General features: G+C 65.7%; 50 protein-coding genes and 1 pseudogene (1 of these 51 running past the window's edge). 20 read left to right on the forward strand and 31 right to left on the reverse strand.

Features of this window, described 5'->3' with window-relative positions; all coding sequences use genetic code 11:
• Positions 1-10 precede the first annotated feature (10 nt).
• From LX81_RS12270 to LX81_RS21895, 4 genes and pseudogenes are all read left to right on the forward strand, one after another.
• Positions 11-277, forward strand: a pseudogene (locus tag LX81_RS12270) (site-specific integrase); the annotation flags it as partial.
• 168 nt (positions 278-445) lie between these two features.
• Positions 446-1,465 carry an IS110 family RNA-guided transposase gene (locus LX81_RS12275; RefSeq protein ID WP_111537625.1) on the forward strand — a complete coding sequence of 340 codons (1,020 nt, stop codon included), beginning with the start codon at positions 446-448 and terminating at the stop codon, positions 1,463-1,465.
• 389 nt (positions 1,466-1,854) lie between these two features.
• Positions 1,855-3,567, forward strand: a complete 1,713-nt coding sequence (locus LX81_RS12280; RefSeq protein ID WP_111537626.1) for an HD domain-containing protein — start codon at positions 1,855-1,857, stop codon at positions 3,565-3,567.
• A gap of 42 nt (positions 3,568-3,609) precedes the next feature.
• Entirely contained in the window at positions 3,610-4,839 is a 1,230-nt protein-coding gene (locus LX81_RS21895; RefSeq protein WP_146259423.1) for a hypothetical protein, read from the forward strand.
• Between the two features lie 132 nt (positions 4,840-4,971).
• Here the strand turns inward: LX81_RS21895 and LX81_RS12285 are convergent, their stop codons facing one another.
• Positions 4,972-6,057 carry an AAA family ATPase gene (locus tag LX81_RS12285; RefSeq protein ID WP_111537627.1) on the reverse strand — a complete coding sequence of 362 codons (1,086 nt, stop codon included), beginning with the start codon at positions 6,055-6,057 and terminating at the stop codon, positions 4,972-4,974.
• 761 nt (positions 6,058-6,818) lie between these two features.
• A complete protein-coding gene (locus LX81_RS12290) occupies positions 6,819-7,130 on the reverse strand; it encodes an ETC complex I subunit (RefSeq protein WP_111537628.1) in 312 nt (103 codons plus the stop codon).
• Between the two features lie 380 nt (positions 7,131-7,510).
• Between LX81_RS12290 and uvrB the strand changes: the two genes are divergently transcribed.
• Positions 7,511-9,688 (forward strand): excinuclease ABC subunit UvrB, encoded by a 2,178-nt coding sequence (gene uvrB / locus LX81_RS12295; protein WP_272939483.1) that lies wholly within the window; start codon positions 7,511-7,513, stop codon positions 9,686-9,688.
• A 57-nt stretch (positions 9,689-9,745) separates the two neighbouring features.
• Positions 9,746-10,522, forward strand: coding sequence for a hypothetical protein (locus LX81_RS12300; protein ID WP_111537630.1), 777 nt, complete (start codon positions 9,746-9,748; stop codon positions 10,520-10,522).
• Here the strand turns inward: LX81_RS12300 and LX81_RS12305 are convergent.
• From LX81_RS12305 to LX81_RS12315, 3 genes are all read right to left on the reverse strand, one after another.
• The gene (locus LX81_RS12305) at positions 10,519-10,794 is read right to left on the reverse strand and encodes a GlsB/YeaQ/YmgE family stress response membrane protein (RefSeq protein ID WP_111537631.1); all 276 of its coding nucleotides are present in this window, start codon (positions 10,792-10,794) and stop codon (positions 10,519-10,521) included. The genes LX81_RS12300 and LX81_RS12305 overlap by 4 nt on opposite strands.
• A 79-nt stretch (positions 10,795-10,873) precedes the next feature.
• On the reverse strand, positions 10,874-11,287 hold the full coding sequence (locus LX81_RS12310) for a DUF4864 domain-containing protein (protein ID WP_111537632.1): 414 nt from the start codon (positions 11,285-11,287) through the stop codon (positions 10,874-10,876).
• Between the two features lie 58 nt (positions 11,288-11,345).
• The gene (locus LX81_RS12315; protein WP_111537633.1) at positions 11,346-12,947 is read right to left on the reverse strand and encodes a lysine--tRNA ligase; all 1,602 of its coding nucleotides are present in this window, start codon (positions 12,945-12,947) and stop codon (positions 11,346-11,348) included.
• Positions 12,948-13,054: 107 nt separating this feature from the next.
• Here LX81_RS12315 and LX81_RS12320 point away from each other — a divergent pair, with 107 nt between their 5' ends.
• Together LX81_RS12320 and LX81_RS12325 are read left to right on the forward strand one after the other, a co-directional pair.
• Entirely contained in the window at positions 13,055-13,486 is a 432-nt protein-coding gene (locus tag LX81_RS12320; RefSeq protein ID WP_111537634.1) for a tellurite resistance TerB family protein, read from the forward strand.
• Positions 13,487-13,535: 49 nt separating this feature from the next.
• Positions 13,536-13,718, forward strand: a complete 183-nt coding sequence (locus LX81_RS12325; RefSeq protein WP_111537635.1) for a PLDc N-terminal domain-containing protein — start codon at positions 13,536-13,538, stop codon at positions 13,716-13,718.
• Here the strand turns inward: LX81_RS12325 and dacB are convergent, their stop codons facing one another.
• Positions 13,719-15,179 (reverse strand): D-alanyl-D-alanine carboxypeptidase/D-alanyl-D-alanine endopeptidase, encoded by a 1,461-nt coding sequence (gene dacB / locus LX81_RS12330; protein ID WP_111537636.1) that lies wholly within the window; start codon positions 15,177-15,179, stop codon positions 13,719-13,721.
• A 107-nt stretch (positions 15,180-15,286) separates the two neighbouring features.
• Positions 15,287-15,904 carry a nicotinate-nucleotide adenylyltransferase gene (locus LX81_RS12335; RefSeq protein WP_234822601.1) on the reverse strand — a complete coding sequence of 206 codons (618 nt, stop codon included), beginning with the start codon at positions 15,902-15,904 and terminating at the stop codon, positions 15,287-15,289.
• Between the two features lie 231 nt (positions 15,905-16,135).
• Between LX81_RS12335 and ctaD the strand changes: the two genes are divergently transcribed.
• Both ctaD and LX81_RS12345 read left to right on the forward strand, forming a co-directional pair.
• Positions 16,136-17,809 (forward strand): cytochrome c oxidase subunit I, encoded by a 1,674-nt coding sequence (gene ctaD / locus LX81_RS12340; protein WP_111537638.1) that lies wholly within the window; start codon positions 16,136-16,138, stop codon positions 17,807-17,809.
• A 4-nt stretch (positions 17,810-17,813) separates the two neighbouring features.
• Positions 17,814-18,353, forward strand: coding sequence for a DUF2244 domain-containing protein (locus tag LX81_RS12345; RefSeq protein ID WP_111537639.1), 540 nt, complete (start codon positions 17,814-17,816; stop codon positions 18,351-18,353).
• A 76-nt stretch (positions 18,354-18,429) separates the two neighbouring features.
• Here LX81_RS12345 and LX81_RS12350 read toward each other — a convergent pair whose 3' ends face one another.
• Positions 18,430-18,894 (reverse strand): GatB/YqeY domain-containing protein, encoded by a 465-nt coding sequence (locus tag LX81_RS12350; RefSeq protein WP_111537640.1) that lies wholly within the window; start codon positions 18,892-18,894, stop codon positions 18,430-18,432.
• Between the two features lie 142 nt (positions 18,895-19,036).
• On the opposite strand from LX81_RS12350, the gene carA reads away from it, so the two are divergent.
• Positions 19,037-20,185: a glutamine-hydrolyzing carbamoyl-phosphate synthase small subunit gene (gene carA / locus LX81_RS12355; protein WP_111537641.1), complete on the forward strand. Its 1,149-nt coding sequence runs from the start codon at positions 19,037-19,039 to the stop codon at positions 20,183-20,185.
• Positions 20,186-20,259: 74 nt separating this feature from the next.
• A complete protein-coding gene (locus LX81_RS12360) occupies positions 20,260-22,131 on the forward strand; it encodes a glycosyltransferase (RefSeq protein WP_111537642.1) in 1,872 nt (623 codons plus the stop codon).
• On the opposite strand, the gene LX81_RS12365 is transcribed toward LX81_RS12360, so the two are convergent.
• Positions 22,128-22,778 carry a GntR family transcriptional regulator gene (locus LX81_RS12365; RefSeq protein WP_111537643.1) on the reverse strand — a complete coding sequence of 217 codons (651 nt, stop codon included), beginning with the start codon at positions 22,776-22,778 and terminating at the stop codon, positions 22,128-22,130. The genes LX81_RS12360 and LX81_RS12365 overlap by 4 nt on opposite strands.
• Before the next feature lie 125 nt (positions 22,779-22,903).
• Between LX81_RS12365 and LX81_RS12370 the strand changes: the two genes are divergently transcribed.
• Positions 22,904-24,121: an FAD-dependent monooxygenase gene (locus tag LX81_RS12370; protein WP_111537644.1), complete on the forward strand. Its 1,218-nt coding sequence runs from the start codon at positions 22,904-22,906 to the stop codon at positions 24,119-24,121.
• Here the strand turns inward: LX81_RS12370 and LX81_RS12375 are convergent.
• A complete protein-coding gene (locus tag LX81_RS12375; protein ID WP_111537645.1) occupies positions 24,118-24,573 on the reverse strand; it encodes an Lrp/AsnC family transcriptional regulator in 456 nt (151 codons plus the stop codon). The genes LX81_RS12370 and LX81_RS12375 overlap by 4 nt on opposite strands.
• Complete coding sequence (locus tag LX81_RS12380; protein ID WP_111537646.1) at positions 24,570-25,025, reverse strand: Lrp/AsnC family transcriptional regulator; 456 nt, start codon at positions 25,023-25,025, stop codon at positions 24,570-24,572. The genes LX81_RS12375 and LX81_RS12380 overlap by 4 nt, the downstream gene beginning before the upstream one ends.
• 131 nt (positions 25,026-25,156) lie before the next feature.
• Here LX81_RS12380 and ilvC point away from each other — a divergent pair, with 131 nt between their 5' ends.
• Positions 25,157-26,179, forward strand: a complete 1,023-nt coding sequence (gene ilvC / locus LX81_RS12385) for a ketol-acid reductoisomerase (RefSeq protein ID WP_111537647.1) — start codon at positions 25,157-25,159, stop codon at positions 26,177-26,179.
• Positions 26,180-26,374: 195 nt separating this feature from the next.
• Here ilvC and glmM read toward each other — a convergent pair whose 3' ends face one another.
• The 7 genes from glmM to LX81_RS12420 all read right to left on the reverse strand — a co-directional run bounded on the left by glmM (position 26,375) and on the right by LX81_RS12420 (position 35,826).
• Positions 26,375-27,718 carry a phosphoglucosamine mutase gene (gene glmM / locus LX81_RS12390; protein ID WP_111537648.1) on the reverse strand — a complete coding sequence of 448 codons (1,344 nt, stop codon included), beginning with the start codon at positions 27,716-27,718 and terminating at the stop codon, positions 26,375-26,377.
• Entirely contained in the window at positions 27,715-28,725 is a 1,011-nt protein-coding gene (folP, locus tag LX81_RS12395; RefSeq protein ID WP_111537649.1) for a dihydropteroate synthase, read from the reverse strand. The genes glmM and folP overlap by 4 nt, the downstream gene beginning before the upstream one ends.
• A 138-nt stretch (positions 28,726-28,863) precedes the next feature.
• A complete protein-coding gene (locus LX81_RS12400; RefSeq protein WP_234822594.1) occupies positions 28,864-29,532 on the reverse strand; it encodes a cell wall hydrolase in 669 nt (222 codons plus the stop codon).
• A gap of 131 nt (positions 29,533-29,663) precedes the next feature.
• Positions 29,664-32,234 carry a putative PEP-binding protein gene (locus LX81_RS12405; RefSeq protein ID WP_111537650.1) on the reverse strand — a complete coding sequence of 857 codons (2,571 nt, stop codon included), beginning with the start codon at positions 32,232-32,234 and terminating at the stop codon, positions 29,664-29,666.
• Between the two features lie 42 nt (positions 32,235-32,276).
• Positions 32,277-34,382, reverse strand: coding sequence for a glycine--tRNA ligase subunit beta (gene glyS / locus LX81_RS12410; protein WP_111537651.1), 2,106 nt, complete (start codon positions 34,380-34,382; stop codon positions 32,277-32,279).
• On the reverse strand, positions 34,382-34,906 hold the full coding sequence (locus LX81_RS12415) for a DUF6446 family protein (protein WP_111537652.1): 525 nt from the start codon (positions 34,904-34,906) through the stop codon (positions 34,382-34,384). The genes glyS and LX81_RS12415 overlap by 1 nt, the downstream gene beginning before the upstream one ends.
• Positions 34,903-35,826: a glycine--tRNA ligase subunit alpha gene (locus LX81_RS12420; RefSeq protein ID WP_111537653.1), complete on the reverse strand. Its 924-nt coding sequence runs from the start codon at positions 35,824-35,826 to the stop codon at positions 34,903-34,905. Before LX81_RS12420 ends, LX81_RS12415 begins: the two co-directional genes overlap by 4 nt.
• Positions 35,827-36,007: 181 nt before the next feature.
• Here LX81_RS12420 and LX81_RS12425 point away from each other — a divergent pair, with 181 nt between their 5' ends.
• Together LX81_RS12425 and LX81_RS12430 are read left to right on the forward strand one after the other, a co-directional pair.
• Positions 36,008-37,726: a serine protease gene (locus tag LX81_RS12425; protein WP_111537654.1), complete on the forward strand. Its 1,719-nt coding sequence runs from the start codon at positions 36,008-36,010 to the stop codon at positions 37,724-37,726.
• Positions 37,727-37,897: 171 nt separating this feature from the next.
• The gene (locus tag LX81_RS12430) at positions 37,898-39,373 is read left to right on the forward strand and encodes an NAD-dependent succinate-semialdehyde dehydrogenase (RefSeq protein WP_111537655.1); all 1,476 of its coding nucleotides are present in this window, start codon (positions 37,898-37,900) and stop codon (positions 39,371-39,373) included.
• A gap of 70 nt (positions 39,374-39,443) precedes the next feature.
• On the opposite strand, the gene LX81_RS12435 is transcribed toward LX81_RS12430, so the two are convergent.
• From LX81_RS12435 to LX81_RS12460, 6 genes are all read right to left on the reverse strand, one after another.
• Complete coding sequence (locus tag LX81_RS12435; RefSeq protein ID WP_111537656.1) at positions 39,444-39,911, reverse strand: Hsp20 family protein; 468 nt, start codon at positions 39,909-39,911, stop codon at positions 39,444-39,446.
• 168 nt (positions 39,912-40,079) lie between these two features.
• Positions 40,080-40,892, reverse strand: a complete 813-nt coding sequence (locus LX81_RS12440) for a trypsin-like serine peptidase (protein WP_170133928.1) — start codon at positions 40,890-40,892, stop codon at positions 40,080-40,082.
• Between the two features lie 63 nt (positions 40,893-40,955).
• Positions 40,956-42,350 (reverse strand): glycolate oxidase subunit GlcF, encoded by a 1,395-nt coding sequence (gene glcF, locus LX81_RS12445; RefSeq protein ID WP_111537658.1) that lies wholly within the window; start codon positions 42,348-42,350, stop codon positions 40,956-40,958.
• Positions 42,351-42,359: 9 nt separating this feature from the next.
• Positions 42,360-43,493: an FAD-binding protein gene (locus LX81_RS12450; RefSeq protein ID WP_211322756.1), complete on the reverse strand. Its 1,134-nt coding sequence runs from the start codon at positions 43,491-43,493 to the stop codon at positions 42,360-42,362.
• A 31-nt stretch (positions 43,494-43,524) separates the two neighbouring features.
• Positions 43,525-44,967 (reverse strand): FAD-linked oxidase C-terminal domain-containing protein, encoded by a 1,443-nt coding sequence (locus LX81_RS12455; RefSeq protein ID WP_111537659.1) that lies wholly within the window; start codon positions 44,965-44,967, stop codon positions 43,525-43,527.
• Between the two features lie 119 nt (positions 44,968-45,086).
• Positions 45,087-45,557 carry an MOSC domain-containing protein gene (locus LX81_RS12460; RefSeq protein ID WP_111537660.1) on the reverse strand — a complete coding sequence of 157 codons (471 nt, stop codon included), beginning with the start codon at positions 45,555-45,557 and terminating at the stop codon, positions 45,087-45,089.
• 112 nt (positions 45,558-45,669) lie between these two features.
• On the opposite strand from LX81_RS12460, the gene LX81_RS12465 reads away from it, so the two are divergent.
• Entirely contained in the window at positions 45,670-46,521 is an 852-nt protein-coding gene (locus LX81_RS12465) for an MBL fold metallo-hydrolase (protein WP_170133929.1), read from the forward strand.
• 4 nt (positions 46,522-46,525) lie between these two features.
• Here the strand turns inward: LX81_RS12465 and LX81_RS12470 are convergent, their stop codons facing one another.
• The gene (locus tag LX81_RS12470) at positions 46,526-47,302 is read right to left on the reverse strand and encodes a lysozyme family protein (RefSeq protein WP_111537662.1); all 777 of its coding nucleotides are present in this window, start codon (positions 47,300-47,302) and stop codon (positions 46,526-46,528) included.
• A 152-nt stretch (positions 47,303-47,454) separates the two neighbouring features.
• On the opposite strand from LX81_RS12470, the gene ggt reads away from it, so the two are divergent.
• Complete coding sequence (gene ggt, locus LX81_RS12475) at positions 47,455-49,248, forward strand: gamma-glutamyltransferase (protein ID WP_111537663.1); 1,794 nt, start codon at positions 47,455-47,457, stop codon at positions 49,246-49,248.
• A gap of 51 nt (positions 49,249-49,299) precedes the next feature.
• Here the strand turns inward: ggt and LX81_RS12480 are convergent, their stop codons facing one another.
• Positions 49,300-50,334 carry an acyltransferase family protein gene (locus LX81_RS12480; RefSeq protein ID WP_111537664.1) on the reverse strand — a complete coding sequence of 345 codons (1,035 nt, stop codon included), beginning with the start codon at positions 50,332-50,334 and terminating at the stop codon, positions 49,300-49,302.
• 303 nt (positions 50,335-50,637) lie between these two features.
• On the reverse strand, positions 50,638-51,357 hold the full coding sequence (locus tag LX81_RS12485) for a sulfite exporter TauE/SafE family protein (protein WP_234822595.1): 720 nt from the start codon (positions 51,355-51,357) through the stop codon (positions 50,638-50,640).
• Positions 51,358-51,686: 329 nt separating this feature from the next.
• On the opposite strand from LX81_RS12485, the gene denD reads away from it, so the two are divergent.
• Positions 51,687-52,679, forward strand: a complete 993-nt coding sequence (gene denD / locus LX81_RS12490; protein WP_111537666.1) for a D-erythronate dehydrogenase — start codon at positions 51,687-51,689, stop codon at positions 52,677-52,679.
• Positions 52,680-52,715: 36 nt separating this feature from the next.
• Positions 52,716-53,744 (forward strand): TRAP transporter substrate-binding protein, encoded by a 1,029-nt coding sequence (locus LX81_RS12495; RefSeq protein ID WP_111537667.1) that lies wholly within the window; start codon positions 52,716-52,718, stop codon positions 53,742-53,744.
• A 67-nt stretch (positions 53,745-53,811) separates the two neighbouring features.
• Here the strand turns inward: LX81_RS12495 and LX81_RS12500 are convergent, their stop codons facing one another.
• The 4 genes from LX81_RS12500 to LX81_RS12515 all read right to left on the reverse strand — a co-directional run.
• Positions 53,812-54,756: a 2-hydroxyacid dehydrogenase gene (locus LX81_RS12500; RefSeq protein ID WP_111537668.1), complete on the reverse strand. Its 945-nt coding sequence runs from the start codon at positions 54,754-54,756 to the stop codon at positions 53,812-53,814.
• A 19-nt stretch (positions 54,757-54,775) separates the two neighbouring features.
• Positions 54,776-56,278, reverse strand: coding sequence for a tripartite tricarboxylate transporter permease (locus LX81_RS12505; RefSeq protein WP_111537669.1), 1,503 nt, complete (start codon positions 56,276-56,278; stop codon positions 54,776-54,778).
• Positions 56,279-56,285: 7 nt separating this feature from the next.
• Complete coding sequence (locus tag LX81_RS12510) at positions 56,286-56,759, reverse strand: tripartite tricarboxylate transporter TctB family protein (protein WP_111537670.1); 474 nt, start codon at positions 56,757-56,759, stop codon at positions 56,286-56,288.
• Positions 56,760-56,822: 63 nt separating this feature from the next.
• On the reverse strand, positions 56,823-57,671 hold the 3' portion of the coding sequence (locus LX81_RS12515; RefSeq protein WP_111537671.1) for a Bug family tripartite tricarboxylate transporter substrate binding protein. Its footprint extends 120 nt past the window's final position; the window shows 849 of its 969 coding nt (coding positions 121-969); its start codon lies beyond the right edge, outside the window — the gene reads right to left on this strand; its stop codon occupies positions 56,823-56,825.

Raw genomic sequence — 57,671 nt, forward strand, 5'->3', positions numbered from 1 at the left:
ATTTCTCTGACCGGGACGGTTCCACGAGCGGCTGCACATCTCGACCGGTTAGTATGCCCGCCTCGTCCGGGGCTGGGTTACCTCGATCGGATTGGAGCCGAGCTCTTACGGTACCCATTCCATGCGCCGGACCAAGGTTGCGCAGAACTACCGCAAGATCGGTGACCTTCACGCCGTCCAGCTTCTGCTTGGGCACACGAAGATGGACAGCACCGTTCGATACCTCGGCGTCGGGCTGGAGGATGCCCTTGCCATCTCGGAAGCGGTCGAGATTTGATCGTCTGGGCCGCCCTTTTCGCGGGCGGCCCACAGCTGCCGTTCATCGTGGCGGTCGGTTGCTGCAGTGCAGCCCACCAAACCAGATGGGGTGGATGGCTCCCGCTCCCCGGCGTCGCAATGCGCCATAGTGCAGGTGTCAGAATCTTCGATCGAGAGGAGCCACCCCATGCAGGTTACCACTGTCGGCCTCGACCTGGCCAAGAACATCTTTCACGTTCATGGCGTGACGGAAGGCGGCGAAGTGGCTTTCAACCGACCTTTGCGCCGGGCGCAGGTGCTGGCGTTCTTCGAACGCCTGTCACCCTGCCTTATCGGCGTTGAGGCCTGCGCATCGAGCCACCACTGGGGTCGCGAGCTTTCGAAGCTGGGCCATACCGTCCGGCTGATGCCACCGATGTACGTCAAACCGTACGTGAAGCGGGGCAAGTCCGACGCGGTCGATGCAGAAGCCATTTGCGAAGCCGTGACGCGGCCCACGATGCGCTTCGTCGAGATCAAATCCCAGAACCAGCAGGCGCTCTTGTCTCTGCACCGCGCACGGGACTTCGTGGTTCGCCAGCGCACCCAGCGGATCAACATGCTCCGGAGCCTGGCCGCGGAGTTCGGGATCACCATCGCTCGGGGCGTCGCCCGGGCCATCGACTTTGCGAAAGGGATCATCGACGACAAACAGTCCGGGTTACCCGAGCTCGCCCAGGACGTCCTGCGAGTCCTCAGCCGCCAGCTGGTCGATCTGCACAACCGCCTTGGCTGGTACGAAATCACGATGCGCATTCAGGCCCGTCTCAGCCGCCAGGCGCAACTCTTGCAGACCATTCCCGGCGTGGGGCCGGTGACGGCCTCGGCCGTAGCCGCGATGATCGGGGCGGGTCACCAGTTCAGGAGCGGGCGGGAGTTCGCGGCGTGGCTTGGTCTGACACCGCGCAACCACTCCAGCGGTGGCAAGGAGCGGTTGGGGAAGATCACCAAGATGGGAGATCGGTACCTGCGCCAACTCATCGTGGTCGGAATGACATCCCGCGTGCGGCAGGTCTCCAACCATCCAGAGCGCGCTGATCCATGGCTGACGAAGCTGTTGCAGAGAAAGCCGGCCCGGCTCGCGACCGTCGCCATGGCGAACAAGACGGCACGGATCATGTGGGCCGTCCTGACCAGAGACGAGCCATACAAGCCGCACGCGGCGTAGCCCGCCGAGTGCTCGAGAGATAGCAAGACCAACGATGTGATGGTGTACCCTTCAGCCGCAACGATCAGGACGCTCCGCCGAATGTCCCGGGCGCCATTGCCCGCAAAGCAGATAGGAACCTGATCTGCGGATCCCATCAGGGCCGGCGGTGTGAACCGCGCAAACAGGCCGGACACAAGACCGCTTCTGAAAAGGTACATGAGATCATTTACGACTTGCTATGCGGGAGCCATCCACACAGGACATTCGCCTCAAAGGACGACGAGCCTTCTATATAGCCTTCGCTTTCGCACACCTGAGGCAAACACTCCAACAGATCGTTAGAGGCTGGTGTCTCGCAGTTCTTTTGTCCATACTCTAATTTCAGGGTTTTGGGCGAGCAGAGCTTTATGAAAATCAGTGAAGTTATTCTTGAGCGAATAAAACATAGCCACGCACTAGACGCATATGTGAAAGGCGCAGTGTCGAAAATATCCGAGTATATATTATCGAATTCGATGATTTTCTTTCCTGAGTACACAGATCACGATATCACGCACTTCGAAGCTGTATTGGAAACAGCTATCGACCTTGCAACTGACAAGTCCTTGGAACTCATGTCTGACGTTGACTTAGCCATTCTTACAACGTCGGTCATGCTGCATGACTTAGGTATGCACCTGAGCAAAGATGGCTTTGAAACGTTGATTGACCCGGAGGGTCCGATGAAGTCAATCGACGGTTTCTCAGATCCGCCTTGGAACAAGCTTTGGCTAGCATTTCTCGCTGAAGCACGGCGATTTGATGCAAAGAAGCTAGAAGACCTGTTTGGTCCGAGCTTTCGACCAGTCACCGATTTCCCTTCCTTTGAAGAACCTTGGGACGAGTTCGACGTCCTAGTTGTTGGAGAGTTTCTTAGACGCCACCATCCGCGTCTAGCACACGAGATCGCTCTTCAAGGCATGCCTTCCAAAGATGGTAAGGTTGTTCAATTTTGCGGTTTTGGCTCTGAGCAAGAAGAGTTTCTGAGTGACATGAGCGGACTTGTGGCACGAAGCCATGGAATCGCACTCAGACAGACCTTTTCATACATCGAACAAAAATATGGTCACAGGATTGAGACGCGTTCCGCACACCCCGTGTACTTGATGACGTTATTGCGCATTGCGGATTACCTTCAAATCCAAAGTGCAAGAGCGCCCTCCGCGCGGACAGATGTCACAAAATTCAAAAGCCCGGTTTCGACCCGGGAATGGTCAGTGCATCAATGCGTAACAGATATCACCAACTTAACCGATCCAGAGTCGATTGACATCACGGCCAGGCCGGACAATATCGAGACCTTTCTAAGGTTGAAAGACTGGATCACCGACCTCCAAAGAGAGCTAGACTTGTCATGGGCGGTCTTGGGGGAAGTCTACGGGCTACAAGCGCACAGTGGATTAAACAAACTCGGGCTTCGAATTCGTCGACTTAGATCGAACATTGATGTAGCAAGAGAGTTTTCCAAGGCTGTCGACTATATCCCGAAGAAAATTGCGTTTACGGCTGCAGGTAGTGAACTGCTGAAGCTTTTGGTCGGCCCACTTTACGCCAATGAAGTGTCAGTTGGCCTGCGTGAACTTATACAGAATGCTACCGACGCAGTAAAAGAACTAGATAGTCTGGTTGACCAAGGCTCTATTGAGCGACCCGATCCCAGAACCGATGTCGCGGCCGATGTCCAAGTCGACTTTATGATCGACGAAGGCGACCAAAATAGCTGGAAAAGAAAAGTTAAATCCGTCATAATCACAGATCGCGGGGTAGGAATGACCCCGGACATCTTACAGAACTACTTTCTCAGGGCTGGCGCGTCGTACAGAAGTTCGTCGGCTTGGAGGGAGAGTTTCGAGAAGCCTGATGGTTCAAACCGGGTCCAACGAAGCGGTAGGTTCGGCGTCGGCGCACTGGCGGCCTTCTTACTTGGGGATGAAATTCGCGTTGAGACACGGCACTATTCGGAACCCTGTGAGAACGGACTCGAGTTTGCTGCAAGTATTGAGACCTCTTCAATAAACGTTGTCCGACGGCAGTGTGAAGTAGGCACCAAGATCAGCATTGAGATACCCGAAAAGCTTTAGGGAGAAGTTGGAGACCTTCTCCCCAGTCGATACTCACCCGAAGTGGATCGCCATCATCCGATTGGTAACTACTTCGGACGATACCCGGCGCTTATCTATACAGTTAACGGTTCTGATTTACCTTGGAACCAAGAATGTTTATTACCAACACGACAAGCAAGATTTGAAGATCCATGGAACTACTTTGAAACTGATGAGTTTGAAGTTAATTGGACGTACGCAAGCAATATGGTGGGGCTTGCGGTCAACCAAATAAACATCTCCGGCACAAGCTCATTCGGCCCAAGCCGCGCCAGCAACGCAGGAGTATCAATCCGCTCCTCCATCTTTTCCGAACCGTCACTATCAATCGGTGACAATTCTGGAGCATTCGAACTGAATTTGCAGCGTAGCTCTTACGCAGCTTCTGAACTTCCCTTTCGTGACGAACTGTTACGCGAGATAACTGACGAGTTTCTTCATTCTTGCCTATGGCAACTGACGAGAAATAGATCGCGTAGCTTTCCAAAATACGAGGGTTTAGAGAAAAGAGTTTATGGCAAGTATGAGCCAAAGTGGCTTGATTGTTCAGATGGAATTATTCTGAATGAGCCACGGTTTTTGAAACGATACGATCCGACTTTCTGCCTCAATCGCTACGGCGGCGGCTCCGAACCAACTTTTTTCCAAAGTATGGTAGGAGCGTTGCCTGACAGGTCGATCTACTTCCACGACGCAAATGATGAGTTTACTGGTCGAAGTTTTAATATGAAGGGTAAACTGGCGAGAGTACTCCGGGGCGAAGCCCTGAAATTTGTCAAGGAGACGACAAAGAGCCAGTTGGTTTTCGTACCTGCCGCTTTCGTTGATCTGATCCTGAAGGATATGAAGCCTGGTAAGGATATCAGGAAAACACTCGAGGGCTTGAGCACGGATACCGTTTCTGGCTGGATGCATCAATCAAGCGAAAAAATTTCAGAATCTGTTGAAATTCGAGATTGGCGGAAAGGTTTAGACAAAAACGGGAAAGACACCTGTGTTATCAGCCTCCACAGCCTCTCGACCCAGAGCTTTGAACCCAATGACAGTAAGGATGATGTTGTCTTCGATCGATGGATGGATCTTTTGGGGCAACCTTTTCTTCCCCGGACCGCCAACGATCTGTCACAACTTCAGCGTCGCTTGTCCGACAGACTTGAATCAAAGTATGAGATTTTTGAAGAACGAGCGAAGCAAGCGCAAAAAAAGCAAGAATCTGAGGCAAAGAAAAAAGCAGCTAAATCTGAATATTAGCGACACAGATGTTAGCAAACTCGGAGCGTGCTCGATAGATTTGCGAGCGCAGCGAATGTCCGTTCCCCGCCCTTCCTTACTCCGAGGAACGTCTACGATACGACGCTCCCCGAATGCCGACTTCGCGTCACATCAATGCAGCGTCGGCATCGTCGCGAGGGTCTCGATCCGATCGATCAGGCGTCGAACGCTGCGCAGGCTCAGTCCCGCGGCGGCCGGTGGGGCCGTGGCGAGGCAGTCCATGACGGCCTCGATCGCCGGCTCGGGCAGGCCCCGGTTCTCGCAGTCCCGCCGGGCGTAGCGCATCAGGTCGGCCCGCGGCACCGGACCGAGCGGCACGGGCGGGCAGCGGCTGAGGAGCGGCTCCGGCAGGCCATTGAGGCTGTTAGCCGTCAGCACCCACGCGATCCACGACATGTCGAACCGGACGCGGAAGTAGGGACAGTTCCAGTCCCTCGCCGTGGCGGGCTCGAGCAGAGGCAGGATCCCGTCGGTCAGGGTGAACCGGGCGCCGCGCGTGGACGTGGTTACGCCCGCCTTCTCGATCTCGTCGACGATGACGACGGGGCTCGCGCAGCGCTCCCGCAGGATCGTCTGCAGGACCCGGCCGGGCTGCGTGTTCGACCAGCCTCGCTGCGCGCCGACGAGCACAAAACTCGCCGGCTCGTTCGTCGCGTCGATGGCCGTGACCGGTCCCTCGATCAGCGTCCCGAGCCGCCGCGCCCAGTGGGACTTGCCGATCCCCGGCGGCCCGAGCAGCAGGAGTGGCGGCAGTGGCAACCCCGGAGAGCCCGTCCGCACCGCGCGGCGCATGGCGTGCCAGACCCGTTCCGTGGCTGGCCCCATCCACGGCATGTCCTCGTGCAGCGCCGAGGCGATGACGTCCGCCTCGTGCTCGGTGCCGAGCCGGGTGATCCAAGCGCCGTCGCGCAGGGCCGCGAGGCGGTCGCGGTCGTCGTCCTGCAGGTGCGCCAGGCCCGTGGCGGCGTCGCGGCGCTCGAGGTACCGTTTCGCCCGGCGATAAATGCGATGGCGGTCTCGCGTGGTGGTCCGGTCGCGACTGTTGCGGTCTTTGGGGGATCGATCCGGCTCCGGCCCTGCCTTCCCGGCCCGGATGCGGTTAAGAAAGCCCTTCAGCCGTTCTTCCACCTCCCAGCGCGGCGGCGGGTCGTCGCCGAGGTTCGCCTGAGCAAAGGGAATGATCGTCCGTGTCGGCATAGCCAACGTCCTTTCGACATGCTCGACGCCGGCCCGGGGGCCAAGCGCCGCACCCGCAGACGCGCGGCGCCTGGCGGATCAAGGAATGTGAAAGGGTCCGGACCCCGTGCAGGGGAGCGTCGGCTTGAAGGCCGGCGCAAGTCAACGGTTGGGGGCTCGCGGCGTTTGGATCGGCGTCAATGCAAGCGGCGCGAGGACCGATGACGCAATTTACTAATACGAAACGACATTATTCCGGACCAGTTTCCAGTGGCGATTAATCGCCGCGCAAAATGGCTTTTAACCCCCCATAATGGCGTTTTGAGAACGGCTTCTACACACAGTAACCTCATCCGAGATCTTACCCGCAATTGGAGTGGCCGCAGGCGGCGCAGATTGTGCAGCCTTCGGCCATGGAAAGTTCTTGCCTGGTTTCGAAGGAACATGTCGTCGCAGATGACGGGTCTAAGGCAAGGATGTGCACCGGTTCCGCAACTCAAGAACTCCCCGACATTAAGGAACGCCACGGGAAAGAATTCGTAGGCCATATCTCGGCGAGTAAGCTGATCAGATGGGTCCCGATGGGAACGCGGGACGTACCGGCGGCTGCTCGAATCCAACAGGAGAACCAAGGTAAGTTGCTTTGCATGCGGCGAAGCGAAAGGGATTGCGGTAAGCCACCGCAAAGTCAGAGAATTTTCCGCCGTCTGAAAGGGACTGGGCCTGATACGGCCGAAACCTTACCCCCAGATAGCCGAAACTTTGATCGGAGTTACAATACCTCAGTGGGTCCAGGCGCCGCGCCGCTTGGTTGCGAAGTTCTCTCCGTAGCCGCCGGGGCGGACGTTTGCGCCCCGTTTCTTGGGCTGGGTGACGATCGCGTCGATGCCGTTCGCCTTGGCGTAGTCGAGCGCCTCTTCCTTCGTGTCGAAACGCAATCTCACTTGCGATTGTGTATCTGCGGAAGAGGTCCACCCCATGAGCGGGTCGACCGTACGCGCCTCCTCGGCGGTGAATTCGAGGACCCACTTCTTCGTCCGGGCATAACCCGAGGACATCGCGGTCCGGGCGGGCTGATAGATCCTCGCTGTCATCTGGGCGCTCCTCAAGACCTGGTTCCGGGTGATCGCAAGACTTATCGGATCACGGGGGCAATATCGTCCACCATGAGACCCCGTGCAAGACCAGGCATTCAGCGCGCGCACCGGCCGGATCACTCGAAATTGGGGAAGCAGCGATCCGGCCGGACGGGTCTTCGGCTTGCAGTTACCATCTAGGCGACCCTTGAAGCGATTCGCAAGCTGACAACATTCGTTAAGGTTGTAATTTTGCGAACCTCGTCGTCCGACCGAGCAACGTCTGGCGTCCAATCCGCCTCCCTTGCCTCGCCGCGCTTGAAGATCCGGGGCGGTCGCGCATCTATGACAGGTATCCCAGACAGGTCCGCTCCATGCACAACAACGCGCCAGACCAGATGCCCGTGCTGCTCCATGCCTCGCCGCCGGACGCGGCCCGGCGGGAAAAGCTTGAAGGCGGCATCGCCTTCCGCATGAACACGGAATTCCTGCCTGCGGGCGATCAGCCCACGGCGATCGCCGAATTGTCCCAGGCGATCCGCGACGGGGAACGCGATCAGGTGCTGCTCGGCGCGACGGGGACCGGCAAGACCTACACGATGGCCAAGATCATCGAGGAGACGCAACGCCCCGCGATCATCCTCGCCCCTAACAAGACACTGGCCGCACAGCTCTATGGCGAGTTCAAGGGGTTCTTCCCCGACAACGCGGTCGAGTACTTCGTCAGCTACTACGATTACTACCAGCCGGAGGCCTACGTCCCGCGGTCGGATACCTTCATCGAGAAGGAAAGCCAGATCAACGAGCAGATCGACCGGATGCGCCACTCCGCCACCCGGGCTCTCTTGGAGCGCGACGACGTCATCATCGTGGCTTCCGTCTCCTGCATCTACGGCATCGGCTCGGTGGAAACCTACGGGGCGATGACGCTCGATCTGCATACCGGGCGCGAATACGAGCAGCGCAAGGTGATCGCGGATCTGGTGGCGCAGCAATACCGGCGCAACGATCAGGCCTTCCAGCGCGGCTCGTTCCGCGTCCGGGGCGATTCGCTCGAGATCTTCCCCGCACACCTCGAGGATCGGGCCTGGCGGCTGTCGTTCTTCGGGGAAGAGCTGGAATCGATCGTGGAGTTCGATCCTCTCACCGGAGAGAAGACCGCCGAATTCGACAGGATTCGGGTCTACGCCAATTCCCACTACGTCACGCCGCGCCCGACGATGAAGCAGGCGGTGGTGCAGATCAAGAAGGAGCTCAAACAACGCCTCGACCAGCTCGTGGGCGACGGCAAGCTCCTGGAGGCGCAGCGGTTGGAGCAGCGCACGAATTTCGACATCGAGATGCTGGAGGCCACCGGCGTCTGCAACGGTATCGAGAACTATTCGCGCTATCTTACCGGCCGCGCGCCCGGCGAGCCGCCCCCAACGCTTTTCGAGTTCATCCCCGACAACGCCATCGTCTTCGCCGACGAAAGCCACGTCTCCGTGCCGCAGATCGGCGGCATGTACCGGGGCGACTATCGCCGCAAGTTCACGCTCGCCGAGCATGGTTTCCGCCTGCCCTCCTGCATGGACAACCGTCCGCTCAAGTTCGAGGAGTGGGACGCGATGCGGCCGCAATCGGTCTTCGTCTCCGCCACCCCCGCCGCGTGGGAGCTGGAACAGACCGGCGGCGTCTTCACCGAACAGGTGATCCGCCCCACCGGGCTTCTCGACCCGCAGGTGGAGATCCGTCCGGTGGAGATGCAGGTCGACGACCTCCTCGACGAGGTGCGGCGAGTGAGTGCGGCGGGTTACCGCACGCTTTGCACCGTGCTGACGAAGCGGATGGCCGAGGATCTGACGGAGTACATGCATGAGCAGGGGATCAAGGTTCGCTACATGCATTCCGACATCGACACGATCGAAAGGATCGAGATCCTGCGCGACCTTCGCCTCGGGGCCTTCGACGTGCTGATCGGCATCAACCTCCTGCGCGAGGGGCTCGACATCCCGGAATGCGGGCTCGTGGCCATCCTCGACGCCGACAAGGAGGGGTTCCTGCGCTCGGAGACCTCACTCGTGCAGACGATCGGTCGCGCGGCACGCAACGTGGACGGACGGGTCATCATGTATGCCGACCGCATCACCGGCTCCATGGAGCGCGCGATGGCCGAGACCGACCGGCGTCGCGAAAAGCAGATGGCCTATAACGAGGAGCACGGGATCACGCCCGCGACGGTCAAGAAGAACGTCGAGGACATCCTTGCCGGGCTCTATCAGGGTGACGTGGACATGAACCGCGTGACGGCGAAGATCGAGCCGGAACGGTCGGGCTCGAACCTGCAGGCGGTGCTCGAGGGGTTGCGGACCGACATGCGCAAGGCCGCGGAAAACCTCGAATTCGAGGAAGCGGCCCGGCTCCGCGACGAGGTAAAGCGGCTCGAGGCCGTCGATCTCGCCGTGGCCGACGATCCGCTCGCCCGCCAGCAAGCCGTAGAGAAGGCGTCCGAGACCGCGACGAAGGCCTCGGGGCGATCCACCGCGGGGCGTCCGGGCCAGCGGGGCGGCAACGTCCAGCGCCGCAAGAAGCGCTGATCCCGGCTTCGCGAGACCGTTAGCGTTTCGTTAACCGCCACCGCGGAATGTCGCGCCATGCGGTGCGTCCCTCTCTGCGTCTTCCTGTGGATCGCGGCGTCCGGGATGGTCGCTGCGGGCGCCTGGCCGCGCGGTGAGGGCAAGGCGTTTCTTTCGTTCGAGACGACGCTGACCACGCCGCGATACTCGATCGCGTCGGAGCCCTGCCCGTTCCTGCCGACGATCGAGGAGCGCGCGACGCGCGCTGTTTGCCGGTACGACGAAAACGGCATCGGCATTCCGGGCCGTTTCACCTACCTGCCCCTCGTTGCCACGATCTATTCCACGTTCTTCGCCGAATACGGGCTGACGGAACGGGTGACGCTCGGCCTCGATGCGGGCTACGATTGGGAAAGCGACAGCTGGACGACGCTTGGCTTCGTTCGGCGCTCGTTCAACACGGATGGCCCGAATGTCTGGGCGGTGGAGCTCGCCGCGGGTCCGGCGCGGTCCTGGAACGGAGAGGCGGCGCGCGTCCTGCGCCCGGGCCTCCATTGGGGGCGCGGAACGGCTTGGGGCTGGCTCAGCGCGGAGAGCTATGCCGTCTTTCGCTCCGATCTCGACCGGCCGGCCTGGAAACTCGACCTGACGGCGGGCTGGAACTGGTCGGAAAAGGCAAGCTGGGTCCTGCAGGTGCAGAACGCCGCCTATCCCGGCGCCGATCCGACGGTCCGGCTCGCCCCGTCCTATGTTCGGGAGGTGCGCGACAATGTCCGGGTGAAGCTCGGCGCGGTGGCCGACGTGACGGGGCGCGAAGATATCGGCGTCTCGCTCGCCACCTGGATCGAGTTCTAGTCGCGCCCCGTGATCGCGCGCACGATCGCCAGCACGATGACGGCCCCGATCGCCGAGATGACGAGAAGCAGAAGCAACCCGCCCGCCGCGATGATCCCGATGCCCAGTGCCGCGAGGATGAACGGCAGCGCCACCGCACCGGCAATCCCCGCGAGGATGTAGACCGGCATACGGCGACCGGCGATCTTGCCCGCGATCGCCCCGGCGACCGCGCCGATCACGACGAGGAGAACGAGCGCCGTTGCGCCGATCACGTCCAGTAACTGCTCCACGTCGCTCTCCTCGGTCCGGCGATCACTCCGGGCGGGAGCTATCCGGTTCGAGGACCTCGCGCAAGCCGCGCCGCCTCTGTCAGACGCCGACCTGTGCGGCCTCGAGGACCCGGACTCCGTTGATCCGCCACGCCCCGTCGCGCTCCGTCATCTCGTATTCGAGCATGTGGAAGCCGCCCTGCATATCGCGGATCATGACCTTCTGGCGAACCGCACCGCCGTCCTCGACCTGCTCCACGAAGCGCAGCTCGTCGGGCCGGTAGACCATGGGATAGCCCTGGCGGACCATCTGCCCGAACCGTTCCGCCGTGCCGAACATTCCCTGGATAGAAGGCGAGGCATAGGTGAAGGCCCGGTCGAAATCGTCGGCGCGGAACGCATCGATCTGACTGGCGATGACGCCTTCGATCCCGCGCGCATCGCTGGTGTTCTGCGCCCCGGCGGGGAGCGCGATGCAGAAGATAAGGCTGAGGGCGGCGAATATCCGAAGCATGATCGACCCTTTCGCGAGCTGTCCTGCCTTCAGATACGTGGCACGCGACCCCCGAGTTTCAAACCGGTGCGCTGTCTTCCGTCGTCGCGAGCGTGCCGGCGAGCGCCCGTTCGATCAGGGCCCGCGTCTCCTCGATCCCGTAGAGGGCGATGAACCCGCCGAACCGGGGGCCCTGCGATGCACCGAGCAGGACCTCGTAGAGCGCCTTGAACCAGTCGCGCAGCGGTTCGAACCCGTGTGCCTTGCCGACCGCGAAGACCTCCGTCTGCAGCGCATCGGGATCGGCGGGACCCGACCAGGCATCGAGCCGCGCCGCAAGCTCCTCGAGCGCGGCCCTCTCACGCGCATCGGGCGCGCGGTAGACCTTGTGCGGCTTCACGAAATCCTCGTAGTAGCGCACCGCGAACAGGGCGGCCGCGTCGAGGCCGGGATGCGTTTCCGGCTCCGCCTCGGGCGCGTAGCGGCGAATGAAGCCCCAAAGCGTCGCCGCATCCTCCGCACCGGACGCGGAGGCGAGGTTCAGGAGCATGGCGAAGGGGACCACCATGTCGGAAGTGGGCACATCTCGGCCGTGGATGTGGAAGACCGGGTTGGCGAGCCGCTGCGGCGCGTCTTGATCGCCATGGGCGCGAAGCTGCTGATGGTACTCGTCCACCGCCTTCGGGATCACGTCGAAATAGAGCCGCTTCGCCGTCTTCGGCTTCTGGTACATGAAGTAGGCGAGGCTTTCGGGCGCGGCGTAGCGCAGCCATTCCTCCATCGAGAGGCCGTTGCCCTTCGACTTGGAGATCTTCTGACCCTGCTCGTCGTTGAAGAGTTCGTAGGTCAGCGTCTCCGGCCCGGGCGCGCCGAGCGCGCGGCAGATCCGGCGCGCCTGTGTCACGGAATCGATCAGATCCTTGCCCGACATCTCGTAATCGACGCCGAGCGCGTACCAGCGCATCGCCCAGTCAGGTTTCCATTGCATCTTGACCCGGCCGCCCGTGACGGGGATCTCCACTCGCTCCCCGTCGGGCTCGGCATAGACGATCGTGCCGCGGCTCGCGTTGCGCTCGAGAACGGGGACCTGCAGGACGTGCCCGGTCTTGGGGCTCACCGGCAGGAAGGGCGAATAAGTCGCGCGCCGCTCCTCCCCGAGCGTGGGGAGCATGATCTCCATGATCTCGTCGTAGACCTCGAGGACCCGCAGAAGCGCCGCGTCGAACCGGCCTGACGTGTAGTATTCCGTCGAGGAGGCGAACTCGTACTCGAACCCGAAACTATCGAGAAAGGCCCTGAGCCGCGCGTTGTTGTGCGCCCCGAAACTCTCGTGCGTGCCGAAGGGATCGCGCACGCGGCTGAGCGGCAGGTGCAGGTCCGCCTCCATCTCGGCGCGGTTCGGCACGTTGCCCGGAACTTTTCTGAGCCCGTCCATGTCGTCGGAGAAGCAGAGAAGCTTCGTCGGAATATCCGAGATCGTCTCGAAGGCGCGGCGCACCATCGTGGTGCGCGCGACCTCTCCGAACGTGCCGATATGCGGCAGGCCCGAGGGACCATAGCCCGTTTCGAAAAGCGCGTATCCCTTCTTCGGCGGGGCCTTCTCGAACCGCTTGACGAGACGACGCGCCTCCTCGAACGGCCAGGCCTTCGACGCAAGGGCTGTTTCGCGCAGATCGGTCATCGTCACGTCTCCTCGGGGCCCGGCCGGATCGCACGGGGCCGGGCCTGCCTATTGCCGGGACAGGGCTACGTCAATAATCTGGCCGGGACATAGAACAAGGCCAGAACATGACCGAAATCAGCCATTCGCTGACGCCGCCGGATTGCCTCGTGGCGATGATGATCGCCGTCTCCGCCTCGGACGAGAACCTCCGAACGACCGAACTCGTGACGATCGAGCGGATCGTGAACCACCTGCCCGTCTTCCAGAACTACGACCAGGACCGCATCCGGACCACCGCCGAAATCGTCTTCGATCTCTTCTCGGAAGAGGACGGGCTCGACGCGCTCTTTGGTCTCGTACGGGACAATCTGCCTCCTCACCTCTACGAGACGGCCTATGCGATGGCCTGCGACGTGGCGGCTGCGGACGGGACGATCCGGGAAAGCGAACTCAGGCTTCTCGAGGAAATGCGCTACGAACTCGACATTTCCCGGCTTCACGCGGCGGCGATCGAGCGTGGGGCGCGCGCACGCCACCTCACCATTACCGAAACCTGATCCACCGACGAAGCGTTGGCCTCCGAACTGGATATTGGAGAACCTTCGGATGGAATTCATTTTCGGCATCATCGTCCTGATCGCGGACGTCTATGCCCTCTACAACATCATCACCAGCGGCGCCTCGACGCTTTCCAAGATCATCTGGTGCCTCGTCGTGCTGATCCTGCCGGTACTCGGCTTCATCGCATGGCTGATCGCCGGACCGCGGAGCGGCGGCGCGCGCGTCTGATCAACCCGTGTAGACGGTACCCCACCGCGCGAGGAGGCCTCTCTGGAGGGTTCTCGCGCGGTTGAGCCAGACCTGCCCACCGGGCGGCTGCTCGCGCTCTTCCATGGCGAGCGAATCGCGCCGCTCGATATCCGCGCATAAGATCGCGAAGGCGAGGGGCGGACGCCCCTGCCCTCCGATGAACCCCGTCAGGGCGGATACGAAATTCAGCGTTCCGGTCTTCGCGGCCACGTCAAGGCCGGGACGGTCGGCGACGGGATACGGTTTCAGAAGGCCCGAGAGCAGGCCGTCAGAACCCGCGACGACCATCGCGCGGACCATGTCCTGTGCGCTGATCCGGCTGTCGTCACCCAAGCCCGAATGATCGATCAGTTGCGGATCGGCGAGTTGCAGGTCGCTGCGAAGCCAGTTGGACATCCGCGCGCCGGACGCGGAGAAGCCCGCGACCGGACCCGAAACGGACGACGCGGATAGACCAACGGCTTCCGCCGTAAGATTGGTCGAGAACTTCAGCATGTCGCGCAGGATCGTGGTCAGCGGTGCGCTGTGGTGACGGACGAGCACCTCGCCCTCCACCGACTGCACAGGTGTCGTTCCGCCCGCGATCTCGATCCCTTCGGATCGGGCCAGCACCTCGAAGACTTCGCCGGTATAGGTATCGGGATGCCGCACCGGCAGCCAACGCGCCCCCTCCGATCCGAGCGCCCATCGCGCGACGCTCCAGCTCTCGCGCTCTTCCTCGTAGGCGTAGGAGAAGACGGGGGTGCGCCGATCGACCACCTCCATCTGCGCCATCGTCACGCCGGGCCGACGGGACGCGGAACGCCCCTGCATCGCGACGCGATAGGTCTCGCCCTGACGTTCCCATTCGAAATAGACGCGATTGTAGTTCAGGTTGAGCCCGCCCACCGACGGGTTGTAGCCGACATGGTCGGGCTGCTCGGGGTCGATCTCCTCGGCCTGTGGCAGCGCCCCGCCCCAGATCCTGAGCCCGCCCGTCACCTCCCGCACACCACGGTCCTTCAGATCCGAGGCCATCTGAGCGAGATCGTCCGTGTCGAGCGTCGGATCGCCCCCGCCCGCGAGGATCAGATCACCGTCGATGCGACCGTCCTCGATCGGAGCTGTGGCCAGAAGGCGGGTCTCGAACCGGTGCTCCGGCCCCAGCCGATCGAGCGCATAGAGCGAGGTCAGGGCCTTGGCGGTACTCGCGGGCGGCAGCCGAACCTCCGGATTGTAGGATTCGAGGATCTGGCCCGTCTCTGCATCGGCGACCGCGAAACCGACCCGCCCGCTCAATTGCGACCGGGCCACCATGGCCGCACCGCCGGGGACCGTGCGGATCGCGAAATCTCCCGCCCGGGGGCGTGGCCGGAGAGAGCCCAGGGGCGCCTCCGCCCAGGCGGCGGTCGATCCCGCCGAGGCGAGCCCTGCCAGCACTGTCCGTCTCGTCAGACGCATGGCCGCAATCTCCCAAAGACCCCGACGGGATAGGACGTCGCCGCTCTCCGCATCAACCCGCGGAGGAACCCGGTTCAATCAAATCCCCGTTGATAGATGCGCCGCCGTCACGCCGGAACGGAGACGGTCCACTCGCCCGCGGCGCGCAACGCGCTCGAATTGTCCGCCCGCATCGGGATGTTCACGAAGGCCCATGCGGGCGGCGGCATCCGGCCGAGACCGCGCACCGCCCCCCCGCGCAGCCGGGCCCGCGCGAAGAGCCGGGCCGCGGGAGACATCCGTGCCGAGATCCGCTGCCCGGGCCGCGCCAGGACGCCCACGGGCACGCGATTCACGATCTCCTGCCAATCGTCCCACAGGTGCAGCGACGCGAGATTGTCCGCGCCCATGAGCCAGACGAAGCGCACGCCGGGATAGCGGCGCTGCAGGGCGCGGATCGTGTCCGCCGTGTACCGGGTGCCGAGCGCGGTCTCGAGCGCGGTCACCTCCGCCCGCGGATGGTCCATGACCTCGCGGGCACGCGCGAGACGGCGGTCGAGCGGGGCCGGACCCTGTTTTTTCAAAGGATTGCCGGGGCTCACCAGCCACCAGACGCGATCGAGCCCGAAGAGCCGCAGCGCCTCGCGGGTCACGTGCGCATGACCGGCATGGGCGGGATCGAAGGATCCCCCCAGAAGGCCGATCACCTCCCCGCTCCGCGCCACAGGCCATCCCGGACCGTGCATCATGTTCCGCCCGCTTCCATGGCCCGAACGTAGACTATGGGCGGGATCGACGCGCAACACGGCAATCGCAGGGACGGCGGGCAACTGCGAAGCGCGGACACGACGCGACACTTTTTCCCGCTTTCCACGTGGCGTTGTCATTGTGCGAGATACCGCGTCGCATTAGAACGCTCGCGAGAGCGCCGGCGCAACGCGCCCGCGGACCTACTGCGGCAATCGAGGAGGCACCATATGGCCGACGCAGCCACCCACGGCCACGAGGGCCATGACGACCGGGGCTTCTTCACCCGCTGGTTCATGTCGACGAACCACAAGGACATCGGCATCCTCTATCTCTTCACGGCCGGCCTGACCGGCTTCATCTCTGTGGCCTTCACAGTCTACATGCGGATGGAGCTGATGGAGCCGGGCGTCCAGTTCATGTGCATGGAAGGCGCGCGGCTCATCCCGACCGCGACCGAGAATTGCACGCCGAACGGCCATCTCTGGAACGTGATGATCACGGCGCACGGCATCCTGATGATGTTCTTCGTCGTCATCCCGGCGCTCTTCGGGGGATTCGGCAACTACCTGATGCCGCTGCAGATCGGTGCGCCGGACATGGCGTTCCCGCGGATGAACAACCTGAGCTACTGGCTCTTCGTGGCGGGCTCCACCCTCGCCATCTGCTCGGTATTCGCGCCCGGCGGAAACGGGCAGATGGGTTCGGGCATCGGCTGGGTGCTCTATCCGCCGCTTTCGACGACGGAAGGCGGGTATTCGACGGACCTCGCCATCTTCGCCGTCCACGTTTCCGGCGCATCCTCGATCCTCGGCGCGATCAACATGATCACGACCTTTCTCAACATGCGCGCGCCGGGCATGACGCTCTTCAAGGTGCCGCTCTTCTCGTGGTCGATCTTCGTCACCGCGTGGCTGATCCTGCTGTCGCTGCCGGTCCTCGCGGGCGCGATCACGATGCTGCTTACCGACCGCAACTTCGGCACGACCTTCTTCGACCCCGCGGGCGGCGGTGATCCGGTTCTCTACCAGCACATCCTGTGGTTCTTCGGTCATCCGGAAGTGTACATCGTGATCCTGCCGGGCTTCGGCATCATCTCTCACGTGATCGCGACCTTCTCGCGCAAGCCGATCTTCGGCTACCTGCCGATGGTCTGGGCGCTGATCGCGATCGGGGTGCTGGGCTTCGTCGTCTGGGCGCATCACATGTACACGGTGGGCATGTCGCTCACCCAGCAGAGCTACTTCATGCTCGCCACGATGGTCATCGCGGTGCCCACGGGGATCAAGATCTTCTCGTGGATCGCGACGATGTGGGGCGGGTCGGTGCAGCTCAAGGTCCCGATGCTCTGGGCCTTCGGCTTCCTCGTCCTCTTCACCGCGGGCGGCGTGACGGGCATCGTTCTGTCGCAGGCGGCTATCGACCGGGTCTATCACGACACCTACTACGTCGTGGCACACTTCCACTACGTGATGAGCCTCGGCGCCGTCTTCGCGATCTTCGCGGGCATCTACTTCTACTTCCCGAAATTCACGGGCAAGATGATCCCCGAATGGATCGGTCAGACGCATTTCTGGGCGATGTTCATCGGCTCCAACCTGACGTTCTTCCCGCAGCACTTCCTCGGGCGCCAAGGGATGCCGCGGAGATACATCGACTATCCGGAAGCGTTCTCGCTCTGGCATGCCGTGTCGTCCTGGGGGGCCTTCCTGAGCTTCGCGTCGTTCGTGTTCTTCATCGTCGCGATCTTCTGGGTGCTCATCAAGGTGCCGCGCACGGTCGGCGCCAACCCCTGGAACGAGCATGCCGACACGCTCGAGTGGACCCTGCCCTCTCCCCCGCCGGAGCACACGTTCGAGACGCTGCCCAAGCGGTCGGATTGGGATACGATCCCCACGCACTGACACGATGCCGGTCGCCTGGAACAATGCGGCCGAGAGGGCCCCGGCGGGAACCGGGGCCTTCTGCCACGCGGCGGGAGGCCCGCCCTACGCCAGCGCCCGCCTCTGGCCGCACCGCTCGCTTCCCGCCAGGGGCTTCGCCGCTTTCATCGCGGCCTTCGCCTGCATGATCCTGATCCCGGTCGTTCCGCTTCTCGGGACACCGGTCTTCTGGGGGCTGCTGCCGTTCGGGGCGGGCGCCGTGCTGGCTCTCTTCTATTCCCTGCAGCGATCCTACAGCGACGGCGACCTCGTGGAGGAGTTGACGCTCTGGTCCGATCGCGTGGAGCTCGTCCGCCACGACCCCAGGCAACCGGACCGTTCATGGAACGCCAATCCGCATTGGATTCGCGTGTCGATCCGCAACGGCACGCGCCCGGTCGAGAATTACCTAACCTTGAGCGGGAACGGGCGGGAAGTCGAACTCGGCGCGTTCCTCAGCCCCGAAGAACGCCTTGTGCTCGAAGACGAACTTCGTCTGCGCCTCGCAAGGCTCGCGCAGTTGTAGATCCGGGCACGGGCGGTCGCGCAACCAGCCACCGCGACCTGACGAAACTGCCGGGAAGCTTCGCGGCGACGAAGCCTCAGGCCAGTCGGTCCTTGACGCGGGGGCCGACCGCGCCGAAATCCATCTGCCCAGCGTGGCGCGACTTCAGGTCGCTCATGACGCGCCCCATGTCGCGGATCGAACTGGCCGAATTTCGCGCGATGGCCTCGTCGATGGCGCGGTCCGTCTCCGCCTCGCTCAATTGCCGGGGCAGAAACTCCGTGATGATCTCGATTTCCTCGCGTTCGCGGTCGGCGAGCTCGAGCCGCCCCCCCTCCTCGTAGGCTCGGACGCTTTCCTGACGCTGCTTGACCATGCGGCCGAGGATCTGGCGCACGGCCTCGTCGCTGACCCCGCCCGGGGCGTCATCCTCGGTCCCCCGCGCCGCGATGTCGCGGTCCTTGATCGCCGCGTTGATCAGACGGAGTGTGGACAGGCGACCGGCCTGCTTCTCCTTCATCGCGGTCTTGAGGGCGGCGTTAATGCGGTCTCTCGTCTTCATGGGATCGATCCGAACCTGAAAAGAGCTTCGGGATACTGCGAAACGGCCAGCCACGCAACGCGGAGCAGGGCTTGACCGGCCCTGCCGCCCTCCATAGGTTGCCGCAGATTTGCCCGCCCCCTCGAGACAGGAGAGCTGCCCGATGCCGCGCCCGACGCCAACCGCATGTCTTGCCCTTGCCGACGGGACGATCTTCTACGGCCGCGGCTTCGGTGCCACGGGCGACACGACCGCGGAGCTTTGTTTCAACACCGCGATGACCGGCTATCAGGAGATCATGACCGATCCGTCCTATGCCGGGCAGATCGTGACCTTCACCTTTCCCCATATCGGCAATACCGGCGTCACGCCCGAGGACGACGAGACCGCCTCGCCGTTTGCGGACGGAATGGTGGTCAAATGGGACCCGACGGAGCCCAGCAACTGGCGGGCAACGGATCGGCTGGGCGCCTGGCTCGAGCGGCATGGCCGGATCGGGATCGGGGGGATCGACACGCGGCGGCTGACCCGCGCGATCCGGCAGCAGGGGGCGCCGCATGTCGCCCTGTCGCACGACCCCGAGGGACGTTTCGACATCGGCAAGCTCGTCGCCGCCGCGCGGGGGTTCGACGGTCTCGTCGGGCGCGATCTCGCGCGCGACGTGACCTGCGCGCAATCCTATCGCTGGGACGAGATGCGGTGGGCCTGGCCCGATGGTTTCGTCCGCCGCGAAGCGCCGGGGCGCCGGGTCGTGGCGATCGATTACGGCGCCAAGCGCAATATCCTGCGCTGCCTCGCCTCCGCGGGCTGCGACGTGACCGTCCTGCCGGCGACGACGACGGCGGACGAAGTGATGGCCCACGATCCGCAAGGCCTGTTCCTGTCGAACGGCCCGGGCGACCCGGCGGCGACCGGTACCTACGCGGTCCCGATGCTGCAGGAGATCATGCAGGCCACGTCGATGCCGATTTTCGGTATCTGTCTCGGCCATCAGCTCCTTGCCCTCGCGCTCGGGGCGGAGACGATCAAGATGAGCCACGGACATCACGGCGCGAACCACCCGGTGAAAGACGTCGAGACGGGAAAGGTCGAGATCACCTCGATGAATCACGGCTTCACCGTCGACAGCCAGTCGCTGCCCGACCGCGTGATGGAGACGCATATCTCGCTTTTCGACGGTTCGAATTGCGGTATCCGCCTTGCCGACCGTCCGATCTGGTCGGTCCAGCATCACCCGGAGGCCAGCCCGGGACCACAGGACAGTTTCTACCTCTTCGAGCGCTTCTCCCGCGCGATGGATGCCGCCACGTAAGAGGCGGGGCTTAAGAGCCGGTTAAGCGAATCGCGCGAGTTTGACGGAACCGTACCTCTGAGGTTCCGTTCGACGTGCCGCAGCCGATATTCCTCGCCGCAATTCCCCATGATGCGTCCCGCGCCGCGCGTCCGAGGATCGGGGATCAGCTCGTCGAGGCGGGTGATATCGATAACGACACGCTCGACTGGGCCCTGATGCGCCAACGCGGCAGCCTCGCGACCTTCGGCGAGATACTCGAGCGCAACGGACATATCACGGAGGAGCGGCTCTACGCGATGCTTGCGGAGCAGTTCCAGACAGAGCTTGTCAGATTTCCCGGGGAACGGATCGCGCCCGACCTCCTCGATCGGCTCGGCCCGTCGCGCTGCGCCACGGATCGGATCGCCCCGCTCGGACGCAGGGGCGGTGTGACGCTCGTCGCGACGAGCCGACCCAACCGTTTCGACGGGATCCGTCCCGACCTCGAAGCGGTGCTCGGCCCCGTCGCCATGGTCGTGGCGCTTCAAAGCGAGCTTGGGGAGGCCTTGTCGCGAATGCGCCGGCATCACCTCGTTCGACAGGCCGAAACGCGAGCACCGGGGCCGCACTCCGCCAGGACCTTGTACGGATCTCGCCGGTGGACCTTTGCCGCGATCTTCGCGGCGGTCTTCCTCGTTCCGGCGATCATGATGCCGATGGCGACCTTCATGGCGCTGTCGATGGTCGCCTTCGCCACCCTGATCGTGAACACCGCGCTCCTCGTCGTCGCCACGCATCTCGACCGCGTGAGAGGGCCCGACGAACGCGGTGAGACGATCCCGACCCTGGCGCGCATGCCGAAGGTCACGCTGCTGGTCCCGCTCTTTCGCGAAACCGAGATCGCGGGAGACCTGCTCGCGCGCCTCGATCTGCTCGATTATCCGCGAGAATTGCTCGATATCTGCCTCGTGACGGAGAGTTGCGACCGGGTGACCGCCGCGACGCTCGCCCGGACCACCCTGCCCTCATGGATCCGGATCGTTTCCGTCGCACCCGGCAGCATCCAGACGAAGCCACGCGCCATGAATTACGCGCTCGATTTCTGCGACGGCTCGATCATCGGAGTCTACGACGCCGAGGATCAGCCGGCCCCGGATCAAATCCTGCGCGTCGTACGCCATTTCGCGGCCTCGACACCCGAGATCGCGTGTCTTCAGGGACGTCTGAACTTCTACAATGCCCGCGATAGCTGGATTTCGCGCTGCTTCTGTATCGAGTACTCGACCTGGTTCTCGATGACGCTGCCCGCGCTTCGCAAGCTCGGCTGGGCGCTGCCCTTGGGTGGGACCACGGTCTTCTTCCGCCGTGCGGCCCTCGAGGCCGTCGGCGCGTGGGACGCGCACAACGTGACGGAGGATGCCGATCTGGGAATGCGGCTCGCCCGGCACGGATACCGGACGGAACTTCTCAATTCCACGACCGAGGAGGAAGCGACGACCTCCGCCTGGAAATGGATCCGCCAGCGTTCCCGGTGGCTCAAGGGCTACGCGATCACCTATGCCGTCCATATGCGCAATCCGCTTCAGCTGGCGCGCGACCTGGGACCCTGGGGTTTCGTGGGCTTCCAGGTGCTGTTCCTGTCGAGCCTTCTCAGCACGCTGCTCGCGCCGATCCTGTGGTCCTTCGCCCTTTTGTCGTTCGACATTCCGCATCCGCTACGAGGCGAGATCCCGGCCAACCTGTCTCTCTGGCTCATGGTCGGCATGAGCTTCACGGCGATCTGCAACTGGGCCGCGAGCGCGTCCGCCCTGATCCGAATGGGCAAGCCCGAGCTGATCCCGTGGATCCCGGTCCAGTATCTCTATTATCCGCTCGCCACCGTCGCGATCCTCAAATCGCTCGTGGAACTGCTCGTCTGCCCGACCTTCTGGGACAAGACGGAACATGGCGTCTCGAAGCCCGACGCCGTCGCGGGCCGGGCCTAGAGCCGCGGATCGTTCGCCGAATCGTGCTTCAGGCGCGTCTCGAACGCCTTCGAGATATGCTCCGCCAGTGCCGCATAGGCGGCATCGCCATCCCCCGCTTCGATCGCCGCGACGATCCGTTCGTGCTCGACCAGGGCATCTGCCCCGCGGCCCTCGATCGCGAGCGACGTATTGGCCAGAAGCGCCATCGACCTGTGGACGAGGTCGAGTTGCTGGACGAGGTAGCGATTGTGCGAGGCCAGGTGAATCTGCTTATGAAAGCGACGGTTCGCGCGGTTGAGCGCGGCGGGGTCGCCGAGCCTTTCGTGATCCTCGGCGACCATCTGGCGCAGCACACGCACCTCTTCCGCAGCCGCATGACGCGCCGCGAGCCGCGCGGCCAACCCCTCGAGCTCGGTACGCACAACGTAGAGCTCGGCCAGCTGGTTGTGATCCAGCGAGGCCACGATCAGGCTGCGACCGTCGCGCATAAGCAGCGATTGCGTCTCGAGCCGCTGCAGGGCCTCGCGGACGGGGGTACGAGAGACCCCGAACCGCTCTGCCAGTTCGTTCTCGACCAGCCGGTCGCCGGGGCGGTAGACGCCGAGGTCGATCGCGTCGAGGATCATCGCATAGGCATCGCGCTGCACCGGTTTCGTGTCCGTCATGACGGGTCTCCGTTCGGATCGGGCGATCCTAGACCGCGGGGCCGCAAGGGGAAACCCGCGGTCCGGCGCGCGGAGCTGCATGCGTGCCCGTTCCCTTCCGCGGCCGGACACCTAGATTGCTCCTCATGGAACGACAACGCATCGAGACGGAAACAGATATCGTGATCTCCGGCGCCGGGATCGCCGGGATGGTGCTCGCGGCGCTTCTGGCCCGCCGCGGCTGGCGCGTCGTGATCTGCGATCCGGCGCCGCCGCCCGAAGCCGCCGATGCCGCGGGGTCCGACCTGCGCTCGACGGCCTATCTCGCCCCCTCCGTGGAGCTCTTGAAGACCGCCGGTCTCTGGACGGCGCTGTCCCCCCATGCCACCGATCTGGGCGCCCTGCGGGTGGTCGATACGAAGGGCTGGCCGCCACGGCTGACCGAAGAGCGGACATTCCGGCCCAACGAACTCGATCTCGAGGCGTTCGGAAAGAACGTGCCGAACTGGCGCGCGCGCCATCTCATCGCCCAGACATTGGAGCGTGATGACAGGATCGACCTACGTCTCGGGGTGGGCTTTGCCTCCATGCTCGCCCGCGACGACGCCGTGCTCGTCCGCCTGAGCGACGGGTCCCGAATCCGCGCCCGGCTTCTGGTCGGTGCGGATGGCCGGGCCTCGCCGGTGCGGGACGCCGCCGGGATCGACGCCACGATCCGGCGTTACGGTCAGAAGGCGTTCGCCTTCGCCGTCCGTCACGACCGGCCCCACGAGAACGTCTCGACCGAGATCTACAATGCGGGCGGGGCCTTCACGACCGTGCCGCTCGCCGATCACGAGGGCGGCCCGGCCTCCGCCATCGTCTGGATGAACGACGGGCGGCGCGGCCTCGACCTCATGGAGATGGGAGAAGAGGATTTCGCGCGGGAGCTGAACCTGCGTGCCCTCGGGCTTCTCGGGCGGATGACGAAGATCACGGAGATCCGGCTCTGGCCGGTCATAACGCAGACCGCGCGCCGGCTCACCGCCCGACGCGTCGCGCTGGTGGCGGAGGCGGCGCATGTCCTCCCGCCCATTGGGGCGCAGGGGCTCAACACGTCGCTCGCCGACATCGCCGCGCTCGATGCCGCCCTGGCGGACGGCGATCCCGGTGCGCCGCAGGGCCTCGACCGCTACGCAGCCGCACGCGAGCGGGACGTGGCGGTGCGGGCGCGGGTGATCGACGCCTTCAACCGTATCTGCCAATCCGACGGGGAAGCTCTGCAATCGCTGCGGCTGACGGGATTGCGCGCGGTCCACGACATCGCTCCGATCCGGCGCCGTGTGATGGGCGCGGGTCTTCGCCCCATGGGGACGGCACTCTAGAGCGGTCCGGGGCGACGTTCCTCGCTGAGGAGCACGTTCGCCTCGACGTTGCCGACCCCCGGTAGCGCAAGGATGCGGCGACGCAGGACACGTTCGAAATCGGCGAGGTCACGCGCGATGACGCGGAGACGGTAATCGTAGAGACCAAGGACGTGCTCGACCGTCTGCACCTCCGGGATGGCGGTGATCGCTCGCTCGAAATCGGTCAGGCTGACGCGACCACGGGTCGCGAGCTTCACGCCGAGAAAGACCGTTACACCGAAGCCCAGTGCCTCGAGATCGAGATCGAGACGGCGGCCCGCGAGAATCCCCGCCTCCTCGAGCCGCCGCACGCGCCGCCACGTCACCGGCTGGCTCAACCCGATCCGCGCCGCGAGGGCAGGTGAGGACAGCGTTGCATCCTCCACGAGAGCGTGCAGGATCGCGCGGTCTTGCGCATCGAGCTCGATCACAGCGGCAGACGCTCCGCGGTCTTCAGGGTGGCCACATGCATGAGGGATTCGATATCCGCGATATGGGGCAGCGTGACGATCCGGGAGCGGTAGATCTCGTGGTAATGCGGCAGCGTGCGCGCGATGACGCCGAGCCGGACATCCACGCGGCCCAGGAACGTCTGGATCTCGACAACCTCCGGCACCTCCCGTGCCGCCGCGATGAAACTGTCGAACGCGTCAGGCGCGGTCTTTTCCAGCGTGAAACGCAGGCTGACCTCCACGCTGTAGCCCATCGCCCGCCAGTCGATCCGCGCCCGCTGGCCCCGCAGGATGCCCTCGCCGCGCATTCGATCGAACCGGCGTGCAGCGAGCCGGGCGCTCACGCCCGCGCGCGCGGCGAGCGCCTGGACGGTCGCCACCGGATCGTTCTGAAGCTGGCGCAACAGGCGCCGGTCAGTATCGTCAAGCATCGAACCAGCTCCAATACGACTATCGGCGAATAAGAATTACCATACTCCTGCGAATACCTGTAAGGAACCCGTCTTTCTCTGTCGATCAACGCTCATATGATGCGCAGCGAAACGAAAGAGGGAACCTGATCATGCGCGTCTATTACGATCGCGATTGCGACATCAATCTCATCAAGGACAAGAAGGTGGCGATCCTCGGCTATGGCAGCCAGGGCCATGCCCACGCGCTGAACCTGCGCGATTCGGGCGCCAAGAACCTCGCCGTGGCACTCCGCGAGGGATCGCCGTCGCGGGCCAAGGCCGAGGGCGAGGGCCTGCAGGTCATGGGCATCGAGGAAGCGGCCGCCTGGTGCGACCTGATGATGTTCACGATGCCGGACGAATTGCAGGGCGCGACCTATCGCAACCATGTCCACGACCACCTGAAGGAAGGTTCCGCCATCGCCTTCGCGCACGGGCTGAACGTCCATTTCGGCCTGATCGAACCCAAGCCGGGCGTCGACGTCATCATGATGGCGCCGAAGGGACCGGGCCACACGGTGCGGAGCGAGTACGTGAAGGGTGGCGGTGTCCCGTGCCTCGTTGCGGTGGACAAGGACGCGTCCGGGCGCGCGATGGAGATCGGGCTCAGCTATTGCTCGGCCATCGGCGGGGGGCGTTCCGGCATCATCGAGACGAACTTCCGGCAGGAATGCGAGACCGACCTCTTCGGGGAGCAGGCGGTCCTCTGCGGCGGTCTCGTCGAACTGATCCGCATGGGCTTCGAGACCCTGGTCGAGGCGGGCTACGAGCCGGAAATGGCCTATTTCGAGTGCCTTCACGAGGTAAAGCTGATCGTGGACCTGATCTACGAGGGCGGCATCGCGAACATGAACTACTCGATCTCGAACACGGCGGAATACGGCGAATACGTCTCGGGGCCGCGGATCCTTCCCTACGAAGAGACCAAGGCCCGCATGAAAGAGGTCCTGCATGACATCCAGACCGGGAAGTTCGTGCGCGACTTCATGCAGGAAAACGCCGTGGGCCAACCGATGTTCAAGGCCACACGCAGGCTCAACGACGAGCACCAGATCGAGCAGGTGGGCGAGAAGCTTCGCGGCATGATGCCCTGGATCTCCGCCGGCCGCATGGTCGACAAGTCGAAGAACTGAGCCGTTAAGACGGACGCCCGGCGTACACAGGACGTACACCGGGCGTACATTTCCCGTACACGGAACGTGCAGCCGGCGTACAGCTCACGCGCAGCAGCTGTGCCGACATCGTATGCCGGACGTACACGGGATGTGCGGACATCGTACACGGGACGCAGGACCGTCCCGCCGAACCGGGGACGGCGCGCGCCCGGTTCAGGCCACCCGGGCGATCCGGTCGGCGAGCCCGTCCACGACCTCGCTCAGCAGGTCGGCATCCTCGCATTCGGCCATGACGCGGATCAGCGGCTCGGTCCCGGACTTGCGGATCAGGAGCCGTCCCTGCCCGTTCAGACGATCCTCCGCCGCCGTGATCTCCGCCCGCACGTCTGCATCCGCAAGCGGGTCGGCGCCGGCGGCGTAGCGGACGTTCTTGAGGAGTTGCGGCACCGTGTCGAACTGCACGCTGAGCTCGGAGGCGCGGCGTCCCGTCTCGATCATCGCGGAGAGAAATTGCAGCCCTGCGACAAGCCCGTCGCCGGTAGTGGCGTGGTCGGTCATCACGATATGGCCCGATTGCTCGCCACCGAGGTTGAAGCCCCCCGCCCGCATCGCCTCAACAACATAGCGGTCGCCCACGGAGGTGCGGTGGAGGTGCAGACCGTGACCGTCGAGATACCGCTCGAGCCCGAGGTTACTCATCACGGTCGCAACGAGGGTGCCGCCGTTGAGCCGCCCCGACGCCGCCCAGGAGCGGGCGAAGAGCGCCATGATGTGATCGCCATCGGCCACGCGGCCCTTCTCGTCGATGATCATCACACGGTCGGCGTCGCCGTCGAGACAGATGCCGAGATCGGCACCCTCGGCCACGACACGCTCTGCCGCCGCCTGCGGGCAGGTCGAGCCGCAGCCGTCGTTGATGTTGGTGCCGTCGGGCGAGACGCCCATCGCGACGACTTCGGCGCCGAGCTCCCAGAGCACCTCCGGCGCGACGCGGTGCGCGGCGCCGTTGGCGCAATCGATCACGACCTTCACCCCGCCGAGATCCTGGCCCGCCGGAAGGGTGGCCTTGACCCGCTCGGCATACCGGAACCGTCCGTCGTCCACCCGCTTGGCACGACCGATATTCTCGGGCCGTGCGGGATCGACGCCCGTGCCGACCATCGTCTCGATCTTCTGCTCGGCCTCGTCGGAGAGCTTGAAGCCGTCGGGGCCGAAGAACTTGATACCGTTGTCCTGGTGCGGATTGTGGCTCGCGGAGATCATGATCCCTGCATCGGCGCGCATCGACTTCGTGAGCATGCCCACCGCGGGCGTCGGGACCGGCCCGAAGAGGAGGACGTTCATCCCCACGGAGGTCAGACCCGCCGTCATCGCGGTCTCGAACATGTAGCCAGAGAGCCGCGTATCCTTGCCGATCACCACGCGGTGGACGCCCGTCCCCTCGCGACGGAAATACCGGCCCGCCGCCGCCCCGAGGCGCATGGCGAGTTCCGCCGTCATCGGATGGGTATTGGCCGTGCCGCGGACGCCGTCCGTGCCGAAGAGGCTGCGGGTCATCTTGCATCTCCCTCCATCGCCGCGCCCCAGAGGGCGAGGGCCTGTCGCGTCTCGGCCATATCATGGACCCTCACGATCTGCACGCCCTGGGCTACGGCCGCCAGCGCCACGGCCACGGAACCCGGCATCCTGTCGCGCGGCTCGGGCGCGCCGCCGATCCGTCCGATGAAGGTCTTGCGCGAGGCGCCGAGGAGGAGCGGGACGCCCAGCGCGTGGAAGAGCGACAGGTTCGCAAGGATCGCGAGGTTGTGCGCCTGGGTCTTGCCGAAGCCGATACCGGGATCGGCGACCAGCCGCTCGCGGGGAATACCGGTGGCTTCGGCCGCATCGAGCCGGGAGTCGAGCGCGTCGTAGACGTCGAGCACGACATCCTCGTAGCGCGGATCCCGTTGCATCACCTGCGGTTCGCCCTGCGCATGCATGAGGCAGATCGCGTGACCCGACGCCGCGGCGGCGGCGGGCATGTCCGGGTCGAACGTCATGGCGGACACGTCGTTAAGCATCGTCGCGCCGGCGGCGAAGGCAGCCTGCGCCACCCGCGCCTTCCGCGTGTCGATGGAGATCGGAACGGGGCTTTCGGAGCGGATCCGCGCGATGACCGGGGCGGTCCGGTCGATCTCGACCGTCTCGTCGACGGTCTCCGCGCCCGGTCGCGTGCTCTCTCCGCCGATGTCGAGGATGTCGGCCCCCTCGGCCACAAGGCGCCGCGCGTGATCCGAGGCGGCCTCCCGCGTGTGGTGGAGGCCCCCGTCGGAAAAGCTGTCGGGCGTAGCGTTGAGGATCGCCATGATCCGCGGACGGTCGAGGCCGAGCCCCGCGATGGCGGGGCGCCCGGCGACGAGCCGGTCGCGGATCGCATCCGGAATGTCGGAGGCCGGGACGATCCGAGGCGCGCCCGACCGCGAGAGTTGCGCTGCGTGCGTGAACCAGGCCCAGCCCCCGGCCAGGCTCAGCGCCTCCGTCGGGCGGTGGGGGCCGATCTGTGGCAAAGGGCGGAAATAACTCACGCGAGAACCACGCGTTCACGAGGCGCCGTGGGCGTCATCGGTCTTCGCTGACGATTGAGGTCTCCGGATTCCATCTTCGCCCCCGCGTTGTCCGCGGCCGCAATACCGGGTTCGCAGGGCGAGCAAAAGGGCGGCGGATCAGCTCTGGGCGTAGAAGTGATGCGCCCCGATGGTGACGGTCCGGTCGAAGACCCGCGACCAGTAGGGCGAGACGGCCCGCGTGTGATAGTAGAGCGCGCCTTCGGTCAGCGGGCGCGACCCGCCATCGAGCATCAGCCGGGCGATCTTGCCGACCTGTCGCCAGGCCCACTTCTCGCGAACATTCTCGGGGATGCCGTCGCAGGTATAGGTGAACTGGCAGGCGAACTTGCGCCCCGTTCCCTGATTGACCACGCGGCAGACGCTGGACGGAAACCGGGCGGAGTCGACGCGGTTCAGGATCACTTCGGCCACGGCGAAGATGCCACGGATCGATTCCCCCCGCGCCTCGAAATAGAGCGCCTCCGTGAGGCAGTTCCACTGCGCGTCGCCCGTGGCCGTGGGCAGGCTGTCGACGAAGGACGCGGAGTAGTCGATCCGCTGCGTGGCCCCGAACGGCACGGTGTCGAGCAACATGTCGCTGACGACACCGCCACGCGACGGTTCGATCGACGGCGCGAAAGGTCCGAGAAGGCTCGCGAGGTTGGGGCCGAGCTGGATCCTCGGATCGTTCTTGAAGCCGATCATCTCGTCGGCATGCACGGCAGGCGACACGAATGCCATGACCAGTGCGCAGACGTACAGCGCCTGTTTCAGCAAGATCCGCATAGAGCCGGTTCCGTCCTGAGGGAGGCGGATCCCGATCCCCATCGGTCGCCACCTCGGTGCAAGCAACCAAGGTGCTAACCGACGTTAACGGATCCGACAAACCGTGCGCGGCGCGACCGGCGGGATTTCGCCTATCGCTCGGGGGGTGCGGTCCCGGTCGCGCCCGCTTCGCGGATCGCGAGATGCGCGGCGGCGAGGCGCGCCACCGGCACGCGGAAGGGCGAACAGGAGATGTAGTCGAAGCCGGAAGACCGGCAGAAGGCGATCGCCTCCGGATCGCCGCCATGCTCGCCGCAGATCGACAGCGTGATGTCCGCGCGCCCGGCCCGGCCGCGCTGCGCCCCGATGGTCAGGAGCTCGCCCACGCCGTCGAGATCGAGGCGGAGGAACGGATCTTCCGGAAAGACCCCCTGCCGCACGTAGTCTGGCATGAAGCGGCTCGCGTCGTCGCGCGAGAGACCATAGGTCATCTGCGTCAGGTCATTGGTCCCGAAGCTGAGGAAACCGGCATATTCCGCGATCTCGTCGGCCCGTAGCGCGGCGCGCGGCGTCTCCACCATGACGCCGAGGCGATACTCGAAGGCGATGCCCGTCTCGATGCGGACCTGTGCCGCGACCGCGTCGATGCGGGCACTGACGAGTTCGACCTCCCTGCGGGCGGAGACGAGCGGGATCATCACCTCGGGCGTGACCCGGGGCGCCACGTCGACCGCGGCCTCGAAGATGGCGCGGGCCTGCATGTCGTAGATTTCCGGCATCGCGATCCCGAGGCGGACCCCCCGGAGGCCGAGCATCGGGTTGATCTCCCGCAGGGCCGCGATCCGCCGTTCCACCGCCGATGCCGGCATGGCGAGCGCCTCGGCGAGCGCGCGTATCTCGTCGGGATCCTCCGGCAGGAATTCGTGCAGGGGCGGATCGAGGAGACGGATGCAGACTGGGCGGCCGGCCATGATGCGGAAGAGCTCGGTGAAATCCGCCCGCTGCATCGGCAGAAGCCGTTCCAGCGCGGCCAGGCGATCACCGGGGCGCTCCGCCAGGATCATCTTCCGCATCACGGTGAGACGATCGGCGTCGAAGAACATGTGCTCCGTCCGGCAAAGACCGATCCCCTCGGCGAGGAACCGGTCGGCGATGGCGGCTTCGGCAGGCGTGTCGCAATTGGCCCTTATGCCGATGTCGCGCCGTTCGTCGGCCCAGTCGAGAAGCGTGCGGAAGGCGCCGTCGAGCGCCGGCTCGATGAGAGGAGCGGCCCCGGCCATGACCCGCCCCGTGGAGCCGTCGAGGGTCACGAGATCGCCTTCGCGGAGGCACACGCCATCCCGGGCGGTCAGCGTGCGCGCCTCGGGGTCGATGGCGAGGTCCGTCACGCCGACGACGCAGGGCAGTCCGAAGCCGCGCGCGATGACGGCCGCGTGGCTCGAGACGCCGCCACGGCCCGTCAGGATCCCCACCGACGCGTGCATCCCCTGGACATCGCCCGACGTCGTCTCGCGGCGTACGAGGATCGCGGGGATGCCGTCCGAGGCCGATCTCTGCGCCACGGCGGCGTCGAAGACGAGCCGACCGGTCGCGGCGCCGGGGCTCGCGGCGATGCCCTCCCCGATCACCGGCGTGGCGGCCTTCGCATCGACCTGCGGGTGCAGCAGATCGAGGAGGGCCCGCGGCTCGACCCGCAGGACGGCCTCCGCCTCGGGGATGGTGCCGTCAGCGGCGAGCGCCACCGCGATCTGAACCGCCGCGCGGGCGCTGCGTTTCACGCGCACCGCATCGAGGACGTGGAGCGCGCCATGCTCGATCGTGAACTCGATCTGCATCTCCTCGCGCAGCCGCTGGCGGCAGAGCGCGCCGTAATCCTGCAGCTGGGCGAACAGATCGGGACAGAGCGCCTCGAGCGACGGGCCGCGCGGATCGCGGGTGAGATAGAGCGCGGGCACATCGGCGAGAAGCGCCTCCCGCCCCTGGCTCTGCCGCAGATAGCGGCCGGTGATCTGCGGCTGACCGTCCACGGGGCTGACGAACTGGATCACGCCCGACCCGGATTCGGCCTGGCCCGGATCGCCGACACCGAGCGCCATCTGCTGGACGACGAGGCCCAGTCCGGCATCGTCGGGCGCATTGCGGGCCTGGCGGAGAAGGCGCGCGGTCGGTCTGTTCCACGCGCGCGCCATCGCGCCGAGCACACGGGCGAGCTGCTCCGCCGGATCCTGCGGAAAGCCCTCCCCCGCCGCGAGCTCGAAATTCCGAAGCAGGGTGGAAATGTCGCCGGTCCCGATCCGGTCGGGATCGAGGCCCGCGACATGGGTCGCATAGGCCCGGATGAACCTCGCATAGAGCGCATCCGCGCCCTCCGCCCCGATCTGCGCGACGAGGTCCGCGTGCCGGTCGTCGTTCATCCCGACATTCAGGATCGTCGCCGGTCCGCCCCAATCCGCAGCGCCCGAGGAGGGCCGGACGGAGACGAGCGCGCCCGCGGGAAACTGCGCGAGGATCCCGCGCGTATCGATGCTGCCGCCATCCGCGATCCGCGCGACGGTCGCGAAATCGAGCGCCTCCGTCTGCGGAACGGGCAAGCCCAGGCGGATCAGGCGCTGCAGGCATTTCGCACGGCCCCCATGCGCGTTGACCCGGATGTTCGCGACAGGCGCGATCCGGGTAACGCCGGCCACGGCGATGAAATGTTTCTGCGATGCAGCATCGTTCATGCTGCGCAATGTAGGGTGCCTGCCGCAATGCGGCAAGTTTGCCTACCCCTCGATCCGTGTAAGGTCGGCCACGTCGAGGCAGAGCCTTCGTATGCGGCTGAGGAGATTCAACCGGTTGCGGCGGACCACCTGGACATCGCTGTTGATCTGCACGGCCTCGAAGAAGACGTCGATTGGCGCCCGTAGGCGTGCCAATCCCGCCATCGCGGCGGTAAAGTCCTCCGATTTCATCGCCGCCTCGATCCCCGGCTCTTCCGAATCGAGCGCGGCGAAGAGGGCGCGCTCCGCCTCCGTCTCGGCGAATTTCAGGTCGGCGCCGTAGCTGTACTCGACCCCGTCCTGCTCCTCCGCCTGGCTGAGGATGTTGTTCGCGCGGCGGAAACCCTGGAGCAGGTTCTCCCCGTCATCGGTCTTCAGGAACTCCGACAGCGCCCGCGCGCGGCGGACGAGGAGGGTGAGGTCGTCGTTGCCGTGCATGGCGAGGCAGGCGTCGATCACGTCGTGCCGGATGCCTTCGTCGCGGAGATGGACCTTCAGGCGGTCGTGGAGGAAGGCGAGGAGGTCCGGGCCGTATTCCTCGGGTTTCGGACCGACGAGCCCGGCTTCGTTCTCCGCATGAGAGAAATCGGCCTTCGAGAAGACCCGGTCCCCGATGAGGTTCAGTCGCAGGTCGTTCGTGAGCAGAAGCCGGATCACGCCCAGAGCCGCGCGCCTCAGCGCATAGGGATCCTTCGAGCCCGTGGGCTTTTCCTCGATGGCCCAGAAGCCCGTCAGCTTGTCGATCTTCTCTGCGAGCGAGACGGCGATGGAAACGGGTGCGGTGGGCACGGTGTCGGAGGGGCCGAGCGGCGCGTAATGCTCGGCAACGGCCTGCGCGACCTCGTCCGGAAAGCCCGCATCCGTGGCGTAGTAGCGGCCCATGATGCCCTGCAATTCGGGAAACTCGTAGACCATCTCCGAGGTGAGGTCGGCCTTGGCGAGCCGCGCGGCCTCCTCCGCCATGTCGGGATCGGCGCCGACCGACGGCGCCATCTCCCGCGCGAGGGCGGCGATGCGCGCCACCCGGTCCGCCTCGGAGCCGAGCTTCGCATGGAAGGTCACGGAGCCGAGCGCGTCAAGCCAGGGCCGCATCTTCTCCTCCCGCGCCACGCGCAGGTCGTTTTGCCAGAAGAACGCCGCATCGGCGAGGCGAGCGGCGAGCACGCGCTGGTTGCCCGCGAGAATCGTCGCGCCGTCATCCGCCGTCTCCCGGTTGGCGACGGTGACGAAGCGGGTGATCCGGCCCGACGTCTCGCGGACGGAGAAGAACTTCTGATGCTCCCGCATGGAGGTCTGGAGCACCTCGGGCGGCAGGTCGAGGAACGCCTCCCCGATCCGGCCCATGAGCACCACGGGCCATTCGACGAGGCCCGCGACCTCGCGCAGGAGCCCCTCGTCCTCCACCACCTCGAGCCCCGTCGCGAAGGCGAGGCCAGCCGCGTCGTGGCGGATGATCTCCGCCCGCTCGGCCGGGTCGAGGATCACCTTCGCGCGTTTGAGCTTCGCCGCGTAATCCTCGAACCCCGTCACCCGGATCTCGGAAGGCGCCATGAAGCGATGACCCTCCGTCACGTCGGACGCCGCGATTCCGTCGATCTCCAGCGGCACGATCTCGTGCCCGTCCTCGCGCGTCAGGATGCACAGGATGCGGTGAAGCGGGCGGACCCAGCGCAGGCTCCCCGTCCCCCAGCGCATGGATTTGGGCCACGGAAAGCCGCGGATCGTCCGCTCCAGCACCTCGGCCACGATCTCCGCGGCCGGGCGTCCCGCGCGGTGGATGGTGGCGACGTAGACCTGGCCCTTCTTCTCGTCGCGGATCTCCAGCGCCTCGCGCGCGACGCCCGCGCCGCGCAGGAACCCCTCGACGGCCTTCTCCGGCGCACCGACCTTGGGGCCTCGCCGCTCTTCCCGCGTATCGGGGGACCGCTCCATCACCCCCTCGAGCGCGAGGGCAAGCCGGCGCGGCGTGGCGAAGGCACCCGCATGGGCATAGGTGAGCCCCGCCTCGACCAGGCCGTCGGTGACGAGCTTGCGCAGATCCTCGGCCGCGCGGGCCTGCATCCGGGCGGGGATTTCCTCGGAGAAGAGTTCGATCAGGAGATCGGGCATTACTGGACATCCTCGCGCGGCGGGCAGGCTTCGGTGGTGGGGGTGCCGGTGTAGTCGACGTCGCCGCAATTGTTGAGCTGGTGCCAGACGTAGCCATGGCCGTCCTCGGTGAGGGCCACGATGCGGTCGACGCCGTAGGCGTAGTTCCGTTCCCCCAGGAAGGCGGTCGCGCGCCCGTCGAGGAGCGCCGAACCGATCGCGGCGGCGTCGAAGCAGTCGAACCAGCCCGGCGCGTTCAGCGGCTCCGCGTCCTCGTAGGGCCTATAGGTCTCGCGCGCCGCGTCCGGCGTCAGGTCGGTCCGGAAGCAGGCGCGGAAGCGGATGGGGGAACTCTCGGCGTCGATCGCCTCGATCTTCGTAGCGGGGATCGCAACGGGCTCGTCGCGGCCCAGGGGCGTCAGGCGTACGTCCTCTGCCGACATCTCGGGCTCCTCGTAGAAGTAGTAGACCTGCAGGTAGTAGACCGACCCGGCGGTCAGAAGCCCGAGGACGACGAGGAAGATCGCGATGAGCTTGCCGATCATGCCGCCCGGCCGCCCGGCACGGTCGCGAGGAACGCGTCCGCGCAGGCCCGCGTCAGCGCCCGGACGCGCCCGATATAGGCCTGCCGCTCCGTCACGGAGATCACGCCGCGCGCATCGAGGAGATTGAAGAGGTGCGAGGCCTTGATCGCCTGGTCGTAGGCGGGCTGCGCCATGACGATCACCCGCCCGGTCTTCGGATCGGTCTCGGGCTCGGCCAGGATGCGGGCGCATTCGGCTTCGGCGTCGCGGAAATGCGCGAGCAGCATGTCGGTGTCGGCGGTGTCGAAGTTCCAGCGCGCATATTGCGCCTCCGCGTCGCGGAAGACGTCGCCGTAGGTCAGCGGGATCGGGGCGTCGGGGGCGTTGAACGGCATCTCGTTGCCGTCGTCGTGCCCGAGCACGTACATCGCGAGCCGTTCGAGGCCGTAAGTCAGTTCCCCGGAGACGGGGCGGCAATCATGCCCGCCGACCTGTTGGAAATATGTGAACTGTGACACTTCCATCCCGTCGCACCAGACCTCCCAGCCGAGGCCCCAGGCGCCGAGCGTAGGGCTTTCCCAATCGTCCTCCACGAAGCGGATGTCGTGCAGCTCCATGTCGATCCCGATCGCCTCGAGGCTGCCGAGATAGAGCGCCTGGAGGTCGGGGGGCGACGGCTTGATGATGACCTGGAACTGGTAATAGTGCTGCCAGCGGTTCGGGCTGTCGCCGTAGCGCCCGTCCGTCGGACGGCGGGAGGGCTGGACATAGGCCGCGGCCCAGGGGTTCGGCCCCAGGGCGCGCAACGTGGTCGCGGGATGGAACGTGCCCGCGCCCACTTCCATGTCGTAGGGTTGCAGCACCGCGCAGCCCGCTTCGGCCCAGTAGCTCTGCAACGTGAGGATGATATCCTGGAAGGATCTGGGGCGGTGGCGCGGCATCGGACGGGATCCCTCAAGCGGGCGGACAGGATGCCCCGAAGGGCGGCCTCTCCATAGGCAGACGGGCAACAGGCGTCAATCGGACGCCCCCGGCGCTGCCCGGCTTTCTTGACGTCGCCGGTGTTTTCTTACTCACTGCGTCCTGATCCGGAGAACGGTCCGGACCGAAGACGGGACTCCCATGAGACATCTGATCGTCGCCACGCTGGCCTGCATCCTGGCCATCGCCTCCCAACCGGCGGCCGCGCAGGACAACTACTGGTTGCAGATCGCCGCGCGACCGAGCGCGGCGGAGGCGACGCGCGACGCGGAGAACTACGCCGCGCGGCTCGACGGGGTCCGAGGCTTCCGGATCGGTTCGGGGCGGTGGCACGCGATCGTCATCGGCCCGTTCGGGCGGGCCGAGGCGGAGCGGCGCCGGCGCGATCTGATCACCCGCGGCCTCGTGCCCCGCGATGCTTTCGTGACCGACGGGGAGTCCTTCCGCGCTTCGTTCTTTTCCTCGGGTTCGGACCGGCCGAGCCCGGCGGTGATCGAGCCGCCCCGGCGGAATGCGACGGAGCCCGGAACGCAGACACCGGCCGAAGCGCGCCGCGCCGAGCGGGCCCTGTCGTCCGAAGCGCGGCGGGAGGTGCAGGCCGCTCTTCGATCGGCGGGCTTCTATGATGGTGCGATCGACGGGGCATTCGGACCCGGCACGCGGCGCGCGATGGCGGCCTGGCAGCGTGCGAATGACCATGCCGAGACCGGTGTTCTCACGACGACGGAGCGCACGGCCCTCCTCAGGGCGCATCGCGCGATCCTCGAGGGGCTCGGCATGGCGCGGATACGCGACGATGAAGCCGGGATCGCGCTCGACATGCCGACCGAGCGGCTGGCCTTCGAGCGGTACGAGGCGCCGTTTGCCCATTATCCCGCCAGAGCCGAGGACGACACCGCCCGGCTTCTCCTCATCAGCCGGCCGGGGGACCGCACGACCTTGCGCGGTCTCTACGACGTGCTGCAATCGCTTGAGATCGTCCCGCCCGACGGCGCGCGGTCCCTGCGCGGCGACGCCTTCACCATCGAGGGGCGGAGCGCGCAGATTCTCTCGCATACGGAGGCCCGCCTCGCGGATGGCGCGATAAAGGGGTTCACCCTGGTCTGGCCCGCCGACGAGGAGACGCAGTGGCGGCGGGTCGTGGCGGAGATGCAGGCGAGCTTTTCGGCGATCCCGGGCGTCGTCCTGGCAGAGGATGCCGGCTTCGCCGGGGAGGCGCAGAGCATCGACCTGCTCGCCGGGCTGGCGATCCGGCAACCCGACATCGAACGCACGGGGTTCTACGTGACCGCGGACGGGCGCGTCCTGACCAGCGCCGATGCGGTTGCTGGCTGTCGTCGCATCACGCTCGACGATGGTGTCGAAGCCCGGGCCGAGGCGGTCGATCCGGGCGCGGGCCTGGCACTCCTCTCGCCGCTGGAGCCGCTCGCGCCGCGGGCCCGGGCGGCATTCCGGCGGAGCGTTCCGCGCCTCGGGACGGAGATCCTCGCCGCGGGCTTCCCGTTCGGCGGCGCGCTCCCGGCCCCGTCCCTGACCGAGGGGCGGCTAGCCGATCTGCGCGGCCTGGACGGGGAGGAGGATGTCCATCGCTTCGATCTCGGCATCCGGCCGGGCGATGCGGGCGGACCGATCCTCGACCCGGCGGGCGCGGTGCTCGGCGTCCTTCTGCCCCGCCCCGGCGCGGCGGAGCGGCGCCTGCCGCCGGGTGTCGCCTTCGCGGCGGATGTCGGCGCGATCGAGGCCTTCCTGACGGCGAACGGCGTGCAGGCGCAGCAGGCGACGGCGACCGCCCCCCTGCCCGCCGCGCAGATCGAGACCCTTGCCGCCGACCTTGCCACGCCCGTCGGTTGCTGGAAGTGATCGTGACCGCCGTCAGGCGCGGGTAAGCCCCCGAAACCGGTGCGTCGCGTGGGGCCTCGGCGACCGCGCGCGTGCGGGCTCGAAGCTCGCTTGGATGCAATATCGGGGGAACCCTGCCCCGCCCCGGCCGGTTGTCCAATCGATTCCACGAAACACCTTGAGGGAGGCACCATGCGCGATACCACCGATCTTCGTTCGCTGCTCGACGATCCCGAGCTTCTCCAGACGAAAGCCTATATCGCCGGTACGTGGTCGGACGCCACGAACGGCGCGACCTTCGACGTCACCAACCCGGCCCGCGGCGATCTTCTCGGGAAGGTCGCCGATCTCGACCGCAAGGACGTTGCCCGCGCCATCGACGAGGCCGAGCGTGCCCAGAAGGATTGGGCGAAACGGACGGCCAAGGACCGCGCCACGATCCTGCGCAAATGGTACGACCTGATGGTTGCCCATGCCGACGACCTCGCCACGATCCTGACCGCCGAGCAGGGCAAGCCCCTCACCGAGGCGAAGGGCGAGATCATCTACGGTGCGAGCTTCATCGAGTGGTTCGCCGAGGAAGCGCAGCGTATCTACGGCGAGATCATTCCCGGCCACGCCCCCGACAAGCGCATCCACGTGTTGCGCCAGCCCATCGGCGTCGTTGCGGCGATCACCCCCTGGAACTTCCCGAACGCGATGATCACGCGCAAGGCCGGACCGGCGCTCGCAGCCGGCTGCAGTTTCGTCGTCCGCCCGCCGAAGCTCACACCGCTCTCCGCGCTGGCACTCGGCGTCCTCGCCGACCGCGCCGGGATCCCCGCGGGCGTGCTGTCGATCGTGCCCTCCACCGCTTCCTCCGAGATCGGGAAGGAATTCTGCGAGAACCCGATCGTCCGCAAGCTCACCTTCACGGGCTCCACGGAGGTCGGACGCATGCTCCTCGCGCAGGCGGCGGATCAGGTGATGAAGTGCTCGATGGAGCTTGGCGGCAACGCGCCGTTCCTCGTCTTCGACGACGCCGATCTCGATGCCGCGGTCGAAGGGGCGATCGCCTCCAAGTACCGCAACGCCGGACAGACCTGCGTCTGCGCCAACCGCATCTACGTGCAATCGGGTGTCTACGATGAATTCGCCGAAAAGCTGCGCGCGAAGGTCGCGGAGATGACGACGGGTGACGGCCTCGTGGAGGGGACGGATTTCGGCCCGCTCATCGACGAGGATGCGGTCAAGAAGGTCGAGGACCACGTCGCGGATGCGACCGGCAAAGGCGCGGAAGTGATCCTCGGCGGCAGCCGCCACGAACTGGGCGGCACATGGTTCGAGCCCACGATCCTGAAGAATGCCACGCAGGACATGGCCTTCGCCACCGAAGAGACCTTCGGCCCGCTCGCCCCGCTCTTCCGTTTCGAGACGGAGGACGAGGCGATCGCGCTCGCCAACGACACGATCTTCGGCCTCGCGAGCTACTTCTATTCCAAGGATCTGAGCCGCGTGACGCGGGTCAGCGAGGCGCTCGAATACGGGATCGTCGGGGTGAATACCGGCATCATCTCCACCGCCGTCGCGCCGTTCGGAGGCGTCAAGCAATCCGGGCTCGGCCGGGAAGGTAGCAAGCACGGCATCGACGAGTTCGTCGAGATGAAATACGTCTGCCTCAGCGTCTGACGCGCAGGCGATCGAACGAAAAAAGGCCGCGCGATTGCGCGGCCTTCAACATTCAACCGTCCGATTTGGATCAGGCGGCGTTGCGATTCTCGACCGCTGAGCCGTTGAGCGTATCGCCGCTAGCAATCTCGATGCGGCGCGGCTTGAGCGCTTCCGGAACCTCGCGGACGAGGTCGATCTGCAACATGCCGTTGACGTGGCTCGCGCCGGAGACGCGGACGTGGTCGGCAAGGTGGAAACGACGCTCGAAGGCCCGTGTCGCGATGCCGCGGTGGAGATACTTCCGGTCGGCGGCGTCATCGGCCTTACGGGCGGCGACGATGAGCGCGTTCTCGCGCTGCTCGACGTTCAGTTCCTCATCGGTAAAGCCTGCGACGGCAATCTCGATCGACCAGGATTCGTCACCGGTCTTCTCGATATTGTAGGGCGGATAGGTCTGCGCCCCGGTCTGATCGGACATCACGCGGTCCAGGAGATCGGCCATCTGGTCAAAGCCGACGGTGGCGCGATAGAGGGGGGCAAGATCGAAGCTACGCATAGTGAGTCATCCTTTTTCTCAAGCGACAACATATGTTTGGATCCTCCCTCGTGGGACGGACCCGGAACGTCGGACCCGATCCCGGCGTCCAACGAGAGCGATGTGGTGAGCCCAGACGCGGGGGTCAATATTCCATCGCGGAAATTTTTCGACCGGCGACCGGCCCTGTCACGGGCGGAGAAACTTCGCTCCGCCGAGCGACACGGCCTCGTCGCGGGAGAGCTGGCGGATCCCGCCCGCCTCCGCCGGCCGGACGCGTTTGGAGCCGGAGAGCTGGGCCTTGAGAGCCGGCAATTGATCGTCGAGCCCGATCGCGACGGCGAGCTTCCGATCCCCCATCCACGTCATGGCCGAGATCACCGAGACGACCTCCGGCCCGTCCGGTCCGAAGCGCAGCACCGGGGCACCCGAGGCGCCGCGGTCGACATCGCAGACCAGGACGATCCGTGCCTCGCGCCGGTCGATCACCGGGCAGTTCTCCTCGATCGAGGCGTATTCCGATCGTCCTTCGGCGTAGGAGACCACGCCCACCGTCTCCCGCTTCTCGGGATCGGCCCCGATGCGCAGGCCAACGATGCGATGACGCTCTATCGGGTCCGAAAGCTGCACGAGGGCGATATCGTTCCTCTGCCCAGCCGCGCCGGCCTGCCCGATATCGTAATCAGGCGGTATCGCGATCCGGCGACCGTAACGGAGCGCCTCGGCGCCGCCGTTCCGCCAGCCCGCGAGAAACAGGATGTCATCTGCCGCGATGGGCCGGTTCGCCCGATCGACGACGCAATGCGCGGCCGTCAGGACGAGCTCCGGCGCGATCAACGTTCCCGTGCACATCCTGTCGCCCTCGATCTGCAGGCGGCCGACGGCGGAGAAGATCCGCCTTTCCGCATCGGCAAGCGACCGCAACCCGTCCCCGGCCGCGAGCGGCGCGGACAGGGATACGAGGCAGAGGAGGAGGGAGAGGGAATTTCGGACGAGGGACATCGGGCGCGCTCCGTTCGGCGTGCGCGCCCTATCCTCCTTCCGGGGCGATCCCATGGCGAAAATCTAGCTCGCGCGCGGCATGTCTTCGACGCCGAAATCGGCGGACCCGAGCTTGGAGGGGCGCGGGCCACCCGTGGCCCAGTCGATGAGTTCAACCGTATGGACCACCGGGATCGACGTCCCTGAGGCGATCTGCACCATGCAACCGATATTGCCTGCCGCGATGATCTGCGGGGACTTCGCCTCCAGCGTCTCCAACTTGCGGGCCTTCAGCTTGGCGGAGATCTCGGGCTGCATGAGATTGTACGTCCCCGCGGAGCCGCAGCAGAGATGCGGGTCCTTCGGCTCCACCACCTCGAACCCCGCACGCTTCAGAAGCGCTTTCGGATGCGCGGTGACCTTCTGTCCGTGCTGAAGCGAGCAGGCGGAGTGATAGGCCACCCGGACGGGGCCATCGGACGATTCCTCCACATGGGCTGCGTCGATGCCGGCGATGTCCTCGGCCGCCTCGTTCAGGTGCCCGATCGGGTCGGTTCCGGGCAGCAGTTCCGCCAGGAGTTCGGTCACGTCGACGGTCAACTCGCTGATCCGGCGGGCGTCTTCCGCGAGCCTGTCATCGGTGCGGAACATGTGCCCGTAATCCTTGACGGTGGTTCCGCAGCCGGAGGTGTTGATGACGATCGCGTCGAGGCCCCCGTCGCGCTCGACAGCACGCCAGGCGGAGATGTTCTTCGCGGCCGCCGCATGGCTCTCGTCCGTCTGCCCCATGTGGTGGACGAGCGCCCCGCAGCAGCCCATTTCCTGCGGGATCACGATCTCGCATCCGAGACGGGTGAGGAGCCGGATCGTGGCCGCGTTGATGTCCTGGTCGAGCACGCGCTGCGCGCAGCCCGTCATCAGGACAACGCGCTTCTTCCGCTCACCTTCGGCGGGGATGATGCCGGGCGCGTCCTTGCCGCCGACCTTCGGCACCGTCGCCGGCGCCATGGCGAGCATGGCGCGAAGCCGCGGATCGGGCATCAGCCGCGCGAAAGGCCGTCCGAGCTTCGCGCCCATCAATGCGAGGCGGAAGCGCCCCGGATAGGGCAGGATCCGCGCCAGCGTCCAGCGCAGCGCCCGGTCCATGAAGGGCCGGCGGTAGGTCTGCTCGATATGGGCGCGGGCGTGGTCGACCAGATGCTGGTAATGCACCCCCGAGGGACAGGTCGTCATGCAGGCGAGGCACGAGAGGCACCGGTCGATATGCTTGACGGTCTTCTCGTCGGCGGGCCGGTCGTTCTCCAGCATGTCCTTGATGAGATAGATCCGTCCCCGGGGGGAATCGAGTTCGTCGCCCAGGACCTGATAGGTCGGACAGGTCGCCGTGCAGAACCCGCAATGCACGCAGGCGCGCAGGATCTCGTTCGAGCGGGCCGTGTCGGGATCGGCAAGCTGGGCGTCGGTGAAATTGGTCTGCATGTGGCTCCCTCAGGCGTGCTCCGGCGCGGCCATGAGCCCGGTGTTCAGGATGTTTCGCGGGTCGAACTTCGCGCGCAGTCCGGCGGTCAGGCGCGCGACGGGCTCGGGCTCCGGGGGGAAGGTGCCGAGACGCGCATGGGTCTCGGGCGCGGCACGCACGAGGGTCGCATGGCCCGGGATCCCCTTGAGCCGCGCGCGCAGGTCGGTGCCCTGCGCGACCTGCGCCCAGACGAGACCGCCGCCCCAATCCATCACCAGTCGCGCCTCGCCCAGCGCCTTCGCCACGCGCGGGCCATGCGATGGGCGGACGGATATCCGCCAGACATCGGCGGGCGCGCCCGCGAGGATCGACGCATCGCGGATGTCGCGCCAGAGCCGGGCGCTCTTCTCGGAATCGTCCTCGATCCGCACCTCGCCGAGTTCCGTGCGCAGCTTGTCGGCGCGGTAGGCGACGGACGCCTCGAACCCCTCGAGGCGGATCGCCGTCATGGGCACCCCGTCGGGCCCCTCGGGCACGTAGGCCGCGCCGGTCACCTCGAACGGCGAGCGCAGCGCGCGCGCCAGCGTCTTGATCGCCGCGTCGGGTGTCTGCCAATCGAGAAGGAGGGTCGCTTCCGACGCGACGCCCGGCAGGACCTTGAACGAGACCTCGGTCAGAACACCGAGCGTCCCCCACGAGCCTGCCATCAGCTTTACCAGATCGTAGCCGGTGACGTTCTTCATCACCCGCCCGCCATTCTTGACGATCGTACCGGCGCCATCGACGAAACGCACGCCGATCAAGCTGTCGCGACAGGCTCCGGCGGCAATCCGGCGCGGTCCCGACGCGTTCGTGGCCACGGCCCCGCCGATCGTCGGCTCGCCCTTCGTTCCGAGAAGGCGGCGATGGTCGATGGGCTCGAAGGGGAGGCGCTGGTTCTCCGCGGCGAGCGTTTCGGTGATCTCAGAAAGCGGCGTCCCGGCTTTCGCGACCAGCGTGAGCGCACCCGGCTCGTAGAGGGTGATCCCCGTCAACGATGCCGTGGAGAGGACCTCGCCCCGCGCCACGCCCACCCCTCGTGTTCCGCCGCCCTGCACACGCACCGGCGTCTCCGCCGCGCGCAGGATGTCGGCAAGTTCGACCTCGCTCTTTGGGGTCAGCATCTGCGCCCTCCCTGGCCTGGCCTCGCGACGTTCACTCCGCAGCGATGGCGCGGCGCGGCTCCGTCACCGAAAGCGGGAACACCTTTGCGGGGTTGAGGAGCCATTTTGGATCGAACACGTCCTTGACCCGCATCTGCGCCTCGAGATCGTCGGGCGCGAACTGCGTCTCCATCAGATCGCGCTTCTCGATCCCGACGCCGTGCTCGCCCGTCAGGCACCCGCCGACCTCGACGCAGAGGCGCAGGATGTCCGCACCCATCGCCTCACATTTCTCGAGCTGGCCTTCCTCGTTGGCGTTGAAGAGGATGAGGGGATGCATGTTGCCGTCGCCCGCGTGGAATACATTCGCGACGTCGAGGCCGTACTGATCCGAGAGCTCGCGGATGCGCCCCAAGACCTTCGGCAGCTCGGTCACGGGGATCGTCCCGTCGAGGCACATGTAGTCGTTGATCTGGCCCATCGCGCCGAAGGCCGATTTCCGGCCAAGCCAGATCCGGGCCGATTCCTCCGCCGACTGGCTCTCGCGGATCTCCACGGGATCGTGGCCGCGCGCGATCTGGCCGATGACCCCGAGCTGTTCGTCGATCTCCGCATCGGACCCCTCGACCTCGACGATGAGAAGGGCCTCGCAATCGGGATACCCCGCCCCCGCGAAGGCCTCCGTCGCACGGATGCAGGGACGATCCATGAACTCGATCGCGACGGGCAGGACGCCCGCCTTGATGATGTCGCTCACGCACTGACCCGCGACCTCGTTCGAGGAGAACCCGATCAGCACCGGACGGGCGCCCTCGGGCTTGGGCAGGATGCGCAGCGTCGCTTCCGTCACGACCCCGAGCTGGCCTTCGGAACCGCAGACGAGGCCCAGGAGGTCGAGCCCGCCCGCATCCATGTGGGCACCGCCGATCTCGACCACGGTGCCGTCCATCTGTACGAGCGTCACACCGAGGAGGTTGTTCGTCGTCACCCCGTATTTGAGGCAATGCGCCCCGCCCGAATTCATCGCGATGTTGCCCGCGATGGCGCAGGCAAGCTGCGACGAGGGGTCCGGCGCGTAGAAGAAGCCGTCCTCCTCCACAGCGCCGGTCACGGAAAGGTTCGTGCGTCCGGTCTGGACCCGGATGAAGCGGTCGTCATACGACGTCTCGATCACCTCGTTCATCCGCGCCACGCCGAGGATCACGCTGTCCGCGGAGGGCAGCGAGCCGCCGGCGAGCGAGGTGCCCGCGCCGCGTGGCACGACCGGAACGCCCTCTTCGTGGCAGATCGCAAGGACTGCCGCGACCTCCTCCGTCGTGCGGGGCAGTACGGCGGCGAGGGGCGGACACTTGTAGGCCGTGAGCGCATCGCATTCGTAGGCGCGCAGCTCGTTCTCCTCGTGGATCACCGAATCGTCGTCGAGAACACCCTGCAATCGGCGCACGACACTCGACTTTCGCGACAGGATCGCGGCACTGGGATCTGGCATCTGCATGGCGTCTTCCTCCGCTGAGGGTAAGGTAGGCCCGAACCCACGTCGCGGCAAGGCATCTGAAGCCGCCACAAGGCAATGGACGCCCCGTCGGACGCGCAGCCGTGCGCCATGCAGGTCGGTCAATCCGGGGCGGCGACGATATCGCCCGGCGATACCCGACCCGGCTCGACGACGCTCGCGTAATAGCCGCCATGTCCGCGGATCGCGGAATAGCCGCCGGGGCCGAATTCCCCCTCCATCCGCGAACAGGGCGGGCATGGCCCCTCGATGCGCAGGATCGCGCCCCCGATCCGGAGCGGCGCATGGCGGAACGCCGCGAGATTGATGGCCGAGACGACGATGTTGCGCCGGAGCCGGGCCGGCTCCACCGCCTCGATCCCCAGGAGCGACGCCACCACGGCAAAATGCTCGGCCTGAACGAGCGTCACCGCCCGCTTGCCGGCGCGCCCGTGATCGCCTCGGAGGCCGTCTTCGGCGATCTCGGCGACCTCCACGGCGGAGACAGGCTCGCGCCGTGCCGGGCGCAGGCCGATCCAGTCCACGCGGCCGTCCCGCGCGTGCCGCGCCATCATTTCCCTCAACTCCGCCATGGCCGTTCCTCTGGACAAGATGCTGCGCGCCCTAGCTCTGCACTCAAACGACGCGAACCGGAAGCCGCCCGACGAGGGTTGGTGGACCGATCCGCAAGGCCAGGAGGACGACATGACGAAGACATTACTACGCGACGCACAGCGTCACTACGTGAACGATATCCGCGTGACCGCGCTCTCGGATGGGCCGTTGCCCCTTGGATACGACAACCTGCTGGGCCTGGAGGAGAGCGAATACGGCCGCATTCTCCATGACCGGCACCGCGATCCCGAGACGTTCCGCGCCGGGCTCAACGCCTTCCTGATCGAGACCGATGGGGTCAAGGTCCTCGTCGATTCCGGCTGCGGGGGGGCGATGGGGCCCGAGACGGGCCGCGTGCCGAACAACCTGGCTGCGACCGGCGTGACGCCCGAGGAGATCGACGTGATCTACTGCACGCACATGCATGGCGACCATATCGGCGGGCTGATCGCGCAAGGCGGAGAGGCCGTCTTCCCGAAGGCCGCCCTGCGGGTGCATGAGGACGATGTCGCGCATTTCTCCGACGAGGCCAATGCGACGGACACGACCCGCAAGGTCCTCGAGGCCTATGGCGACCGGATGGAGACGTTCACGGGTCAGGCGCAGATCGCGCCCGGGCTCACCGCGCGCCCCCTGCCCGGCCACACGCCGGGCCATAGCGGTCTGCATGTCTCCTCAGGCAGCGAGAGCCTCCTGATCTGGACCGACATCGTCCACATCGCTCCGATCCAGCTCGCACGACCCGAGATCGGCGTGGGCTTCGATGTCGATCCCGACGCGGCGCAGGAGACGCGGAAAGCGATCCTCGAGGAGGTCGCGACCGACCGGCAACTCATCGCCGGTTCGCATATCGGCTTTCCCGGCATCGGCTGGATCGCGCGGGAGATGGAGGGCTACCGCTTCGAGCCCGTCCCCTACACCCATGACCGCAGCGGCGACTGAGGCGTCAGCTCGGAAAGAGCCGCGCCATCTCCTCGTCGAAGCGCGCCCAGGCCATGGTTGCCTTGTTGCCGGCATAGCCGTGGTAATGCGACCTGCCCGAGGAATTGGGCAGGCCCGCCCAGATCTTCGCGAGATTGTTCATGAAGCTGTGACGGTGGATGCCGCCGGACTTGGCTTCCTGGAACCCGGCTTCGTCGAGGAGCAGGTCGGCGAGCGCGTCCTGTACCCATGGCGAGAACACCTCGCGGCGGCTAAGCCCGAGCGTGTCCACGAGACGGCGCAGGGTCGAGGGGATGAACTGGTAGCGCCCGATAGCATGGGGCTGGCCCGGCGTCGCCTCGATCCAGTCGTAGATCTCGCCGATCGTCATCTCCGTCGGCCGTTTGGAGGGGCGCACCCGTGCGCCGTGCTGGACCGCGTCGTAGCCGTCCTTGCCGGCCTCGGCGGACGCGATCAGATGACGGATCTGCGCGGCCGGCCCGCCACCGCCCGGCCCTGTGAGCATCGGTCCACCCTGGAAGGACGACCCGACGCTCCGCTGCGGGGAACTTTCCCGCTCGAGCATCGGCGCGAAGAAGCTCCGCTCCGCCTGCCCCGCGAAGAGCGATCCGCCAGACCCCGTCGGTGCGGGGATCTCGGCGCGCGCCTGGATTAGCGATCCGCGGCTCGGCCCGAAGGAAGCCTCGCCCAGAAGGGAGAAGCCCTGCGCCATCGCCGCACCACGCGGCAGCGTCGACAAGATCACGGAAAGGGCGGCCAGGATCGCGATCCGTAAAAGCATTCATACCTCGTTCTGAGATTGGGAACGTGGCAGCGTCATCGCGTGACGAGGTTGAGATTCCGTTTCGCGCCGCGCCGGTTTCTCCCGCCGCGAGCGTTGACCATGCGTCAGATCGGAGGTTCACTGGAGCGTCAACGACAGGAGCCCTCGCCATGCCGATCCGCGCGAAGACCACCTTCCTCTTGATCCTGACCGCCCTTCCGGTCGCTGCGCAGGATGTGGCCGACACCACGGCACCCGAGGCGGCAACGTCGGGAGGCCCCGGCGAGGAGTACGGGCCGGAGATCACTGCCGCTCTGGAGGCCAAGGCAGCCGGCCGCCCCGTGGAAGCCACGGACTGGATGGTCGCCGCCGCAAATCCGCTCGCGGTCGAGGCGGGCGCAAAGGTTCTGCGCGCGGGCGGCACCGCGGCCGACGCGATGGTCGCCGTGCAGACCGTCCTCGGTCTCGTCGAGCCGCAGAGCTCTGGCCTCGGCGGCGGCGCTTTCCTCGTCTGGTACGACGCGGCGAGCGGCGAACTCACCACCCTCGACGGACGCGAGACCGCGCCGCTCTCGGTCACGCCGCAACTCTTCCAGAACGAGGCGGGCGAGGCGCTCGAATTCTACGACGCCGTCGTCGGTGGCCGGTCCGTCGGCACGCCGGGCACGCCGAGATTGATGGAGATGGCGCACGAGAAGTGGGGAACAGCCGAGTGGCCGAGCCTTTTCGAAGACGCGATCATGCTCGCTCGCGAGGGCTTCACCGTCTCTCCGCGCCTCGCCGAACTCGTTGCCGAGGATCCCGAGCGGCTCGGCCGGTTCGAGGCGACGGCCGCCTATTTCATGCCCGGCGGCACCGCCATCGCGGCGGGCGACACGCTTACGAACGCGGCCTATGCCGACACGCTCGAGACCATCGCCGAAGAGGGCGCGGAAGCGTTCTACACGGGCGAGATCGCGCAGGGCATCGTCGAGACGGTTCAGAACGCACCAGGCAATCCCGGCACGCTCTCGATGACCGATCTCGCAATCTACGACGTCGTCGAACGCGAGGCGGTCTGCGCGGACTATCGCGACACGCAGATCTGCGGCATGGGTCCGCCCTCCTCGGGCGCGCTCACCGTGGGGCAGATCCTCGGGATGCTCGATGCCTATCCGCTCGGCGAGATGGGGATCGAGGATCCGGAGGCATGGCGGCTCATCGGCGACGCCTCCCGCCTCGCCTTCGCCGATCGCGGCCGGTACATGGCCGATATCGACTACGTTCCGATGCCGCTCGAAGGGCTGGTCGATCCTGCCTACCTGGAAAGCCGCGCGCGACTGCTCGACCGCGACGACGCCCTGCCGGACGTGTCCGCCGGGGATCCGGACTGGAGCCATGCCGCGATCTGGGGCGACGACGCGTCGATCGAGCTGCCCTCGACCTCCCACATCTCGATCGTCGATGCGGCGGGCAACGCCCTTTCGATGACGACCACGATCGAGAACGGCTTCGGGTCGCGCCTTTTCGCACCGGGCGGGTTCCTGCTCAACAACGAACTGACCGATTTCAGCTTCGAGACGCACGAGGACGGCTATCCGATCGCCAACCGCGTGGAGCCGGGCAAGCGTCCGCGCTCCTCCATGGCGCCCACGATCGTGATGCGGGATGGCGCGCCGATCCTCGTCGTGGGCTCGCCCGGCGGATCGCGGATCATCGGCTACGTCGCGCAGGCCGTCGTGAACCATATCGATTGGGGCATGGATGCGCAGGCGGCCCTCTCCGCGCCACACGCCGTCAATCGCTTCGGTACCTTCGATCTCGAGGAGGGGACGCCGCTCGCGGACCTCGCGGGCCCGCTGCAGGAGTTGGGATACGAGACGGAGGTGCGGGACCTCAATTCCGGGCTGCACATGATCGCGGTGGGCGAGACGCTCACCGGCGGCGCCGATCCGCGCCGCGAGGGGATCGCATTGGGCGAATAGGCCGGGCGGGGCCTTCGGTTCGGCAATTTTCTTCGGTCGACTGGCGAACTCTCAGAACGTGCCCGACGCGGCGACCTTCGTTTGCCGCGGCGCCCCGACCATCCGGGACTTGTACCAGGCGATATAGGGACGCTCGACCCAGACGGTCAGCGCCATCGCCGTTGCGACGAGGCCTGCCACGGTCAGAAGCATCGCAGCCTCGCTCGCATAGATGTCGACGCCCAAGGCCCGCGCCGCGGCCACGGCGGTGATCGAGAAAAGAAGCGGGTGTATCAGATAGAGGATATAGGAGCTTTCCCCGGCGAGAAGACCGAAGGACGGGACACGCCAGCGCAATCCCACGGCACCATAGACGAGAAGCGCCGCCGGAAGTCCGAATTCGATTTCACGCCCGAGCCCGATCCGTTCAGTCGTGAGGACAAGAACAACCCCGGCCACTCCCGCGAGAGCCGCGAGCGGAGCGAAGATGACCGCGTTCCTCTGATAGAGAATTCCAATCACGACACCGAACAGGAATTCGAGCACCACCGAATGGAGGAACCAGATCATGGGCCCGTCCGGATCGTGCAGATAAAGCGAATAGGTCTTTGCCGCCATATACCAAGCCAGCAATGCGAATATGACGCCACGAATACCGCCTGCCCGAAATGCGAGACAGAAGATCCCGTAGAATACGATTTCCAACGTCAGGGTCCACGCGATCGGATATATCTGCGGCGATAACGGCAGCAGCAAGGCCGAAACGGTCAGCGACTCGATGGATAACGCATTGTAAGTCTGACTGGTGCCCCCAATGGCGGATTGCATGCAGGCGATCAGGACCGCGAGGCAAAGAACGGCGATGTAGGGAGGATAAATCCGCCAGAACCGTTTCGAGGCGAATTCCCCGATTAGTAATTTGTCCTTCGACGCGGAAACGAGATAAATGACGACCCCGCTGATTACGAAGAAGATATCGACGCCGACGCTACCACGCTCGAAAAGCGACAGGATCGTCAATTCGCCCCGAGCGACCGGGAGTTGGATATGATAGAGGGCGACCATGAGAGCTGCGACAAATCGGAGAACCTGTATGTTTCCGATCATTCGAGTTTAAAGCAAGCATGTACTGACGACATCAGGCACCCCTTACAAAACCGATCAAGAACTCCCCGTCAAATTCGCCGCATGCGGGATATTAACCAAGGTTAACGCCCGATTGTTTCTGTTAAAGTGCTAATATGGCATCTGACTTTTTGTTGATCCACCCGGATCGAGCCTTGCAGGCACCGTTCCCCCAGCGGGAAGCAGGCGCGACTCGCAATGCGAGCGCCTTAGAACGCGGACGCGCGCATCCAAGATGTCAAAAGGAAGGACGCCGGCGCCGTCAGGGTCGCCCGGGACCGGCCTTCAGAGCGTGAGCGCCTTGGCAATGAGGCCGGCCGAAAGGGTGAAGAGCATCACCTTGATGACCTGCATGTAGGTCGCGTCGGGAAGCAGTTCGACGATCCACCGGCCGAGGATCGTGCCGCAGACCCCCGCCACGATCAGGATTGCGGTCAGTCGCCATTCGAGACCGACAAGCGCACCCGTCACCCAGTAGCCGGGAAGCTTCGCGAGGTTCCCGATCGCGAAGGCGATGGCGATCGTCCCGGCGAATTCGAGCTTCGGCAGGCGCTGCGGCAGGAGATAGGCCTGCGAGGGCGGCGCGCCTGAATGGGTGATGAAGCTCGTGATCCCGGTGATCGTCCCCCAGAAGAGCCCCGGCAGGATTGCGGCCTCCGCGGGCTCCGGGGGTGTGCGGCGGAGCCATGTCCGCGCGCAGAACCAGATGCCGATGAGCCCCGTCACGACGAGCAGTACCGGCTCGGGCGTATAGGGCGTGACGATCGTGGCGATGACGATGCCGAAGATCATCGCGGGCACGAGGATCACGAGGTTCCGACGAGAGAAATTGCGCCGGTAGAACCAGACCCCGACCCAATCGGTGACGAGATAGACGGGCAGCAGCGTCGCCGCGGCCGCGATCGGGTTCATGACGAGCGACAGCATCGGGACAGCGATCGCCGCCGCGGTCGCGAGACCGCCCTTCGACATGCCGACCACCACGGCCGCGACGACGAGCAACACCGGATGATCCACACAAGGTCCCCCTGGAAACGAGGACCGGATACCGCCCCCCGGGGGGCCATCCAGGCCCCCGCCTCCATTCCAGTACCCTCTGGCACCGGAGGTAAAGCCTTTCAACTTTGCAAACGAGGTATCGCTGGTATACCAATTCTGGGAGGAAATGGCCCGAACGGACAGGCTCCGGTCGCGGGTGGGGGGACGATCACGCCGGCATCGCGCGGACTTGGCACAAGCCGGCTGCGTCGAGGTTCGCCACGTCATCCGCGACACCCGCGACGAAGGGCCAGGACGGGGCCTTACCGTGACGGCTTGATCGCGAGGGAGACGACATGCATGTGATGATAACCGGTGCCGGCGGAATGATCGGCCGAAAATTCGCCGAATCCATCGCCAACGACGACAGGATCGGCGACCGGACAGTCGAGACGCTGACCCTCGTCGACATCGTCCCGCCCGACGTCGCCACGGATTTCACGGGCACGCGGAACGTGGTCGAGGCCGACCTGTCGAACGAGGGTGTCGCTGCGGACCTCGTGGCCCGGCAACCGGACGTGCTCGTTCATCTCGCAGCCATCGTCTCGGGCGAGGCGGAGGCCGATCTCGAGAAGGGTTATCGGATCAATCTCGACGGCACCCGGGCGCTTCTCGACGCCATCCGCGCGGCGCACGAGACCGATGGCTACACGCCCCGCGTGGTCTATGCCTCTTCCCTCGCGGTCTTCGGCGCGCCATTTCCCGACAAGATCGGGGACGACTTCTTCCTCACGCCGCTCACGAGCTACGGGACGCAGAAGGCGATGGGGGAATTGCTGCTCGACGATTATTCCCGCCGCGGTTTCCTCGACGGAGTGGGCATCCGCTTTCCCACGATCTGCATCCGCCCCGGCAAGCCCAACAAGGCTGCCTCAGGCTTCTTCTCTGGCATCCTGCGCGAGCCCCTCGAAGGCAAGGAAGCGGTTCTGCCCGTCGATGACGACGTGCGCCACTACCACGCGAGTCCCCGCTCCGCCGTGGGCTTCCTGCGCCATGCCGCGGCGCTCGACACCCAAATGCTCGGCTCGCGGCGCAACATGACGATGCCGGGCGTCTCCGCCACCGTCGCCGATCAGATCGAGGCGCTCAGGAACGTCGCGGGCGACGAGACCGTGGCGCTCATCCGGCGGGAGCCCGATCCGACGATCGAAAAAATCGTTTCAGGATGGCCGCGGGACTTCGATGTCCGTCGCGCCCGCGAGGCCGGCTTCACGGCGGAGGACAGCTTCGAAGAGATCATCCGCGTCTATATCGAGGACGAGATGGAGGGACGCGCACCGCGCGCGTAGGCCCCGGACGGGGTCGATCATTAGGGAGGAGAGACCATGCACGTCTACAGGACTACGGCGCTCTGCGCCGCACTGGCCTTCGGCACCGCGACGGTGGCAGGGGCCCAATCCGTCACGGTGCGCATCCAGAACCACCAATCGCCGGAATCGACCTCGGGCCGCCTGATCGCGGATTTCGTCGAGAACGTCGAGACGATGTCGGGCGGCGATATCGACGTGGAGATGTTCTACTCCGCCTCGGTGGTGAAATCGGCCGAAACGTTCGACGCCGCGGCCTCGGGCATCATCGATTGCGACATGACGAACGGCAGCTACCAGACCGGGAAGAACCCGGCCTACCAGTTCGTTGCGGACACGATGGGGGGATACGACACGCCGCTGCAATTCCAGTCCTGGATCGAGTATGGCGGCGGGCGGGAGGAGATCAACGGCCTTTACAATACGAACGGGATGACCTTCGTCGGTGCCCATATCGGCGGTCAGGAATCGCTCGTCTCAACCAGCCCGATCGCGGGGCCGGACGACCTCAAGAACTGGAAGTTCCGCTCCCCGCCCGGGATGGAGAGCGAGATCTTCGCCTCCCTCGGCGCCTCTCCGGTGGTGATGGACTTCACCGAGATCTTCACGGCGCTCGAGACCGGGATCATCGACGGCGCAGACGCCTCGTGGCTGTCGAACAATGTCGGGTCCGGGCTCTACGACATCGCCAAGCACACGACGTTCCCGGGCTTCCACTCTATGTCGTCGGACCATCTCGCCTGCCGGACCGATTTCTGGGAAGGCCTGACCGATGCGCAGCGGGCGATCATCACCTCGGCGGAGAAGAACCTCGGCTACGAACTGATGCTCGCGACGGTGGTGGAGAACGGCGAGGCGCTGGTGGCCCTGCCCGAAGAGGGCGTCACGATCTACGACTGGTCGCAGGAGGACCGCGCGGCGTTCCGGCAAGCGGCCTTCGGGGCCTGGGACGAATGGGCACAGAAGACGCCCGAGACGGCGGAGATCGTCCAGAGCCACCGCGACTTCATCGAGCGGATCGGGCTCGACGCGCCGGCATCGAACTGAGTTCGTCGCCCCGGCCTCCGAGCCGGGGCGGTGTTCTCCCACGGGAGCCTCGCCCCCGAGGCCGGGCTCAGGCGACGGGGGTGGGCAGCGGGTCGCCCTTGAGATGGGCGCGCAGGTTGCGCACGACCAGATCGCCCATCGCCGCGCGGGTCTTGTGCGTCGCGCTGCCCACATGCGGGAGCAGGACCACGTTGTCGAGCTTGCGAAGCGCCTCCGGCACGTGCGGCTCCTGTGCGAAGACGTCGAGCGCGGCGCCCGCGATGCCGCCCGAGGACAGCATCTCGATCAGGACCTCCTCATCGACGAGATCGCCGCGAGCCACGTTGACGAGCCGCCCTTCGGGGCCGAGCGCCTCCAGCACGTCGCGATTGACGATTCCCTGCGTCTCGGGCGTGCTCGGCGCGATGACGAGGAGCCAGTCGACGTCGCGCGCCATCGTTTTCGGATCGGAATAATACGTGTAGGGCTGGTGCGGCTGCTCGGAGCGGCCGTGATAGACGACCTGCATCTGGAACGCCTGAGCGAGCCGGGCGATCGTCTTGCCGATCCGGCCGAGCCCGATGATGCCGAGCTTGCGCCCCGTGAGTTCCGCCGTGAGGGGGAACGATCCCTCGCTCTCCCACCGGCCGTCACGGAGATAGCGGTCGGCCTCGGGCAGACGGTGGGCAAGGGCGAGCATCAGGGCCATCGCCACTTCGGCCACGCAATCGTTGAGCACGTCGGGCGTGTTCGTCACCCGGACGTCGTGCTCCTTCGCTGCGTCCACGTCGACCGCATCGTAGCCCACGCCGAACGAGGAGATGATCTCGAGATCGGGGAGCGCCTCGATGATTTCCCGCGTGCAGCCGGCGCTGCCGCCGGTTGCGACGAAGCGGATCCCGGCGGGCACGTCCTTGAGGAAGGCGGACTTGTCCTCCGCGTCGCAATAGCGGTGCAGCGTGAAATCCTTCTCGAGCTGTTCGACGACGCGTGGAGTGAGGCCGGCAACGAGGAGGAGATCTGGTTTCGACATGGGTCGGAGCCTTTCTGGTTCAGGAGGGCGTGACGGAGGCGGACTTGCCGCGATTCACGAGAAGCAGGACGAGCGGGATCGACCAGATCACGAGGGTGAAGATGCCGAGACCGGCCGCGATCGGTCGCTCGAAGAAGGCAAGGAAGCTGCCCTGCGACTTGATCATCGATGTAACGAAGTTCTGCTCCAGCATCGGGCCGAGGACAAGCCCGAGGATCGCCGGGGCGATGGGAATGTCGTTCTCCTCCATCAGGAAGCCGATGATGCCGAAGACCAGCATGATGATGATGCCCGTGGGCGAATTGTTGATCGCGAAGGATCCGACGATGCAGAACATCAGGATGATCGGCATGAGGATGCGCGACGGGATCGACAGGATCGTGCCCGCGCCTTTGATCGCCAACCAGCCGAGCGGCAGCATGATGATGTTGGCGAGCAGGAAGACGATGAAGACGGCGTAGATCAACTGCGGATCGTTGATGAAGACCGTCGGGCCGGGATTGATGCCCTTGACGTAGAGCACCCCGATCACGATCGCGGTGATCGAGTCGCCGGGGATGCCGAAGACGAGGGCGGGAATCCACGCCCCGCTCATCGCGCCGTTGTTCGATGCGCCCGCCTCGACGAGCCCCTCGACATGGCCGGTACCGAACTTCTTGGGCGTTTTGGAGAACTTCTTCGAGACGGCATAGGAAATCCAGGCCGCAATATCGGCACCGGCACCGGGCAGCGCGCCGATCGCCGTGCCGAGCACGCTGCCCCTGATCGCCTGCACCGGATAGGTGACGAGGTTCTTGAACTGCTGGCGGAAGATGCTGGCGTTCCGCGTGTTCGCGACCTTCGGCGTCTCGTTACGCGCAAGGAAGGCGCGGATTACTTCGGACACCGCGAAGAGCCCGATCATCGCGGGGATGAACTGGATTCCTGCGTAGAGCTCCACGTTGCCGAACGTGTAGCGCGGCGCGCCTGCCGGATTGTCGATGCCGATCGTGGCGGCGAAGAGCCCGATGAGGAGCGAGACGAGGCCCCGTGCGGGCGATCCGGGCGAGACAAAGACGGCGCAGGAAAGCCCCAGAACCACGAGCCAGAAATACTCGAAGGACGAGAATTTGAGCGCCACCTCCGCGAGCACGGGCGAGGCGGTGATGAGAACGAGCGTGCCGAAGATCCCGCCCAGCGCGGAGAAGACGAGGGAGGCACCGAGCGCCGCCTCGGGATGTCCCGCCTTCGTCATCTCATAGCTGTCCTGGACGTAGGCCGCGCTGGCTGGCGTGCCGGGCATCCTGAGGAGCGTGCCCGGAATGTCGCCCGCGAAGATCGCCATGGCCGTGGCCGTGACGATTGCGGCGATCGCGGGGACCGGATCCATGAAGAAGGTCACGGGCACCAACAGGGCGGTGGCCATCGTCGCGGCGAGGCCCGGTATGGCGCCCACGAACATGCCGAACGCGGCGGAGCAGAAGATCACCGCCAGAACGTAGGGCTGGAAGACGAGACCGGCGGCTTCGAGGTAAATGCCCATGTCGTTGCTACCAGAGGAAGGAGAAAAGGTCGCTGCGCGGCAGCGGGACGAGCAGGAGCCGACCGAAGCTCTGCTGGATGGCAATGGTCGCGACGATGGAAATCGCGATCGCGGGAAGGGGTCGGGTACCGAGGACCAGCATTCCCGCAAGGAGCACGAAGAGCGCGGCGGGCGTGAACCCCACGAATGGGGCGGCGACGATGTAGACGACGATGAGCACGAGCGCGGTGCCGGCCCGGAAGAGCGCGCGGCCACTTCGCACCCAGTCGCGCAACTCGAAACCCAGCGAACGATCCCCCGCCATGAGCGCTTTGCCCGCGATGAAGAGCCCCACGCCGATCGTGGCAAAGGCGATGGCGCGCGGCATGGTGCCGGCGCCGTAGCTCTGTCCTGGGATCACTTCGAACCCCATGGCGGAGACATAGATGGCGATCCCGCCGAGCAGAACGAGGATGCCGAGGGTCAGGTCCGTTGCACGCATGGTGGCCTCCGGCCAGGGGCGGGCCCGGTCGGACGTCCGTCCGACCGGGCCCCTCTCAGGACATCATTCCGCCGCGAGGCCCGCCTGCCGCATGACCTCGCCGAAGGCGGCGTCGTCCTCGGCCACGATCTGCGTCGCCTCGTCGGGCCCGGCCCAGCGCAGGCCGAAGCCGCGTTCCTGCATGAAGCTCTGATACTCGTCGGAATTGTAGGCCGTCTCGATCGCGCTCACGAGCGTGTCTCGAACGTCGTCGGGCAAGCCGGCCGGACCCGCCACCGTGCGCCAGACGGCGACCGTCCAGTCGGACCCCGTCGTCTCGGCGAGCGTCGGCACGTCCGGAAACGCCTCCTGCCGCTCCGCCGACATCGTGGCGAGCGGCAGGACCCGCTCCGCATCGATCATCGAGCGCCCCTCGGCCAGCGAGGACGGAATCATGTCGACGCCGCCCGCGACCATGTCGGTGATGCCGGGCGCGGCACCCTGGCTCGGGACGAAGGTGATCTGGTCGGGCGGCAGGTCCTCGGAGAGAAGCCAACCTGCCATTCCGACATGCCAGATGCCCCCCTGCCCCGTCCCCGAGGCGGTGAAGGTGCCCTTGGGCTCGGCCTTGACCGATTCGAGGAAGGCCTCGACGCTGTCCCATCCGGAATCCGCGGAAACCATGATCCCGCCGGGATCGGTGTTCACCATCGCGAGGATTTCGAAATCCTCGTAGGTCAGATCGGTCAGGCCCTGCCAGTGCATCATGTCGATCTCGATCGTCATGATGCCGATCGTGTAGCCGTCTGGCTCTGCATTGGCGATGGCGCTGTGGCCTACCACGCCCGAGCCGCCGGTGCGGTTCACGACGTTGACGGGCACCCCGAGCTCCTGCTGGAGCTGCGTGGCGATGATGCGGCCGACGGCGTCGGT

Source organism: Palleronia aestuarii, from assembly GCF_003253995.1.
Classification (GTDB): domain Bacteria; phylum Pseudomonadota; class Alphaproteobacteria; order Rhodobacterales; family Rhodobacteraceae; genus Palleronia; species Palleronia aestuarii.

Coding starts and splice junctions, on each gene's coding strand:
- glcF (WP_111537658.1), bottom strand. CDS start 42,350: ATGCAGACCAATTTCACCGACGCCCAGCTTGCCGATCCCGACACGGCC.
- LX81_RS12300 (WP_111537630.1), top strand. CDS start 9,746: ATGCGGTGCGTCCCTCTCTGCGTCTTCCTGTGGATCGCGGCGTCCGGG.
- LX81_RS12320 (WP_111537634.1), top strand. CDS start 13,055: ATGACCGAAATCAGCCATTCGCTGACGCCGCCGGATTGCCTCGTGGCG.
- LX81_RS12415 (WP_111537652.1), bottom strand. CDS start 34,906: ATGATCGGCAAGCTCATCGCGATCTTCCTCGTCGTCCTCGGGCTTCTG.
- LX81_RS12435 (WP_111537656.1), bottom strand. CDS start 39,911: ATGCGTAGCTTCGATCTTGCCCCCCTCTATCGCGCCACCGTCGGCTTT.
- denD (WP_111537666.1), top strand. CDS start 51,687: ATGCATGTGATGATAACCGGTGCCGGCGGAATGATCGGCCGAAAATTC.
- LX81_RS12450 (WP_211322756.1), bottom strand. CDS start 43,493: ATGCTGACCCCAAAGAGCGAGGTCGAACTTGCCGACATCCTGCGCGCG.
- LX81_RS12350 (WP_111537640.1), bottom strand. CDS start 18,894: ATGAAGACGAGAGACCGCATTAACGCCGCCCTCAAGACCGCGATGAAG.
- LX81_RS12280 (WP_111537626.1), top strand. CDS start 1,855: ATGAAAATCAGTGAAGTTATTCTTGAGCGAATAAAACATAGCCACGCA.
- LX81_RS12365 (WP_111537643.1), bottom strand. CDS start 22,778: ATGACGGACACGAAACCGGTGCAGCGCGATGCCTATGCGATGATCCTC.
- LX81_RS12310 (WP_111537632.1), bottom strand. CDS start 11,287: ATGCTTCGGATATTCGCCGCCCTCAGCCTTATCTTCTGCATCGCGCTC.
- ggt (WP_111537663.1), top strand. CDS start 47,455: ATGCCGATCCGCGCGAAGACCACCTTCCTCTTGATCCTGACCGCCCTT.
- LX81_RS12420 (WP_111537653.1), bottom strand. CDS start 35,826: ATGCCGCGCCACCGCCCCAGATCCTTCCAGGATATCATCCTCACGTTG.
- LX81_RS12470 (WP_111537662.1), bottom strand. CDS start 47,302: ATGCTTTTACGGATCGCGATCCTGGCCGCCCTTTCCGTGATCTTGTCG.
- LX81_RS12345 (WP_111537639.1), top strand. CDS start 17,814: ATGCCGGTCGCCTGGAACAATGCGGCCGAGAGGGCCCCGGCGGGAACC.
- LX81_RS12285 (WP_111537627.1), bottom strand. CDS start 6,057: ATGCCGACACGGACGATCATTCCCTTTGCTCAGGCGAACCTCGGCGAC.
- LX81_RS12480 (WP_111537664.1), bottom strand. CDS start 50,334: ATGATCGGAAACATACAGGTTCTCCGATTTGTCGCAGCTCTCATGGTC.
- LX81_RS12495 (WP_111537667.1), top strand. CDS start 52,716: ATGCACGTCTACAGGACTACGGCGCTCTGCGCCGCACTGGCCTTCGGC.
- LX81_RS12510 (WP_111537670.1), bottom strand. CDS start 56,759: ATGCGTGCAACGGACCTGACCCTCGGCATCCTCGTTCTGCTCGGCGGG.
- LX81_RS12455 (WP_111537659.1), bottom strand. CDS start 44,967: ATGCAGATGCCAGATCCCAGTGCCGCGATCCTGTCGCGAAAGTCGAGT.
- LX81_RS12380 (WP_111537646.1), bottom strand. CDS start 25,025: ATGCTTGACGATACTGACCGGCGCCTGTTGCGCCAGCTTCAGAACGAT.
- glmM (WP_111537648.1), bottom strand. CDS start 27,718: ATGACCCGCAGCCTCTTCGGCACGGACGGCGTCCGCGGCACGGCCAAT.
- LX81_RS12440 (WP_170133928.1), bottom strand. CDS start 40,892: ATGTCCCTCGTCCGAAATTCCCTCTCCCTCCTCCTCTGCCTCGTATCC.
- LX81_RS12400 (WP_234822594.1), bottom strand. CDS start 29,532: ATGCGGATCTTGCTGAAACAGGCGCTGTACGTCTGCGCACTGGTCATG.
- LX81_RS12425 (WP_111537654.1), top strand. CDS start 36,008: ATGAGACATCTGATCGTCGCCACGCTGGCCTGCATCCTGGCCATCGCC.
- LX81_RS12335 (WP_234822601.1), bottom strand. CDS start 15,904: ATGCACGGTCCGGGATGGCCTGTGGCGCGGAGCGGGGAGGTGATCGGC.
- ctaD (WP_111537638.1), top strand. CDS start 16,136: ATGGCCGACGCAGCCACCCACGGCCACGAGGGCCATGACGACCGGGGC.
- LX81_RS12505 (WP_111537669.1), bottom strand. CDS start 56,278: ATGGGCATTTACCTCGAAGCCGCCGGTCTCGTCTTCCAGCCCTACGTT.
- LX81_RS12430 (WP_111537655.1), top strand. CDS start 37,898: ATGCGCGATACCACCGATCTTCGTTCGCTGCTCGACGATCCCGAGCTT.
- glyS (WP_111537651.1), bottom strand. CDS start 34,382: ATGCCCGATCTCCTGATCGAACTCTTCTCCGAGGAAATCCCCGCCCGG.
- LX81_RS12500 (WP_111537668.1), bottom strand. CDS start 54,756: ATGTCGAAACCAGATCTCCTCCTCGTTGCCGGCCTCACTCCACGCGTC.
- carA (WP_111537641.1), top strand. CDS start 19,037: ATGCCGCGCCCGACGCCAACCGCATGTCTTGCCCTTGCCGACGGGACG.
- LX81_RS12465 (WP_170133929.1), top strand. CDS start 45,670: ATGACGAAGACATTACTACGCGACGCACAGCGTCACTACGTGAACGAT.
- LX81_RS12325 (WP_111537635.1), top strand. CDS start 13,536: ATGGAATTCATTTTCGGCATCATCGTCCTGATCGCGGACGTCTATGCC.
- LX81_RS12405 (WP_111537650.1), bottom strand. CDS start 32,234: ATGAACGATGCTGCATCGCAGAAACATTTCATCGCCGTGGCCGGCGTT.
- LX81_RS12460 (WP_111537660.1), bottom strand. CDS start 45,557: ATGGCGGAGTTGAGGGAAATGATGGCGCGGCACGCGCGGGACGGCCGC.
- dacB (WP_111537636.1), bottom strand. CDS start 15,179: ATGCGTCTGACGAGACGGACAGTGCTGGCAGGGCTCGCCTCGGCGGGA.
- LX81_RS12290 (WP_111537628.1), bottom strand. CDS start 7,130: ATGACAGCGAGGATCTATCAGCCCGCCCGGACCGCGATGTCCTCGGGT.
- LX81_RS12275 (WP_111537625.1), top strand. CDS start 446: ATGCAGGTTACCACTGTCGGCCTCGACCTGGCCAAGAACATCTTTCAC.
- LX81_RS12315 (WP_111537633.1), bottom strand. CDS start 12,947: ATGACCGATCTGCGCGAAACAGCCCTTGCGTCGAAGGCCTGGCCGTTC.
- uvrB (WP_272939483.1), top strand. CDS start 7,511: ATGCCCGTGCTGCTCCATGCCTCGCCGCCGGACGCGGCCCGGCGGGAA.
- ilvC (WP_111537647.1), top strand. CDS start 25,157: ATGCGCGTCTATTACGATCGCGATTGCGACATCAATCTCATCAAGGAC.
- LX81_RS12370 (WP_111537644.1), top strand. CDS start 22,904: ATGGAACGACAACGCATCGAGACGGAAACAGATATCGTGATCTCCGGC.